This is a genomic window from Pedobacter jeongneungensis (assembly GCF_039538295.1).
GTDB lineage: Bacteria > Bacteroidota > Bacteroidia > Sphingobacteriales > Sphingobacteriaceae > Pedobacter > Pedobacter jeongneungensis.
Genome location: NZ_BAABBY010000002.1, coordinates 461372 through 519042, shown reverse-complemented (window position 1 = coordinate 519042; position 57671 = coordinate 461372). Strand labels below are relative to the sequence as shown.

The following is a 57671-nucleotide window of genomic DNA, read 5'->3' as shown; positions in this document are numbered from 1 at the left end:
GGCAAAAGAAACATCCTGTTTCAAAGTAGCAGAAGCTTTTATCACATTGCTAAATACATCAAAAACCAACTGATTATCCATTGTAGTGCCCGCAGCAAGTGCCACACCTTTCTGGTATTCGTTTTCGGGCGACATAGACGGAGATACGATCAGCCATTTATGTACAGGCTCTTCCTGCAGTACATCTTTGTAAAACATAGCCAGCTCCTTTAACACCGGGTACATTTCCTTCAAAAACTTTTTATCACCGGTGTACAGGTAATGTTGCCAGATATGCTGTGTTAGCCAGGCACCACCCATGGGCCACATGCCGTAATAACCACCATCCGTTGGTCCGGTAATGCGCCATAAATCAGTATTGTGGTGCATATTCCAGCCACGGGCATGGTACATTTTCGATGCACTCTCCTTACCTGTTATGGAAAGATCTTTAAGCATGCTGAACAAAGGTTGGTGCATTTCGGAGAGATTGGTTACCTCAGCCGGCCAGTAATTCATCTCCGTGTTGATGTTTACGGTATATTTGCTGTCCCAGGGCGGAGCGATTTTCGAATTCCACTTGCCCTGTAAGGTTGCAGGCTGATTTCCGGGCTGTGAACTACAAATCAACAGGTAACGGCCAAACTGGAAGTAAAGTGAAACCAGGGCCGGATCATCGCCTGATTTAAACTTTTTGATGCGTTCATCGGTTGGGAGTTTTGCCTCATCAGTAAAACCAAGATCGAGTTTAACGCGGTCGAAATATTTTTTGTAAGCCCGGATGTGATCTGCTTTTAAGGCCTGGTAACTTTTGCCCATCGCCAATGAAAGAAAGTTCGAAGCTTTTTCGTTTTCATTAACATCTAAGGTTTTATAATTCTTAAAGTTGGTCGCGATTGAAACAAAGATGGTTGCGGCATCAGCATTTTTAATCGTCAAACTGTCTTTTTCTGTTTTTAATGTACCGCCTTTGGTTTTGGTTTTAACGAGGGTGGCGTATTTTACCAAACCTTTTTTTCCTTCCAGATCGCCCGTGATCCCGCTTAATTTAAGCGTATTATTTTCGGTAATGACTTTGTAATTTGGCATCGGACTGTTCATGCCCAGGTTAAAACTGATGCTTTTAGGTTTATTAGCGGTGATCCTGATGATGAGCACCTGATCTTTAAGCGAGGTAAATGTTTCGCGCTTATAGCTTACACCGTCTTTGGTATAAGTTACGGTAGCAATGGCATTGCTGATATCGAGATCGCGGTAATATTGACTAACAGGCGCTGTATTTCCGGAATGGATAAAGAGACTTCCGGCAAGCTGGTATTGCATCCCATGGTTGTAACCTTCGCCACTGGCCCTTTTAAAAGTATTATTTGCCAGCTGCTGGGCATCATTGTATTTTTGATCGGCCAGTAATTTACGCATGTCGCTAATATTGTCATATACATCTGGCAACACATTATTGCCGGGTCCGCCAGACCATATCGTTTCTTCGTTCAGCTGGATTTCTTCTTTATCAGGATTACCATAAACCATAGCCGCAAGTCTTCCGTTGCCCAGGGGTAAAGCCTCATTCCAGTTGCTGGCCGGCTTATCGTACCAGAGTTTCATGGTATTGGGTTTTACTCTTTGAGCATTGCCAATCAGAGAGCAAAAGAGCAGTGTGGCGCTAAGGAGGCTGATTTTCTTCAGTAACATGTTATGCTGGTTAGGGAGATTTTTAATTTATTGGTATTGGTGGTAAGATAAGATTTATTGTTTTGTTTTATGTAGGCACGTCATTTCTATTGATTCGTCATCTCGACTGAAGCAAAGCGGAATGGAGAGATCTATCGAGATAGATTTCTCGGCTACGTTGCACTCCGCTCGAAATGACGGAATGTGGGAAGCAATCTTTTTTGCAGGAAAGATTGCTTCGTCGTACCTCCTCGCAATGACGTTTTTTTTTGCTTGCGTCTTTTCACTTTGGTCTTTTAGCTTTAGTCTTTCACCTTAACCAACTCCTCCACCATATTTACAAAAAGCTTTGCGGCAATTGGATCGGTATTTCCTTTAGTAAGCAACATTTCAGAAAGTATTGCGGTTCCTTTATCGGTTACCTTTACAATCGGAAAACCCCTGATGGCATCTAAAGTTTTGGTACGCTGGTCTATATTTCCTTCGAGATAACCATGCACCCTGGTAAATGCGGCGAGGGCTTCTACCCCCGTGCCTCGGTTAATGCGGTAGGCACCCGAACTTACCGTTGGGTTCTGCCTTTCGTTATTGTTGAAATAGCGCAGTTCCATTGGTTCAATTCCTTTAAAAACAATTGATTCAGGAATTTCCATCGAAACAATTTCCCCCTGTTCTTTTACTATACTTCTAATTTGTTCAGGAAATATCACTGAAGCCAGACTTCCACTATTTAACAGCAATAGTTTACCGCCATTTTTTACAAATTTTTGGATAGCAGCAGCTGTTGTAGCTGAGGTATTTACCGAATCCAATCCGCTTAAAATCAGTACATTTGGTTTTTGTTTTATCGCGGCATCAACATCAGCAGCAATAGTCACTTTTAAACCTGAATTTGCAGCGAGCTGAGCAATTTTACCTCCCTGATCAACCAAAACAACCTTAGAATCGCTAACGCCATCTGCTTTAATATAATTTTTATCGGCAATGGTGATTTCGTAATCATTTGCCGAGATTATTTTCCCGTTTTCGATGAGTTTAACCACCAGTTTAGCATCTGTTTTCGCTAAAGAAAGGTTTTCAGGAAGGTTGATTTTTGGTGCAATCCATTTGCGTCCATAATAATCAACAGGAGGCATCGTTTCTTTGCCTTCTTTTAATACTTTTCCATTTTTATCTTCGATTGACCATTGAATAGTGCTTTGCAAAATGGCTTTTCCGTCTTCACTATCATTCACCACATAAAAACGGACAGGCAAGGTTGCCCCTGCGTAAAAATGCCTTCCCCATAACTCTGCAGATACCAAAATGGGTTGCAAAGCCTTTTTCATCTGGTAATAAGTGTGCTCTGGTTTAAGCAGTTTGGCATCTTCAATATTGCTAAACCAGGTGAGGGCTGCAAAATGCAGAATACCCGCAGCTTTATCGTTGGTACGCCTTACTGCCTCAGCCGATTCGCGGGTGATGAATGACTGTGCTTCTAAAAAATATTTCGGATCGGCATATTCGTAAGCATAGTTCCCCACCAATGAGGAAGGATTTTGATGTACATAAGTATAAAAACGCGTCGGGTGCCCGGTTTCGGAAGGATAACCCGTAGAAAACTCCTGACTAATCAACGGTCTGCCCGGGTTTTTGAAACGCTGTTGCCATTCGCCGTTAAATTCGGAAAAGATGGAGCCATGATACCAGTTGAGGTACCAATGCTGATCATCGATATCCCCATCATCGATGGTAGTATAAAAGTCCTTTCCAAATTTTTTCTCCTTGCGGATATAATTGGAATCAAAACTGATGGGTCTGGTGGGGTCGATTTCCCTCATTTTTTTCACTACGTCCGAAATGATCTTCATTTTAAGTTTCGCCCGTTCCATATCAGGATCGTTATCATAAAATTTCATCTCGTTGTTTACCGTCCAGAATAAAAGCGAAGGATGGTTACGGTACTTTTTAATCAGGTCGAAAAATTCATTCTTCCAAAGCTCTATCAGTTTAGTATCTGGCATACTGCTGTTGATCATGAGCCATGGCCAGCCACCTTCGTAACTCACCCCTACACCCTGATGATCGGAAGCATTCATCCAAACTTCGCTATAAGGTGCGGTATGGGTACGGGTAACGGCAATATTGCCATCGTGCATCAATTTAGAAAATGCATTGGCCAATAAAGTATCGTTTGGTGCCAGCGACATTGGCGTATGGTTTCCACCCCGCAGCCAGTAGGGCTTATCGTTCAGGTAAAAATAATCGCCTTTTGCGGTGAACGTCCTGAAGCCCGATTCTACCGTTAAACGATCAGTTTCCTGTTTGCCTTTACTCAAGATAAAGCTAAAATTATAAAGATTGGGTTTGGCCGGCGACCATAATTTAGGTTTTAAACTACTGATGCTATATTTGAAAACCTTTTCTTCACCAGCATTCAAATGTTGATCTTTTAAAGCTTCACCTGTGAATAATGCGCGTAGATCTTGATTATCAACTATTGATGTAGCCAGATTGAATGCACTGCTTTTAGCAGTATTGTTTTTTACAGTAAGCTCGATATCTGCACCTGCTAAATTAGGTTTGATAAATACATCGGTGATCTTTAATGGATCGGAAATCACTAGCGATACGGGTTGCCAGATGCCTGCAGGATCGTCGTTATAAAAACCATGCGCTAAATCTTTAATCATTTTATTGGTAATGGGCACCGTTACGGCCACATCGGTTACTTTATCGGCATCTTTAATGTCCTTTACAAAATCTCTCGAAACTTTAACTACAATCAGATTGCGACCTGGTCTCAACAAGCCTGTTCCATCAACTTTAAAAGCACCGAACATGCCGATGTGTGGCTCGCTGGCTTTTTTGCCGTTTATAAAAACCTCTCCTACCTTTGATACCGCATCGAAATCAAGTTCTAGGGTTTTGCCAGCCACTTCAGCCGGGAGTTCGATCCATTGGCGATAATAACCTACATCTGTTTTTTTATAATCGAAAGTATAGGCTTCGCAGCGTTCAATTTCTTTCTGGTAATGATTATCGGCCACACCTTTGCTTGCAGTATTGTACTTTTCGCCATGCAACCACTCCCGGTTCGGATTCCAAAACTGTGGAACGGTCATTACATGCCAGTTTTCATCACTACTTTCGGGTGAAATGGCCTTTTGGGGATCGCTGATTTCATATCCGGGTGCAAATAACCATTTTCCGGTGAGCGAGAGACTGGTCCTGCCGTTTGACACTGTGCCTACCTTTACCGGTTTGTAAGCAGCGCGCTCCTGTACTCTTTTTTGTGCCTTATTTACCAATGGAGTAGCATATTCCTGCACTTTATCATCTTTAAAAGCATCAGCCGCTAATGGTTTGATCGATAAATCATCAAATTCGTTTGCCAGCCAGCTTCCGCCAAGGATTACTTTTCCTTTCGGCGAAAACTTTGTATATGGATCTTTCACATCAATAAGCGGAAGGGTTTTATCCTCCAGAAAAACCTTGATCCTGTTGCCTACCACCTGGATGCGGAAATTATACCACTTTCCGGGAACAAGCTTAAAATCAAGGTGGCGGAGCGCCAGATGATCGTCGGTTCCCATGTAACCCAATCTGGCCAGGTATAAATCGTTCTGGATACCACCCCTCAAACCAAGGATGTATTTATCGTTTCGTGATGAAGCCCTGAAACCGGCCCATATCTGCACCTGTTTTTCACTTTCTGGCGTTCTGGCTTTAAAACTCACTTCATAATCGCTGGCTGCTGAATCTCCAAAAGCAACATCAATAGCTTTCGTTTTTAAAACACCCTGTTCTATTTTGACTGTTCCACGCCCGGTAGCTTCGAGCTTTTGTACGCTATCAAAGTGTTCGTTTATACTTTTTTGGGCAAATAGCGAAAAGAAGGGAAACAGGCTGAATAATATTGATAAAGAAAGGTTTAGTCGTTTTTTAAGCATTATAATTTGGTCGTTTTAATGGTTCTTCACACAGTAAGCCCCGGCTGTAAGTGTTCTTATTTGGGTAATGGAATATTATTTTGGAATGAAATTTCTTTTTTGAGCATTTTCGATGCAAAACCAGCCAGATAGAGGTAATAATCGTTTGGTATGCCTTCTTCGAATTTCACAAAACTATTCTCTCCAACCGGTGGATTTTTGGAAGCCTTAAAAATGGCCGTTCCTTCATCTACCTCATCAAACATGGCTACATAAATCATTTCTACACCACTATTAATCGCACCTGAAAGCTGTTTCCAGAAAAATTGGCCCCTGTTTCTCGGAATCTGATCAAATGGAGAACTGGGTTTCATGTTATGCCAGCTAAAGCCCGGATAAATTACCGGAACAAAATCCAGCCGATTGGCTTTGCACCAGGCCATATCTGCCTTGATCCGTTCCATCATTACCGGGATGTTTTCCTCTTTAAAACGCCCCACAAACCATGGCTGAATAATGTCTGCTTTTTTGCATACTTCGAGCAGTCCGGGATCAGCAATGGCATCGCCTTTAAGCTCGCGCCACTGTGTAGGTACGCCGAGTAATAAAGAACAACCGCCATAAACGGGATCGTGCTGAAGGAAATCCATAATTTTGGTGATGGTTTTGAGCGTATAACGCCTTTTATCGTTAAAGCCAATTCCCCACAAGGCAACCAGTGGTTTTTGGTTATGGTATAAATAAGTTTGTTTATTGCCACGGGTGGTGAGCCTTAAACTGTCTACCAGGTGTTTAAAATCATTGATCACCAGGTCTTCGTCGCCCTCCTGCATACCTGAAAAATCGTACATCAGCGATATGGCACGTTTATGTTTTCCGGCCGCATCGAGCGCAGAACGAAGTACTTTGTTATTGTGCGCCAAACTCTTTGCATTTTTAAGATTTGAAACAAAACGCTGTACAAATACCCCATCAATACCGTACTGCTCCATCCATTTAAAATGCAGCTGAACGGTCGATTCGTCGTAAGAACTGAAAAGGTAGGCCGGACTTCCGTCTTCATGCTGAAAAGCGGTTTTATAGGTTTTCTTGTATTCGGAAACATCGGGCCATACATCGATTTTAATGCTGCCGGGGGCAAAACCCTTGGCTCCGGCATAATGGTTCCAGCCACGTCCGCCACCATCTCCCAGCGCATTAAACCAGCCCTGGTAACCGGCCATTACCAAACCTTTATAACTTTTAAACGCACTCGTAGTGCTATGTTTAAGCTGTGCATTTGCCGTATAAGCAAAGCATAACATGATTAATAATATCTTATTCCTTTTCATTATTTGCCTGGGCTTATAGTTCCATTTCCCCAATTTTTGTTCGGTTTTGGCCCCATTTCGAGTTCTAAAGTAGCACCGCCAACCAGTTGCTCATGGGTAAACCATGGTGTATTTAATTCTTTTCCGTTCAGTTTGGCACTTTGTATGTATTTGTTCACCACCGAACTGTTACTGGCAATTACACGGAATGTTTTGCCATTGGGTAAGGCTATGCTCACTTTTTCAAAAACAGGACTTCCGATGGTGTAAGTAGGAATACCCGGCGTAAGCGGATAAAAACCCATGGAAGAAAATACGGCAAAAGCCGTCATACCGCCACCATCTTCATCGCCGGGAATACCGAAAACATTGTCTTTAAACCAGGTATTTAATAAAAAGCGTACCCTTCTCTGGGTTTTCCATGGTGAAGCAGTAAAATTATACAAATACGGAATATGGAAGCTTGGTTCGTTACCCATCGAATATTGACCTACGAGACCGGTAGCATCAGGAAATTTAGCATTAAATTCATATTTACTCCTGTCAAGGGGTTCCCTGAAAAGCTGATCGAGATTGTTTTCGAAGTTTTTGCTTCCGCCGAATAAACCAATCAAACCTTTCACATCATGCTGTACCTGCCAAACATAAGTCCAACCGTTGTTTTCGTCGTAATAATCACGGCCGCCCATTCCGCCATCGAATTTAGGGTCGATATTGATCCAGTTGCCTTTATTATCCTTTGGCATAAATAATTGCTTTTTCGGATCCCATAAATTGCGGTAGTTCTGTCCGCGGGCATTGAATTTTTTATAATCGGCTGTTTTGCCTAAATCGTTGGCCAGTTCGCCCAAAGCCCAATCGTCGTAACTATGCCCGAGGGTAATGGCTACAGCCTGGCGTTTTTCAAAATTATGTACTTCTGCAACAGTTTCCTTTTCGCCGGGATGCAAAGCAGGAAAATAACCTTTCTGGTAATATACTTCTTCCAGTTCTGTTTTAGGGCCATTTTTCCAGGGTAACATGGTGGCTTCGGTTGCGTTTTTGTACATGCCTTTATAAGCCTCGGCCATGTCGAAATTTTTCAGTCCTTTACGATGGGCATCCAGAAAACTTACAGTAGAATGAAAACCGTTCATGCAAACGTGATCGCCAAAAAGTACCGGAAATGTTGGCATCCAGCCGCTTTGGCTGTACATATTCACATAAGAATTTAGCATATCTTCTTCCTGTGCGGGGTTTAAGATTACGCGGAGCGGATGATGTGCCAGATAGGTATCCCATGCCCAGTCATCAACAAAAAATGGACGGCTGGTTTGGTGGATTTTGTTATCGTAACCACTAAAATACTGGCCACCTTCAGTAATGTCCACCATGCGCTCGTAGGTACGGTAAAGTGCGGTATAAAACGAACGTTTTTGCGCTTCTGTGCCTCCGGTGGTCTGGATCTGGTTGATTACTTTTGCCCAGGCATTTTCGCCCTGCGTTTTAATGCTTTCGAAACTTTGTCCTGTAAATTCTGCATCATAGTTCTTTTTAGCCTGAGCAGCACTGATGTAAGAAATGGCATATTTGAAACTGATGTTTTTTGCCTTGCTCTGGTCAAAACTGATCCACGCTTTTACACTTTTACCATCAATGGCACGCTCATTTACCACCTGACCGCCTTTAACCACACCAAAACTTGCACCGGCATCAAAAACACCATATAAATATACCTTAACATTGCCATGATAGGTTTCCAGGCCGGTTATTTCGGTATCGGAAATGAATTTATAAGCCGATTCACCGGGGTTGTACGTGCCCAGCAACAGCGATTTCTCTGCATTTGCAGGAAATACAAAATGGTAATAACCGGTCTTTTTTCCGGGTACAAATTCAACATTCACCTCATCATCAAGCAGAAAGGTACTGTAATACCAGGGCCGGGTTACTTCAAGGTCATAATCGTAGGTAAGCTGATTTTTCCAGTTTGCCAGCTCAATCTTTTTTACAGATGGTTTGATGGAAAATACCTCGCCCAAACGGTGGGAAACAATATTTAGGGGGAAGCTTGAAATCTGGTCGTCCATATAATCGCTACGTTGCGGAAACATGCGGATCATCTGGTTGGGCAATTGCACGGTTGGCCGGGTAGGCTGCAAAAGCTGACCCACATTACCAATACGTGGATCAATATATCTGAGGTTTCCGGCACCATCATTATTTTTTTCCTGTGCTTGGGCAACAAGGGAATTAAGAGAGAGCAATACAATATTGGAAAGGGCGATACAGGATATGAATAGGTTCTTCATTTATGGGTTAAAGGTTATCGTAAATTGGTATAGAAGCTTGTTTAAATAGCATGTAAAGATTTTGCTGCCCGTATTTTTCTGGAGCGCATATAAAGCAATAATCCGGTGAAAGCCAGTACCAGTATCAAAGGGATTACCAGTGTGGCCTGCAAAATTTCAGGTCCGGCCATATTTTTGGCCTCGTTCAGATCCTGTGCCAGTAGTGAACCTTCTGATGCTTTTGAATACACTTTAAGATCGGCACCCGCCGGAAGGTGTTTCACAATCAGTTTATCGTAAAAACTGCCCATAAATACGGTATAAATGGATACCGCGAACATGCCTGCCCCACCCATTAAGTTGAGGCCCAATGCGCCTGAACCCGGGATGTTTTCGGCCACAAAACCGATCATGGTAGGCCAGAAATAACATACACCAATCCCAAATACAATGGCGGCAAGGAAAATTGAACTTCCGGTAAGCGTACTCAACATATACAATCCGCTGGCAGCAAATATGGCCGATAACAGTAAAACACCCTGCGGTGCCAGTTTATGTACAACCGGTTCGGCAAACGCACGGCCGATAACCATAATACCCGTGGTAAGGGTAAGCAAAAGCAAAGCATTGTCGGTTACATTTTTCAATAACAGACCAATCCATTGTCCGGTAAAAAGTTCGGTAATGGCTGTGCCGAACATACAGATGAACATAAAAATAAAAAGCGGCGATAATACGGCACGGTACATATCGGAGGTACTGTAACCAGAGGTAACGCGTTCGGTTTTAGGAAAATCGAGTCTGGAAAACAGAAAACCATAAACCAGTGTAGGAAGCAACATGGCTGCTACCTGCCATTGCCAGCTCAAACCAACTTTTACAAAAAGTGTTACTACGAGCGTACCGATTACAATGCCACCGGGGAACCATAAGTGAAAGTGATTTAATTTTGTGGTTTTGTTTTCGGGAAATAAAGTGGCCACCAAAGGGTTACAGGCCGCCTCAACTGTTCCGTTTGCAATGCCGATAAGCAAGGTAGAAAGGAACAGGCTCCAGTAACCCTGTGCAAAAATGGTTAAAGCTATTCCTGCCAGGTGAAATACAAAAGCGGCAACCAGCAGGCGTTTCATACCCACAGCATCTACAATGAAACCACCAATGATAATGGCCAATGGGAAACCCCAGAAAGCCGTAGCAGTAATGGTACCCAGTTGTGTGGCATTAAGCTGAAACTCATTGGCAAGCTGGCCCATCATGCCCGCCCTGATTCCGAAAGAAAGCGAGGTAACAAGCAGGGCCATGCAGCTTGCCCAAAATAATTTGTTGGTTTGAATGTTTGGCATAGTGTTTTTTATAGGTTTTATTTAGATGATTCGAGTTCGGTAATTGTCCACGGTTTGGTGCGTGAGGCATGTAAATCACGCACTTTTTTTACATCAGCGGGTTTGATGGTGCTGGCTTTGTTGCCTAAATCGTTACGGATGTAGCTCAAAACCGAAGCAATATAATCGTTGGTATTAAAACCCAAAGCGGGCATAACATCAGGATAGGTTTTAGCATTGATTGGCCCCGAAAGTCCGTGAAGCAAAATTTTGATCAGCTTCTGAGGATCGCCGGTTACATCTTTTGATGAGGCAAGCGGTGGCGCAGGCATATCTTTGCCACCGATGGAAACACCTTTTCCGTCAGCACCATGGCAGGTGGCACAAAGCTGTTTAAAAATCAGTCCGCCCTCGGTTACCAGTTTACGGTCGGCCTCCGCCATTAATTTGGCATTACGCTCCGAAGCGGCTTTGGCATCAATGGCCGATTGGTATTTCTTCTGCGATTCTACCAGAACCGGAACATTGTTATTTTGTGCCAGCACATCGGCCAATAAGGCTTTCGATTGATCGGCTTTTGCATAACGCAGGCTTAGTGCAAGCTGAAAACGTACATCTTCGCTCGGATCATTTTTAAGTGTGGCAAGCATACTTAATAAACTGGTGTTGCCTTCCCTCAATTTTTCATCGCAGATCCAAACCGCAGTTTTTCTCACCGAAGCATCTTTATCCTTTAAACCCTGGTTTAAGGTTGGCTCATCGAGAGATTTTAAGCCATTAAGCGTCCAAAGTGCATGGATACGGGCAAGCGGATTTGCAGAAGTAGTGGCCAAGGTTTTTAAGGCCGGAACAACCGATTTATCGCCGCGTACCACCAATAATTTCTGTGCATTATCTCTCCACCAGCCATTTGGATGCTCCAGATAAGCCACCAGTTCGCTGCTCGGTTGGTTTAACATCTGCGGACGTTTTTTATCGGGTTTGATCCCATCATAAACCACCCGGTAAATGCGGCCACGGCCAATATTTTTGTCCAATCCACGTGGCACGATTTTGCTTCTTAAAAAACTTCCAGGTTTTGTCCAGTTTCCTTCCTGGATGATTCCGCGGTACATATCTACAATGTAAAGGCTTCCATCGGGGCCGGTTACACTGTTAACCGGACGGAAATTCATATCGGTAGAAGCAATAAATTCTTCTTTGTTATATGCATTGGTCAGGGTAATTTTTCCGGCAGTATTGGTCACTTTTGCCCTGCGGATTAAACGGCCAACCGGCTCACAAATAAACAGATCGCCTCTGGCATCGTTCGGTAAAGCGGTTCCCCTGAAAACAGATTGCCCGGTACAGCCCGTAAAGTGGTTCAGGGTGCTATCCGGACGGAGGCGATTCACTCCGCCCTGTACATCCGGGGTAGAAATAATCGGCCACACTGCCTGGAATTCATCATTATACTGGTCTTTAAAATCAAGTCTGCCATAAGCCGGGTTCTGCTGAAAGTTTAAAGCAGGGGTTTCGGAACCGGCAGCAGAAAAGTACAACCGGCCATAGTCATCGTGGGTAAGCCCCCATTGTCCGCTTGCGCCTTCTGGTAAAAATTCGCGTTTAATTTGTCCGTTTTCATAACTGTAGCGCGCATTTTCTACCGTAACATATATTTTATTATCGATGTTCCAGATTAAACCGCTTTTCTGGTGCTCAAGATTACCTGTATTAATGGCATCGTTATTAAATACCTGTTTTTTCTCATCGGCCACGCCATCCCCATTGGTATCGCGGTAGCTGTAAATGTTGTTAGAATTGGTTTCGTTCACCAGCAAACGATCATCAAGGGTTAAAATCATCCTCGGCAACACCAGATTATCGATAAAAATGACCGATTTATCCATTTTTCCGTCGTCATTCGTATCTTCCAGCCTTTTAACCGAACATACAGCCTTCATCTCCCCTGTACCGTCTACATCCTGCATATAGGTATTCATTTCGGCAACATACATCCTTCCGTTTCCGTCCCAAACAATGGCAACAGGCTCGTGTATCATGGGCTCACTGGCCACGAGTTCTAAATGATATCCTTTTTGCAGGTGAATCGTTTTCATACTTTCCTCCGGAGAAAGATAAGCGGGAGATGGATTGGTGTTAACGATGATTTTTCCATCGGCATCGCGTTTAAGGGCAGTTTGGGTAACTTTACAGGTATAAATGAAACTCGAAAGCGCCAGTATCCCTATTACGATTTTTTTGTTCTTTTTCATTTGTTGTTTGTGTTGTGGTTATTTTTTTCGGCCAAGTGCATATTTAATTCCACCCAGTAAATGCTGAAGAAATAATGGCTCGGTATAAGAAGCTTCGGTATGGCCCAGTTCGGTGTAAAAAGCCTTTCCGCCATCGTAGGTATGGTACCAGGCCATAGGGTGGTTATCGCCCATTTTGGCTTTGCCTGCATCGTAACTTTTCTCGTTAATGGTAATGAGCACTTTCAGATCAGCAGCAACAGATTTAAAGTTGTACCATTCGTCTTTTCTTTTCCATAGAGCCGGAAGCATTTCTGTTGAAAGGTGATTTTTATCAATAACGTTCAGTTCGGCTTCCTGCTGGTTGGGGTGACCGGCAAAATAAGCCCCTACCAATTTGCCATACCAGGGCCACTGGTATTCGCAGTCGGTTGCAGCATGCACGCCCACAAAAGCACCACCATGATGGATATAATCTTCAAAAACTTTTTGCTGTGTATCGTTTAATACATCACCGGTGGTACTCAGGAAAATTACGGCATTATACTTTTCGAGGTTAGAGGGATTAAAGTTGATTGCATTTGTTGTACTATCAACATCGAAATTATTTTCTGTACCTAGTTTTATGATGGCTTTTACGCCATCGGCAATGGCATTATGGTGAAAACCTGCCGTTTTACAAAAAATAAGGACTTTCTGCTTTTTGGCAGATAAACTGTTGCTGAAAAGCAAAATGACGGTTACAATCAGGCAGCTGATGTATTTAATCTTTTTCATAAAATAGGTTTAATCTGGTTAGTTTAACAGAAGGTGAAATTAGGCCGGCGGCTTAAAAAAAAATTAATAAACAATTAATTTAAAAAGCCTTTTTGTAACTATTCGGCGATTAAAAACACAAAAAACCTGATTACCAACTGAAAATCAATCAGTTAAAAACAGAGCGATAAAAACAGTAAAATAATTTAACAGCATTTTTTGTGAGCATAATTTTACCCCCGGTTTAACTGATAGGATTGTTAATCTGCTGTTAATTGAGTAGAAATGGGTAACAAAAATCAAAGATCATCTGCCCGGAAATATTTGCTCTCTGGCGAGCCATATGTATTAATGCCCCGGGGTTGAAACCAGCACTTCTGAAAAGCTTTTCTGAAATTCATCTCCATAAAGGAGTTTATATTCTTTACAGAAGTTTTCGTAAGTATTTTTAGCTATAGAATGTTTCCCCAGGTGAACAAGTGCCTTACATTTAATTACCATTGCTTCTTCATTTACCGAATCAAAATAAAAGATATAACTGGAAAGTTCGATCAATAATTCAGGATCGCTTTCTATTCCAACCGAATGCGAAAAATGCAGGTAAGAATCGATGATTTCGTTCGATATTTCGGCCTTAAAACTGTCCATCCACTCGTAATTTACGGTAGGCAGGAATGGTCCGCGTTTAATAATGGTGGCAAGACGCCTGATTTTTTGATGATCGAGGTGCGATTTATCCTTAATAATATTCACATACTCCTGGTAATCGGTATAGGTAACTGCGGTATCGATATTGATGCGCCAGTAACCGGTTTCTTTCGAAATCTGGCAATTGCTGATCTTATCGAGGATACTTTTTAATTTAGCGATGTTAACCGAGCGGTTATTCCGGGCACTTTCGTTCGATTTATCAAACCACAGCAGTTCCTTAAGTTTATCTGAACTGATGCCGCGCTCCCACCTTATTGTGTACAGCAGAACCACGAGGAAAAGTTCCTTTATAAGTGGCGTAAACTGTTTGGTAATCTGCTGACCATCATCATCAAATACCTGTAAATCGCCAAAAAGAAAAATTGAACTTTTGTTTCCGGTTACTGTTTCTTCAATAAGGGCAGTTTCTTTTACTTCTTCACCCGGATCAGCAAATGATTGAACCTGAGCATGATACACCGGCTTGGTTGCTTTTTTATTTCTGAAGACAAAAAAGATGATTCCCATGGCAACCAGAAACAAACCGGAAAACCAGTACCAGAATGAAGAATGTTCTGCGAAAAGCTTATCAGGAGCATCTAATGGCGGCGAATTGAGCGCATAAATATTGACATGCGTTTTATCGGTACTGTCGCGAAAAGTGGTAACTGCAATAAAGCGCTTTGAAGATCTGCTATAATAAAGGTCTGAATAGGAATTGATATCATGAAACCTGTACGGGATTTTACTGCCACTCAGTTTATATTCCGGTTTATCGAGCGAACCTACAATGAGCTGCAGTTTAGAATCATACCTGTGCCGCGGAAATATCAGGCCGTAAAATGTACGTTCTTTTTCGTTAATGATCAGTGAATTTGCAAAAACAAAATCTTCTCCCCCAACTTTAAGTTCATAGCGCTTTTTGATTGTTTTTTTATCCATATCAAAGTACAGCAAATCGTACAGGTTGCGCGGGTTAAGCATCTGCTTACCTGTTGTACTTCCATAGCCACCGATAATGTAGGCCCCATTTCCCGATTGCCCAAGCGCAGCCAGGTACCTCGGTGTAAAAACATCACCTTTAAACTGCTCCTGTTGCCAGGTACCGGTTGGAAAATGGTATTTATTGACCTGGTTTTTGTATATAAAGTGGCCATAGCCTGCAATCATATACAATGAAGAATCTTTTGGAGAATAAAACTTATTAAAAAGCCAGTTGTCGGTAATAGGGGTTTTGGGATTATAATCTTTAGACCATGTTCTGGATGCGGAATCGAAAACACTAACAGTCTTCTGATCGGCGTAAAAATTGAGCAAACGGTTACTGCTTTCGTCGTACAGCGAATAGTTTCCTCTTAAAAGGGTAAGTTTATTGGCAAAAGGCAACGATTTGAGTTTGGTATCGCTCACCGAGAAAGTTTTGAGCGAGTCTCTTTCCACAATATACACCTCATCTTTTTTGGTATTAAATGCGGTACTTGCAGGTCCTTTTACTACAAAACTCCCAAGCCTTTGCCAGTCGTAATGCATTTTTTTAATCCACAAGGCACGGTTTACACCGGCTTTGTTATCGCCAACGAGTTCTTTGGCCCTGTTGCCGTCATATTCATCAAGCGGCCAGTGGTATTTTAGCTCCCCATCTTCGGTAATCTTTATGTTGCGGATTTTCATCGGGGGATTATCTGAGGTTTTAAACTGCTGATATTCATTGGCCCCGAAAAGGATCTTAAAACAACTCCCTTTTTTCAGATTTACCGTCGCTTTGCCAATATATTGACCACAAAACAGGGTTAATTGCGATTTTTGTGCATCAAACCTCAATTTTATCTGGTTCCAGTGATGATAAAGCGTAGCAGGAGGAATTTCGAAAGCAATTTTCGAAAATTTATTCCCGACAATTACCTTAAAGTGATGCTTTTCTTTAAAATCATTATCATAAAGAAGGTCGATATTTTCAGAATCGTTAACAACCAGGCGTAAAATGTAACCGAAATAATCGTCTTTATTCGGTAGAAAATTTAAATCGAAACTCAGGTCAAAGCCATCCTCAAAACACAGGTTTTTGCCGGGACTTAAATCGAGTCCGGTCCGTTGGTCCTGAACCACTTCATGACTAAAGAAGCCAAGGCCATATGATTGAGAAAAGCTTTTGTTGCAGCAGAGCGAAAGGATGATTACTGCACTCCAGAGATATAATTTGGTCATGATTTATTAACATTACGAATATAGAATATATATCCCAATGTTGCCATAGTTGTATTAGGTTAAACGTATTGGTACATGGTTAATCTGTTAATTTCGTCTCGGCATTTTAATTGTAAGAGGTTTTTCGGCACGTAACATTTTTGCTGCCTCGCCGGTTAGCCATAAATAATGATCGGAAGGCATACCATCCATCCCAATAAATGATGTTTTTGTGCTTACCGGCGGTTTATCGGTGGCTTTAAAAATTGCGGTCGCTTCATTTACCTCATCAAACATGGCCACATACAGCATATCTGCACCACTAAGCAAAGCTGTAGCAATTTGCTGCCAGTAAAAACGCCCGCCTTGTCTGGGTATTGAGCCTACGGGTTTCACATCGTCCGGAAATTCATATTTACTTAAATTATGCCAGCTAAAACCGGGTGTAACGCAGGGCACATAATCAATATGGCGGGCACTGCACCATTTCATATCCTCAATCAGGTCATCCCGAAAGCGGTCCATATCGTTATGGAGCAGTGGCGTATAGCGCTGCACTGACCATGGTAAAACAATATCCGATCTGGCAATCAGCTCATGGAGGTACGGATCGTTGATGCAATCGCCTTTTAGTTCGCGCCAGGCATTGGGCACGCCCAGCATTACCGCACAGCCTCCATAAACCGGATCGTTTTTTAAGAAATCGATTAGGCGCTCTATACCAATATTGCGGATATTATACGGCCGGTCCGGAAAACCGACGCCCCAAATGGCTACAACGGGTTTTCCGTTATGCTGTAAATAGGTATTGAGCCCATCCGGATTGGTCAGTTTTAATTCATCCACCAGGTATTTCCAGTCTTCTATAACAGCTGAGCAATCCTCGTTTTTTGCCGATAGTCCGGATAGATCGTACATTACGGCAATGGCGCGTTTATATTTAGAAGCAGCCAGGGAAGCATTTTTTAAAATCGTTGCGCCATCGCCTTTTCTTTCCTTTTCTCTGGCGTTGTTAAAAAAGCGCTGCATAAAAACACCATCTACGCCATAGTCCTGCATCCATTTAAAATGCAGGTCGATGCTGCTTTTATCATAGGAGCTGAAAAAACGGGCTTTCTCTCCGGTAGCCAGCGTAAAAGGAGTTTGATAGGTTTTGCTGTACTCCGTTACATCAGGCCACATATCTATACCCGATTTATCTTCGTTTCCATAAGCATAATGTTTGGATGAAGAACCATCGCCTTCTGCCCTGAACCAGCCCTGGTAACCCGCCATAATGAGGTGTTTATAATTTGGATATGCTGTTTTTTTCTGATGCTTATATTGTGCCTGACAAAGAAAAGCACAGGAAATTATTAAAATAGCGGTGAAATAATACTTTTTCATGTATATGGTGCTTTAAATTTTTATCCGGCTGCTTAAACGGTCATTTTCTGAGGATGAGCCAATAATAACCTTAAACCAGCCGGGTTCTACAACACGTTTCATGTTGATATCCAAAAGTGAAAGATCACGCGGATTGAGTATAAAACTGATGGTTTTTGATTCACCAATATCCAGGTGCACGCGTTCAAACCCTCTCAGGTTTTTACTGTAAGTGATGATAGAACTCACCTCATCCTGCACATACAGCTGAGGCACTTCATCGCCTGCCCGGCTACCTGTATTTTTGATTTTAAAGCTAATTTTTATCTTTTTTTCAGTTTGGTAGGCATTAACAATTTTAAGGTCGCTATACTGAAAATCGGTGTAACTGAGCCCATAACCAAAAGGATACAGAAAACCGCTCACATTCGCGTCTTCTTTACTATCTGCATCGGCTGAAGGTTTCATCGGAAAAGAAAGCGGAATCTGCCCAACTGATTTTGGGAAAGGTACGCTCAGTTTCCCCCCGGGATTATAATTGCCAAACACCACATCTGCAATTGCTTTTCCGGTATATTCGCCCAGGTACCAGGTTTCGATAATGGCCGGGATAATTTTATGGTCAAACCCAAAAGTAACAGGCCGTCCGCCTACTAAAAGTAATACCATCGGCTTTTTTAACGCTGCAATTCTTTTGAGCAGAAGCTCCTGCCTTCCAGGCAGTTTAAGTGTAAGCCTCGATTTGGTTTCGCCTATTGTATTTTCATTGTCGCCCAGTACAAGAAATATGGTTTCCGATTTTTTAGCCAGGTTTACCGCCTCTTCTATGGCGTCGCTTTCATCTTTGGTGAGATCGAAATCCTGTACATCGCTTTCGGGAAAATTTTTATCGATATGATCACATCCTTTTGCATAATTAATTTTGATACCTGCGGGTAAAGCGGCTTTTAATCCATCAAATACGGTAATTACGCTGGCATGTGTTGGCCCATAGCGCGAAAGAAGGCTGTTGTGCTCTTTGGCATTTGGACCAATTATGGCAACCGTACCTGTTTTTGCAGCATCGAGCGGTAAAATTTTATTCTGATTTTCTAAAAGTACAATCCCCTCTCTTGCAGCTTGCAGCGCAAGTTTTTTAGCTTCATTATGGTGCACGGCACGGTCGGCCGCCTGTGTATCTTCTACATATGGACGGTCAAAAAGACCGATTTCAAATTTCACCCGGAGCACTTCTGCCACCCGCTGGTTTACAACACTCATGGCGATGGATCCATTTTTTATTCCTCTTCTAAGTCCTCTCAGGTAATCGGCCGGGTTTTTAAATTCAGTACGCACATTCAAACCCGCAGCAAGCGCCATACGGGCCGCATCGGCAGTATCTTTAGCGACATGATGTTTGGCAAAAAGATCTTCCAAAGCATGGCTGTCACTCGTTACATAACCTTTAAAACCAAACTGTTTGCGCAAAATATCCGTCAGGAAATAACGACTGGCAATAATTGGCTGTCCATCATAATCGTTGTAAGAGGCCATTACACCTTTTGCATGGGCTTCCTGAAAAGCAACCCTAAAAGGCTCAAGATAAAGGTTCCACATTTCCCTGGGCGCAACATGCGGATCAGTGCGCACACCGCCATCTCTTCCGCCCACCGGAATGCTGTAAACAGCAAAATGTTTTACGGTAGAAATGATTCCGTTTTCCTGTATGCCCAGGATATTCTGTTTACCCAGCTGCGAGACTAAAAAAGGATCGCAGCCATAGGTTTCCTCCATCCGGCCCCACCTGGGATCTGATGATACATCGAGTATGGGCGAATATACATTGGTATAGCCGAGGGCTTTTGCTTCGCGGGCGGTAACCTGCCCGATCTGCCTTACCAGCTGCCTGTTAAAGCTGCTGCCCTGGGCCAGCTGGGCAGGAAAATAAGTTGCTTTCATGTGGTTAAGCCCACGGATCCCCTCAGTGGTAAAATCAACAGGTATTCCCAACCTGGTTTTTTCAATAAACCAACGCTGTATCGTATTGATGGCCGAGGCATGCGATGAATATGGAAATGCAAAAACGGTATCTTTTCTCAGTCCTGTTAATTGTTCGTCTATATTGGCAATGCCATCTTTCCACACGCTATCTTTCCAGGAGGGTGTTGGCTGTCTGTCTTTTAAAAAAGCTCCATAACCATACAAAGTGGTTAACTGGCAGGTTTTTTCCTCTACGGTCATCCTTTTGAGAAGATCGGCAACCCTTTTCTCTATGGGTTGTGTTTTATCTTCATAAACATCCAGTTTTCCATTCTTGTTAAAATCTATCCATTTCCGGTTAGCTGGTTCAGGTTTCCTGCTAAATGCAAAAATGAAAACCGTTAAGAACGGAACGAGAACAATCAGGGCCGTTTTTTTTATCTGCATAAGTGTTGCTGTTATAATTATAGGGTTATTGAAAGCCTTAAACGGGCAATTATTTTTTATAAACAGGAACCCGCCCCGATTAAGGTGGCTTTTTCTCCAAGTGTAGAGCGTTTAATGGGAAAACTATAGCCCATCATCTGTGCAAGGTATTTCCGCGTATCGTCGAGAAAAAAGGCTTCTGCCTGAGCAATATTGCCACCAATTACCGCGGCCAGCGGCATTTTTTTTCTTACGAACTTATAGATAAATTTAGCAAGATTCATACTGAATTCGATAAAAATGGAACGGAAATATGGGGAATCGCGGTGGTTTTCGACCAAATCTTTAACATCTTTGATTTTCACCTCGGCTAACTCCTCGAACCGGGTAACAAACCACCTTGTAGAAATATAATCTTCGGCAATGCCTTTTAAAAACGGCATTTTCCATAAATCTGAATCAAAAGCTTTGCCATCTATCATATGTGCCGTACCCAAACCAGTGCCCAGGGTAAGGCCAATTGCCTTATCCAGTCCTTTTATACTTCCACTGAATATTTCGCCCTGTAAAAAGCATACCGCATCGTTACGGAAGCTTATTTTAGCTGCCGGAAAATTTAGCCTTTGCGCCAGCTTTTCCTTAATATTAACTTTATAAAGCGATTCATATTTATCCTGATCCTTAATCAGGCAGATTCCGTTTTTATAATCCATTGGTCCCGGCATGGCAATCGAGATCCAGGCAGGCATTCCGGCATATCTGCCCATTGCATTTTCGATGGTTAATGCCCATGCCCCGATAATTTCAGCGGCAGAAGCATGTGCATTTAAACGTGCGCGAAACCTGGTTTTTGATATTTCTTTTTTCTTCTCCAGATCGATAAGAGCGGCAGTGATATGGGAGCCACCAATATCGACACCCAAAACAATTTTTTCCATGTTGTTGATTTTAGCGTTACAACATTAACCAGACACAAGTATTAAATCGTTTTACCTCTTTAAATGTAAAGAATTTACGCAACAGGAGCTATTTGGTTAGTGTTTTGGCTCAAACCTATGCCTGAAGGATTAATAAAACTTTAAAAAAAGATTAATTAAGGAAATATTCTGAAAATAATCCTTTACAACCTGTTTTTTCAAACAAATCGCCCGCAATATTAAATATTGTTTTAGAAGCAACTTCTTTTTTTAAAGAAATAAAAATTTGATTTGGCCAGGTACAGTTTGAAAGGGAGATTTTGATCAAAAAAATCACAAATAAAAATACCAATCTGGTTTTTTATTAAATAAGCCTGGAAAATTAATGCTTTATTATTAATTAATTAATTGCCCTGCACGTAATTTATAAAAGATTTAAAGCCGTAACCGGGCCAATTAAACAAAATAACCAAATAACTAACCATCTAAATTACACTGCATGATGAATTAATACTTTCATAACAGGCTGCCTGTTGCTGATTATTCATATGCAGGCAAGTCACTAATACCAAATCGTAACTACAAGTAGCATCACCTGAATTATAATGAACAGGATGATTCTGCATTTAACCAAATAAACAAATTTTATGAGCATTAATCGACTTATTTTAAAGCGGTACGTCCGCTTTATACCTGTTGCTTTTATTTCGGTAACCGATACCGGAACAACCGGTTCCACATCAAAGAGCAGATCTTATTCCAAACCGCCCCTATCAAACAATCTGTACCATAGGGCAACACCGGCAATTAATCACAGCATTATTTAAGTATTAATGAAATGAAGATAGAATTTTACAAATATTGCCTCGCATTATTACTGGTCATTTTTTCTACGCTGGCGCAAGCTCAAAACAAACAACTTAACATTAAAGGTACTGTGCTCGATAATACGAACCAGCCAATTGTAGGGGTTTCTGTAAGTGCTGTGGGCGCAACGAATACAAAGGCCACCCAAACAGATCAGGATGGGAAATTTAAGATCACTGTCCCGGTTAATACAACTTTAAGGTTCAGTTACATGGGTTTTCTGCCCCAGCAGGTTGCGGTGAGGTCAGAAACAGAATTACGCATTGTTTTACTCGACGATACGAAAAGCCTGAGTGAAGTTGTGGTAACGGCAATGGGCATTAAACAAGAAGCCAAATCGCTGGCCTACGCCCGCCAAAGCATAGATGTATCTTCTATGACGGAGGCCCGCGGAAGCAGCTTGCTTGATATGTTATCTGGAAAGGCTGCAGGCATGCAGATTGTTTCGGGAGGCGGCCCCGGGGCTTCAACCCGGGTGGTAATCAGGGGAAATAACTCCCTCACCGGTAACAACCAGCCATTATTTGTGATCGACGGGATTCCTGTGTTGAATAACTCAGGAGAAAACGGCGATCTTGATTTCGGGAGCCCGGTAAACAGCATCAATCCGGATGAAATTGAAAATGTGGAGATTTTGAAAGGCGCAAATGCCGCAGCGCTTTACGGATCGGATGCTGCAAACGGAGTGGTACTGATCACCACTAAAAAAGCCGGCAGAAGGCAGGGACTGGGAATCAGCTATGGTTTTAATACCATGCTGGGGAATCTGTACAATTTCCCTACGCTACAGAACATATATGGCGCCGGACAAACCGGACAGTTTAAAAGAGAGGGGATAAATTATTTCAGCAATTCTGGCAATGGGGTAAGCTTTGATCCGAATTTGCCTTACGGGATATGGAACCCGAATATGGGAAACCAGGATCAGCGATCGTGGGGTATGCCAATGCTGGGATTTAAGGTTGTAGGCAGAAACGGGATTGTAAAAGATTATGTGCCTCAACCACAAACCATCGAAAGCATGTATAAAACCTCTAATGCGATCACCAACAGTTTTTCTATCGACAAGCTAACGGATGCGATGAGTTTCAGGCTTTCGTACACCGGGCAAACCGCTGATGACATTTTGGAGAAATTTAATTTATTCGACAGGCATAACCTTAATGTAAGGAGCACAGCGAAAATTACCGATTATTTAGACCTGGATGCGAACATCAGGTACACTTATGAGAATATGGACAACAGGGGATTCCGCAACAGCTCAAACAGGAACCCGCTCTATGTAATTGCGAATCTCCCGAGAGATGCCTCTTATGCAGAACTTGTACCATGGAAACAAAATGGCGGCACACCGTTCAATTTTAACGGTTTCACCAATCCTTACTGGCTGTTAAATGAAACTTCGAACCAGGACAGTAAAAACTTTTTAAATGCAAGCCTCACGGCTAATATCAGACTTAACCAGCTGTTCAGACTAAGGCTTACCGCGGCAACTGATCTGCAGCAGCAAAAAGGCTGGGATTTTACCAATCTTTATACCCCTTTTGATATTGATGGCGAATACTATAAATGGAACAGGTTATCGACCAATAATAACTATAATGCCCTGCTCTCTTTTAACAAAAAACTGAATAAGGATTTTAACCTGAACTCAAACTTTGGGGCCTCTTTACAAACTGTAAAAGCAGACCGCATGTCATCAAGGGCTTTTATGCTCATTACACCTGATCTGGCCAGTTTATCAAATGCAAAAGGCATTATTGGTGCGGTTGAAGAACCTGAGGCCAAAAATAAACAGGCCATTTTTGGTATGGGTAATTTAGGCTATAAAAACTGGGCATTTTTAGAAGCCACCGCCCGCAACGAATGGTCGAGTACCTTACCATCGGCCAACAACTCTTATTTTTATTATTCGTTGGGTAGTAGTGTGGTGGTTACAGATGCGCTCAAAATAAATAAAAAAGTGCTCTCTTATCTTAAATTCAGGGGCTCTTTTGCGCAGGTTGGTAACGATACAGGTTTCGACAGGCTTTACAGCGGTTACTTCAGGAATGAAAATGGTTCTTTCCTTGGGATTCCATTTTTTACCGGCGAAGAGGTGCTGAAAAACAACAGACTTAAACCCGAGCAAACGCAATCGTGGGAGTTTGGTTCGGAGCTTAAACTCTGGAACGGCAGGGTAAATGCCGATGTAACCTATTACAGTAAAAGCACCAAAAACCAGATTGTAGAAGCAGATGCGATTTCTGCCAGCGGCTACCGCAGGGAAATCCTGAATGCAGGGGAAATCCAGAACTCCGGGGTTGAGGTAAGCCTGAACGTTACGCCTGTTAAAACAAAATTCTTCAGCTGGACCACCACTTTCAACTGGGCACAAAACCGATCAAAGGTAGTATCACTTGTAGAAGGCATTACCCGCTATGAGATGGGCAGTGGCGATAATATCAGGCTTTATGCAGAAGTGGGCAAACCATACGGCGTATTTTACGGAAACGATTATAAACGCAACGCCGATGGTGCAATCTATGTAGGGGTTGACGGGAAACCCAAATTCCTGCCTGATCAGTATTTAGGTTCCATACAACCGGATTGGTTTGGCGGCTGGCAAAACTCTTTCAGGGTTGGACCGGTAGATTTAGGCTTCATGTTTGATTTCCAGTCAGGTGGAAAAGTATGGTCTTACACCGCATTCAGAGGCGGTATTGATGGCAATACCGTACAATCTTTAGAAGGCCGGTATGACGACCTTATTTCGCAGCTGATTTTGGGCGAAAATACGGATGAACGCAGAGGCTTCCTTCAACCGGGAAACACGGTTAAACCCGGTGCCGATTATCTCCAGAATTACGTGCGCTACCCTGATGGCTCCCGTCCGAAAGGCGTTCAGCTTGGCAATACCGTTTATGATCCTTCTGTTGGCGCTTTTTGGGCCGATAAACCTTCAATGGCCTGGGTATCGCCTATGGACCACTGGACGCACAACAGTGCTTCGAGCGCGGCAAGATATATTTATGATGCCTCTTACATCAAATTAAGGGAAGTAACCATGGGTTATACCCTAAAAAGCACCTGGTTTAGAAAAACGCCAGTTAAAAGTGCAAGGGTAGCGCTGGTTGGACGTAACCTGGCCATATTATTCCAGAATACCCCAAAAGGTCTGGATCCACAGGCTACCTCAACAACAGGTAATGCTCAGGGTTTCGAAAGAGGTTTTAGTTTACCAATGTCAACATGGGGATTTGATGTCAAACTTTCATTTTAAAAATACGACGATGAAAAAAATAACCTATATGCTCGCATTCATTTTCCTATGCGCCGCCTTTCAAAGCTGCACCAAGGATTTTGAAGAGATTAACACCAACAAAAACAAAGTGTACAATGTGGATGTCAACGATATTTTCGCCGGCACTGTTTCCCGCACCATGAGACTGATCCAGGATGTAAACTACAACAAACTGATCAATTTTTCAAGGTATGCGGTAGTCGGTTTTGCCACCAATCCCTCACAGGATATTGGCGACAACTATTTTAACCAGTTTTATGTGGGCATTATCCGCGATGTGCTCAAAATGGAAAAAGAATACACCGGAAAACCTGAATTTGCCAATCGCCTTGCAATGGTAAAAACCTGGAAATCATACCTTTTTTACATGATGGCCTCGATGTACGGAAGTGTGCCAATGAGCCAGGCGCTTGCTGATAGCGAGCAAAGTAAAAGGGAATATACCTATGATACTGAACTCGAAATATACACCCAGATCCTGAAAGATTTAAAAGATGCCAGTGCATTGTACAGGGTATCTTCTGCTTATCCAAACGACTTATTAATGCGTGACCCTGTATTTGGCGGAAGTGCCTTTGGTAAATCCGACATTTCGAAATGGCAGAAATTTACCAATACGCTGCGTTTAAATATTGCGCTTCATGCCCAAAACCTCTCAATGGACCTTGCCAGAACCCATGCCAGCGAAGCAATGGCTGATGACTCTAAACTGATTTCTTCACTTGATGATATGGTGAAATTGCAGTGGGGATCGGATGAATCGATGAGCGCTTCTTATTATTACACCAGGTTTATCAAAAACGCGACGAATTTTAGCGAGATGACCTACCCTGCCCTGGGCGAATATTTTGCGATTTACCTTTTTTCTTATAAAGATCCGCGCCTGGGTGCCTATAGTCTTAAAGGAAACCAGCTTTCGCCGATAAAAGTTAAGCCCTTCCTGTACACCGATACACTAACCAGAAAACACCTTAATTTCTGCACCAAAACAGATTGCCCGAATTTTGCACTGCACCAGGCCGATGGAATGAACAATTTAAGAAGCGACTCGGTGTTAGTGGATTATGCTATGCCTTATGTACCACTTCCGGAGCTGAATAGCCTTGCTGCAGGATGGGAATGGGCCTTTATACCAGGTAAAGATTTTCGCTATAATGATCCGCTGGCAAGCAGGAACAGCCCTTACAACCTCTCTTTTGTACAGACTGATTTTGTAAAAGAGAACGCCAGCATGATCTTATTAAACTGGGCCGACAGCTATTTTTTAAAGGCTGAGGCCGAAATGCTTTTCGGTTCGGAAGCTAAGGCCATGCAGAATTACGAATCGGGTGTACGCGCTTCGTTTGCACAATACAACCTGGCCGGTGTTGACGAATACCTTGCCCAGAACGGTGTAAAATGGAATACGGATGGAAAAGGTTATGCCGACAGGAGGTTATTGTACCGCGCCAACATCCGTGGCAGAGGCGGCAAAGACAATCACCTGGAGCAGATTTACAAACAAAGGTACATCGCAGATTACCTGAACTGTTTAGAGGGCTGGAACCTGGAACGCAGAACCAGGACACTGCGCTTCCCTCCTTTTTTCGCCAATGGTGGCGCCAGCGATGTTGAGGGATACAATTCAGCCTACAATTACTGGACAGAGCGTTTTGTTTATCCGATTGTAGAGCAGAGTAAAAACCGGGAAGCCTATTACAAGGGGATTGAAAACTTAAAGGCGGCAAGTCCTTATTACAGGGGCGACCGCTGGGGAGATAACGTTTACACCACTTTGGGTTTTGCAAAGCTGAATCCCGACCTGATTTTCGCCGAGCAGTTATATGGCGGTAACAAAAAAATCAGGCCAAACTGCGAATATTTCAATAAAAAATACGGCAAAACCTACGAGGAAGTTGTTGCAACGGCAAAAAGTATGACAGGAGAATCAAACGATAACCTGGCGCTTACAAAAGCTTTTGATTATTCGTTCAGGCAGCTTTTGGTTACCTATATCCCTAAATAAACAAGCATTAAAGATTATCCATATCAATATAATCATGAAAAAAAGAATTATCAAAATCCCGTTAATGGGAATATTATTAGTGGTCCTGGCTGTTTCCTGTAAAAAAGATACAGGTCCGTCGATTGACGATTATCCACTAAATTATGAGATTGAAAAAGTTCCGGTAACCAGCAATATACCCGTTGGCGCTTATATTTATGAACCTTCCGGCATCCTGATCAGTGATGAGATAAAATGGACCAGGATTACTGAAAAGTATGATGCCGCGGCAGGAAAAATCGGTCCGTACGTGAGGCCGGAGCTGGGCCGTTACGAGTTAAGGCCTACAGAGGCAGGCGCACTGAACATGTCGAAAATCGTTGAATGGGCAAAATCAGCAAAAATCGACTTTTTGATCAGCCCGGCGATGAAAGAAAACCCGGGCGCCATGTTTCCCAATAACCTGAATGGTACTGACTCTTTGACGATAAATATGCTGGCAGAACATAATTTTAATCTGCCATCGGTTAATATGGGCACAATGAAATACGCCATTTCGGTGGATATTAATAATTTCAGCGCGGGATTAAGTAACAACTTATTGCTTGAAACTGCGCCGGCAACGGTTTATAACATTAACGGACAGAATATATCGGTGAGCCGCGAGAACAGGCTGTATAGCTTCTTAAAGCGTATTTCGCTCTATTTTAAAGATGAAACCTATTATCATTTCCAGGGGCGCCCCGTGCTGGTATTTCTTGGTGCAGACAGGCTCTATACTGAAAACAGTAAAAAAGTATATGACAATATCCGCAAGGTAATTAAGGAACAGACCGGAAAAGATGTTTATATCATTGCCCGCCAACCACAATGGACACCATCTGCCCGTTTTGAATACTTTTTTATGCAGGGTAAAGCCGATGCGGTAACCATGGACAACATGTGCAATGTAGGCAGCGGAGTTACGGGTTGGGACAGAACGTATCTGCTAAACCGTTTAATCAATGAAAATTACAAACTGAACAAAGAATATCTCTCTAAAAATTTCAGCATTGATTTTATTCCATCGGTTTCTCCTTCTTTTACCGCAAACATTAACAACGCAACCCCGGATTATAATTACCCTGCGATAAGAAAAAACGAAGCAGATTTTAGGGAGCGGTGCAATGTGGCCAAAATTAACCTCGGGAATAGCCGAATCGTGCTGGTTGAATCATTTAACAACTGGCAATGGGATTCGCAGATAGAGCCTACCGCAACAGATTACGGAGAAGGTTATGGCAGCAAATACCTGGATATTGTGCGCGATGAATTTAAAGTAAAATAAGGATCCCGTCCAAATAAACCGATTCTGTTCAACAATGCAATAATAAGAATTAATGAAAAGAAGATTGATATACGGCCTGGCCATGTTAATAATCGTTTTGACCAATTGTTCAAAAGATAAAAACCAGTCGCCAGATAAGCCTGTGCTCAACATCGAAAGAGATGTTTATGAGTACTTAAACACCAATAAAACAGGAAGTTTTAACGTTTCGATATCTGATAATAGCGAATGGGATATAGAAAGCTTAACCACCCAAACCTGGATCAGCGCTGCAAAAAAAGGCGGCAAGGTAGAGCTTACCATGGAAGAAAACACCAGTTTATATGAAAGGGTAGCTAAAATAAAAGTTTTTAGTGCAGATAAGTTACTGAGCAAAATCATCGTGATTAAGCAACATGGAAATACACCAACAATTATTGTCGACAATCCTGTTTTAAAACTTAAAAACCAGGCAGATAACGGCACTGCAACCATTAACAGTAACATGAACTGGTCGTTAAGTACTGATGCCGACTGGTTAACCTGGGAAATAAAGGGTGGTGAAGTAAAACTGACCGCTACGGCAAATCCCCAGGCCGGAGAACGTACCGCCGTGGTGATTATTAATGCAGAATCTTCGATTTTTAACAAATCAATCACCATTACGCAAAAAGGGACGATTGAATTTGAAATAGACAAGAAAAACCTTCAGTTTAGCAGAGATGGCAGTAGCGAGGTAATTACCATAGAAACCAACCAGCAATGGAATTATGCGGTGAGTTTAAATTCGAGCTGGTTTACAGTACAGAGAGACGGAAACAAGTTAACGGTTACCACAGTTAAAAATAATTTTGTAGACCTAAGTGGAACCATAACCATTACTTATGGCCTGGTAAATGTAGTGATTCAGGTAAAACAAACCGGTATAGCCATCGGAACAGAGTTAGACAGGCAGGTGCTGATTGCAATTTACGAAAGCATGGGTGGCGCCAACTGGTCTGGTACGAAATGGAATATTACCGCACCTTTACAAGAGGCCACTGCCGCCACCAACTGGAATGGAATTACGGTGGCAAAAGTTAATGGTGTAGACCGGGTAACGAGGATTAATCTGGCGGCCAGAAACCTTAAAGGCCCCATCCCTCCTGCTATCGGTTATCTGAGTGAACTGATATTGATCGATATGAATAATAACAACCAACAGTTAACCGGTACCATTCCGCCATCAATGGGCAACTTACGAAAACTGACGAGTTTAACGCTGAGCAGATCAGGTTTAACGGGAACTATCCCTGCTGAATTTGCAAATCTCACGGCGCTAACGCTTCTTCAGATGCATACCTCTAATTTTACAGGACCAATACCAGAAAACGTTTTCAGCAAAATGCCTAATTTAAATTCGCTGGAACTAAAACTCAATAACTTTACGGGGAATTTACCTGCAGATCTGTTAAGTCATCCAAAATTTGGCAGTTGGAATGCAGCAGCCAACATCTGTCCTCAAAATGCAGGATACGGCTTTACAAAATGTCCATAACAAGGCACCATAAAGCGCGAAGATAAAAAAACAAAGTATGGCTTTAAAAAAACAGCCCATGGAGTAATCCGTGGGCTGTTTATTTTTGAGGGCATAACCCGTAAAAGGCATTTATACACAAAGTTTAATGTAATATCCTCAGTGCATCTATCCTGGTGGTTATTGCTCCGCTTTTGGCATGGTATATTCTAAACCAGTTGATGGCGTTCAAATTTGGGGTTCCACCCGTAATGGTTGCAGAAGCAAAGGTTTTGGTAATGTGGTTCCATCCGTTTGTTAAAGGGCCGATATCCCAGCTATATTCATTTACATCTGCTGCGCCACCACTCCCGATCTCAATCTGGTTTGAGACCGTAAATTTAGTCACATCTGATACATAGTACCAAAAATCGACAGATCCGTTAGCCACCGTTACATTCGGGTTAACAGCCGTAAAAGAGCGTTGAAATTCCAACGTGCCGCTACCTGCAGATTGCAATGAAGCACTACCTTCTTTTTTATCGCTGGTATTCAAAGAAAGGGTGTTTCCGGATGCCCAGCCAGCATTGGCATCGGCATTATTCAGCAAAAATGCTGATCCCGATGACAGATAAGGCGCAATATAGGGTTTTAATAAACCCGCAGCCTTAATATGCCCTGCAACACTTGGGTGCACCCCGTCGTTAAAATCAGCAGAAGGGTGAGGCAGCAACCAGCCCGTGGTATTAATATAATGAACGGCATTATCTCCGGCGGCAATGCGCTGGTTTACCGCAGCCTGTACCAATGCTGCCTTTGCCCCACTAAACGGACGGAGCGTAAATATTTCGGCATTGGCAAACTTTGTACGCACATTTAAAAGAAAATTTAAATATCCGTTTTGAAAAGTTGCATCGGGTACGCCTGTACTTTGATCATTCTGACCTAAATTAATAACCACAATTTTAGGGGTGTACCTGGTAAAATCCCAGTTTGGGGACGATGGGTAAGCTAAAGACTGTGATTTAAAATATTGTACATCCATTCCGATTTTGGTTGCATTTAACCCATATCCGTTTACCAGGGTGATACCGGGATAGGCAATCTGTGTATGCTCGGCATTCATTGATTCTGAAACTACCCAGGCATAATCAGATACATTGGCCTGTGCATCGGTATAACCCGCTGTTATAGAATCTCCTATATACTCCACAATATCGGCAGAAACTGCTGGTGACGAGGTAGTTGCTCCATTATCGAGCACCAAACCGCGGAAATTAAATACATAATCGTAATCTTTGCCCTGCGCCACACTCAAACTATGGGTACCTGCCGACAAGGGAGTGGATGTAAGATTAATGGTGCCGCCTGCACCTGTAAAACTCAACCATGGACCGCCATCGATTTTAGCATAAAAATTACTGGTATTGCCAACTTTTATTTTAACGGTGGTACCGGTAAAGTTAACCTTAATATAGGCCCCGCCCCAATAACTTAAATATTGTGTAGGATTACTAAAATCCCAACGGCCAAAATATTTAATATTCGGATCGTTGATTCCAATATCAAGTGCTGCAATAACTGGCCCATTTGTGAGCTGTGCGGAAGCCAAAAGCTTTTCGGGAGTGAAATTTTGCGGAAGCAACTCATTTTTTGAGCAGCCAATGGCAGATAGCCCCAAAAGCGTTAAAAAAATAAATATAGTTTTTCTCATTATTTTAAAAGGGTTAGGATGATTATCAGATTTTGGTCGCCCGGAGTTGAGCAACAGCTATTAACAATTGACTCCACCCTACCAAAATTAAACGGTGCCATATACCGGAACACTATAATAATTATGGGTATTGTGGAGTCAATAACTAACGAATTAACGTTGATTTTTTTTTCAGTCCAAATCAGATTACTATTGATGTGAAGTTGGATGGTTAGCAGTAAGCGGTATCTGGCCTTTTATCATTTTGGCACCATCGCGGGTGAGCCTTAAATAAAAATCAGAAGAACAGGCCACTCCATCTGCATCCAAAGTTAAAAAGTATTGATTGCTTGGCTTCATTGAAGCATTTTCTGCCGCCTTGGCAATGGCCGTGCCCTCATTATATTCATCAAACATGGCAACTTTAACACTTGGAATATTGTTGTTCCTGATGTTATAAAACTGCCTCCAGAGGAAATCTCCATGTAAGCGTGGTATTTCGTTCTGCGCACCAGTATGCCAGTTAGACCATGCAAAACCTGGAAAAGCAACCGGCTGATAATCCTGGTTATGCGAGTTGCAATAGGCAAAATCAGCACTGAGGGTTGAAACATAATTGTTGGCGCCGGCAATGCCGTTCATAGATCCAACTGTCCACGGCTGGATCATATTGGCCTGGTTATAAGCACTCATATTGGTGGCATCATTTCGCCAGTCCCTTTTTACCCCAATAATTACGTAACACCCCTGGGTTTTAAACCAATTAATCACATCTGTCCATACGGCATTATTACCTGGTCTTCCCGAAACCCCTATGCCCCATAAACTTACCACAGGCTTCCCATTCTGTTTCGCATAAGCCGTAGAAGAAGTATGAGTTTGCATGCGGGTGGTCCAGTCGGTTTTAATTTCAGACTGAAAATTTGTCCAGCCGGAAATGTCGTATTCGATAAAGAATTTTCGCCCGTAAGTTTCGGCAGCTGCTTTCACCATAGGTACATTTCCATTACGCCAGTTCAGATCGCGTGGATCAGCTGCCAGGGCACTGCCAAAACGTTGAAGCGCAGCACAATCGATACCGTTTTGCCGCATCCAGAGGAAATGCGTATTTACTACCTGCTGAGAATAAGAAGTAAATAATTTTGCTGGCTGGCCATTGCCCAGATTTGCAAACCCGGTTTGGTAGGTGGTGGTATATTCCCTCACATCAGGCCACATTTCAACATTAATATGCCCCGGAGATGGCGGATTAGGTCCCCAGGTTTTCCACGAATTAAATGGCGATCCATCACCAAGACAGCCAAACCAGGCCTGGTAGCCTACAACAAGCTTACCTACCACATCTCCCGGAGGGGAAGCCAGTGCTACAACCTGCTTTGCCTGCGAAAAGCTGTCGTGCACAACGTCTTCGCTTTCCTGTGTTTTTTTACAACCCACTGCCGTCAGAATTACTGCCGACAGCAGCATTAAACTAATTTTTCTCATTGATCGGATATATTTGGTTAACACACCAACATCGGTGTAAAAACCAAAATAGAACCGACCTATTAATAAATGATAAATAAATAATTAATAAGGCATTTGTAGCTGATTAATAATTATTTTATGCATCCTGATATACTTACATTCCTAAACTCTCAGCAAAGCGAGCAAATGACCGGAAGATAGCGCCTGATTATTTTTCGTCCTATTTATCGCTGATTTTAATTCGGATAGGGCCTTTGATTTTTTTGATGTCCACAGGTTCGCCTTTCTGAGTGATGAGGACCAGTCCCTGCTTTTGTAAGGCGATGGCTTCTTCCCGTACAGCTGACATGTGCGCCCGCCAGTGCCCTGGGAATAACAGCCTGGCAATTTCGGAAGGGCAGGTGCTTTTTTCGTGTCCGCGGAGCATGGCCATTTCGAGTATGGTGGCTTTGATATCTGGCTGTTGATCCATTAGCATACAACAAAACTCGGGCAGGATTGATTTGGCGCGGGAAAAATTATTATATCTCCGCTACAGGCCATCCTGATTTGTTTGAACAGGCACACCTCCGTTAGCAAACCTGAACTAGGTAGCAATGACCTCTGAAATTCAGCTATTTAAGCCCCGGCATCATTTTCGCTGTGAATATAAAAAAATGATTATGAGCTGGACTTGCCCTAAATGTGACCGTGAACTGCCCTGGAAAGACTATCGCCACTATTGCCAGCGCGTAGATCTGGACAGCCTGTTTGTCGGACGCTCCGCCGAGTTGGTGCTGGCTTTCGATAAAATTTTAGCCGAGGTGGCAGACTGGCCGGATGTGCTGATCGGGGTAACTCCAAACTGTATCGTATTCACCAAAAGGGTGGGTTTCCTGATTATCAGGCCGATGAAGAAAGAGCTGGACATCAAATTTTATTCAGCCATAGCACACACCGAAAAACCTGTGGTTAAAAGTATCGCTTCGGGCAAAAAATTTGAGAACCACATCAGGATCTCCTCCGCGGATGAGGTACGGCCGGGATTGTTTGTGTATATCCGGGAGTCTTATGAGCTACAATAAGAAAAATATTTTCCCTAACCATGATTTTGTCCCTATAAAATTAGAGATCAGTTATTTTTTAAATCCTGATTTTCTTGATCAGGTTGATTGCCCTCTCCCATTTTTGGTATATTGCTATAGGTTTAGGATAACCTTTTAACTTAAACTCCCAGGGAATGAGCACTTCCATGTCATTTGCTTTTTTAAGTTCCGGAATCCAGTGCCGGATAAATTCCTGGGCTTTATATTTATTGGATTGGTGCACGGGATTGGTGTACCAGATTTCAAAGGCCTGCATGTGCCAGTTCATCCAGTTAGAACTCACGTCGTAATCGATAAGCCTGGATTCAAAATAGGCTGCTCCCCAGGTCCAGTCGATTTTCAGGTCATGCACAAAATAACTAGCACAGTTTACCCTGCCCCTGTTGCTCATGTAACCGGTCTGGTTTAATTGCCGCATATGCGCATCAATAAAAGGGATTCCCGTTTTGCCTTCACACCATTTTTTGAATTTACCAGGATCGTTTTCCCATTGGTAATTTTTATTCTTGTAGCCTTTGCTTTTAAAGATCGCCTCACCGAAGCGCATGGATTTAAAGGTGAAATAATCACGCCAAACCAGTTCAAAAATCAGCCACCAGGTGCTCTGGTTCTTTTTGATTTCCTTTTCGTAAAGCTGCACTTTTTCATAAATCTCTCTTGCAGAAATGCAGCCCAGGGCGAGGTAAGGAGAAAATTTTGAACTGTAGTCCATCCCGTCTGACTGGTTTCTGCTCCAGCGGTAACGGGTGAGTTCCTCCGATTTAAAAGTATAGTATTCCAGCCGTTCCAGTGCGGCATCTTCGCCTCCCTTAACAAAAGGTCTGGCATTTTTGTATTCCCCCGCGCTAAAACCATAATCTTTGTAAGAAGGGAACCTGCTGACAATGACCTTTTTAACAGGGTTTAGTTTTTTGGGGATGTCGAAGGTTTTTCTGGGCTCCGATTCCTTCCCTGCTGGAATGCGATAAGCTTTGCTTGTCAGGGGGATTTTAGGGATGGAGAAAGGAATGTCGTCTTTGTGGTAAAGTGTTTTTTCCCAGAAAAAATGGAAGCTGGTTTCGGGCAGGGCCTGCTTTAACTTTCTGATGAGTTCAAGCTCATAGCTGGCATATTCTTCTGCTGCGTAGATATCGGTAATCTGGTGTTTTTGAATAAGTTCGGGTATGGTAATCAGTGCGGATTCGGCTCCGATGCTCAGCTGACCGCCTATTAATTTCAGGTTGGCTTTGAGATTGCTGATGGATTGCTCCAGAAACTTAAACCGGTTGATGTCTGCTTTACGAAAACCTAAGCTGTGATTTTCGAAGTTCGATTTTTCAAGGCAAAAGCAGCAGATTACTTCGTTGCATTCTTTCTGTGCAATTACCAGTGCCTCATTATCATGCAACCGCAAATCATTTTTAAACCAGATGAGTCCCCGTTTTTTATTTGGTGTTTTCATTTATTTGCTTTACTGCCGATAATGATATGAAGCATGTGCCGACTAATGACTACTGTTTAGACTAACACTTAAAATAAACAGTAAAATGATGTTAAATGTTCGCACTGAAAAAATTTCATTGCATTAAGTTGAAAACGATGGCTCTTGCCAGTTCAAGCCATTTCTGCAGGGTTTCGATCTGGCCCTGAGCAACGTTGATTTTACGGGCTGTTTTTATTTGAGCCAAAAAAAGCCCCAATTAGGGGCTTAAATAATTATTTTACTTTTTTCTCGATCGCTTTGCGCTGGTTTCCTTCGCTTGATTTGGCATCTTTAATTTTATCAGCTTTTACATCGAGTTTTTTCGCCTCGTATTTAATTTCGTGGTCCTGATTACTTACCGAGTTTCTTTCCACTTTTGTTCCTCTTGCCATCATGTTTATTTTTAGGTGTATAGATATAACATTGGTTTTCAGGAATTAGTTTAGAAATTTATGACTGCTTTTTAATTTATCAAATCCGCCTATTTATCTTATCCGTGCTATCACTAACATTTACCGGTAATTATTCGGTCTCAGCAACCGATATATCATAATTTATATGCGGCGCTTATTATGCTAAAAGCTCCCCCATTCCGAAGGTGGTTAAGCCTTTTCCAAACTGTTCTGCAACAGCCTGGTTGGCAGTATTAATGTATTCGCCTGTGATCGGATCAACAACCGTTCTCAGCGGCCTTTTACCTTTTTCAGTGGCTATTAATTTTACGATCGCATCAGCAACATCCTGTGGATTGGTTTGATGGCTCTGGATCAGTTCACCCAATGCTGCCATCATCTTATTTGGAATCTCTGCGATAGCGCCATAACCTTCAAACACAGACTGATCTGAAGCATAAACTGTTTTTTGTGACATTTCAGTCGGAAATGCACCAGGCTCCAGAATCGCTACGTCTATTCCCAAACGTTTAACTTCGTAATGTAAACCTTCACTGAGCCCTTCCAAACCGAATTTTGATGCGGCATAAACGGTAGCGAAAGGAAATGAGACCCTTCCAAATCCGCTGGTTACATTGATGATCAGTCCCTCCTGCTGTTTACGCATAGCCGGTAAAACCTGCTTAATGAATCTCCAGGGGGCAAAAACGTTAACATCAAACATTGCCTGCACATCTTCAGTTGTAAAGCTTTCGGCCACGCCATGCATGGAAAATCCTGCATTATTAACCAGTACATCAATGGAACCCTCTTTCGAAATAATGGTTTTTACTGCCTGCTCAACGCTTTTTTCATCGGTAAGGGTAACATCGAGAACAGTTACATTCTCAACCGCCGATAGTGCCTGAGCTTTATCCGCATTTTTACCCGCAGTATCTCTCATCGTTGCGTAAACCTTATGACCTGATGCGGCAACACTGTGCGCGGTAAGCCAACCAAAACCACTATTTGTTCCTGTTATTAATACGATTTTTTTACTCATCTTTCTATTGTTTAAATAATTCATGCAAAGGTTGGGCAAGTGAGCCATAAAACATTTACCATTTGGTAAAAAGCATTATCAGCGGATGTTTTTCCTTATTCTGCTGAGTGACTGCTGGGTAATACCGAGGTAAGATGCCACATACGAAAGCGGGACACGGTTAACAAGTCCGGGGAAATGATCGAGAAATGAAAGATAGCGGGTTGTTGCATCTTCAGATACCAGAGGGCTTCTTCTTTCAATCGCTTTCAGGAGACAATTTTTGACAATGAGGTGCTCTATCTCTTTCCAGCCAACAATAGTATTGCCAATTTCATCCCAGCTCTTTTTCGAAAAGACCAGTAAACGGCAATCTGTTATGGCCTGTATATATTCTGAGGCAACCATTTGAATTTCAAACTTCTGCTGGTCGGAAACAAAATTATTTTCCTCAACAAAGGAATGCGTAATCTCTTCACTTTTATTGTTATAATAACAGAATCTGGTTACTCCTTTAAGAAGAAAACCTACATATCGTGGGATTTTACCAGCCTCCGAAAAATATTCCTCTTTGCGCAACTCTACCGTTTCTGCCTTGCTCAGAATAAGTTCAATCTGTTGGGTATTCAAGTTGCCGAATTGCAGTATGTAATTGACAAATTCTTCCATTTTACAAATTTCACCTTTATAAATCGAAACTTTTTTACCATATGGTAAAAAATGTTTTCTTACACACATTATTGTCGTGAACAGCGTATTTTGTCAGATTTTAGCCGGAGTCCCGACATTCAGACCCAATTTTTCGCAAAAAAGCTTACTAAACAGAGAGTTAGGGGTAAAAAAGGACAAAACCATTTGAAAATGTTTTTTCCTCGTTATGGGGTCAATGGCGGTGCATAATTCGAACCATTTTGTAAACGAATTGGTAGAAACAGGCGGTTTTTCGAAAATGTTGAAAGAATAACTTAATATATTTTTGCTCCACTAATTTCACTCGGAGTTGTTCCAAATTCTTTTTTAAACACAAAATAAAAATGCGTAATATCCTCAAAACCTAAATCAAGGTAAATATCGGTCGGTTTTTGTTTTTTTTCTTCGATGAGAAAACGGGCTTCCTGCAAACGTCTTTTTAACAACCAACGATTTGGCGTTTCCTGAAATATGGTTTTAAAATCTCTTTTAAATGCAGATAAACTGCGTCCTGTAAGAAATGCGAACCTTTCAATGCTCACATTGAACTTATAATTTTGTTGCATAAATTTTTCCAAATCCAACCGTCCGGGAATGCCAAAATCAAAAAGAATATCTGACAACTCTGGATGTAATTGCAATAATATGAGCAACAATTCCTCTCGTTTAATATCTGAGAAAGTTTGGCTTATATTTCCCGAATTGTTATAGTACGGTTCTAATGACAATAAAAAACTATTGATTAAATTATCTTTTTTAAACTTTACAAACGCATCCTTTGAAATAAATTTTTTGAATACAATTGAATGTTTTTTTTGAAATGCTTTTAAAAAGGCTTCATCCAAAAAGATAATTACTTTCTCAAACTCATTATTATATCGCACTTTGTTGTATCGTGCCAATCGGTTTTTACGAACCAAACAACTTTCACCGGCCTTCAAAACATAATGTTTGTTTCCATCATAACCATTCATTTTTCCTTTTGCCAGAAACACAAAGAAATGCTCTGCGATGAATTGTTCTGCAGAAAGCACAGGACCAACAGTACAGGATTTTATTTCAGTTATTTTCATTTCGACAATTTAAAAATATCGTCTGCTTCCAAAATTTGGGTTTGATAACCCTTTAACACTGCATTAATCATTGCTTTTCCTACTTCAGAAAGTTTTAATGTTTTTGCAGGAAAAAATGGCGACATCAGTGGCCCCAGAATCTTATAAATCAGCTTTATATTTTTCTGGCCTTTACTTCCTGTCATTATTGCCGGGCGGAAATTGTATTGACCTTTAAAAGGCAATTTCATTAATGCATTTTCGGTGCGTCCTTTTACCCTTGCCCACATTACTTTTCCTTTTTCTGTACTATCGGTGCGGTTGCCCGATACATAAATAAAAGTCATTGCAGAATTAATGTGTGATATTGTTGTAGCAAATGGAACTACAAAATCATAGGTCTTTTTGGTAAAGCTTTCCTCGTTCTCGCCAACAGAACTGGCACCAGCACAAAAGAAACATCCATCGTAAGTTTCCAGTAAATCCGAGTGATTGTTGATTTCTGAAAAATCCTTTATAATCAACTCTTTCAGCTTTGGATGATTTTTATTGTAATGTTTCCTGCCGATAACCAGCACTTCGGTTACTAAAGGATTATCTAAGCACTCAAATAGAACGCCTTCTCCTACCATTCCTGTAGCACCTGTTATGATTACTTTCATACGTTAACAATTTTCAAATCAATTAAACTATTTGCAGTCGCTAATATAGCTTCTTCATTGCCTCTTGGCTGCCAACCCAAAAGATTTTTTGCTTTTTCGTTACTTGCATGTTTTATTGAACCTAAAAGAGGCGTTAACATTTTCAATTTTGGATTGAAAATAGCGAGCAATCTGATAAGCCAATTTGGTATTTCTTTGGTCGGTACTTTAGCCGCTTTTTGGCCTAAATTTCTCCTGAGAATATGTGCTATATCCAAAAAAGAAACTGATTTTCCTGCAACGGCAAGAAAGCGCTGGCCGTTGGCTTGGGGCATTGTCATTGCTTTAAAGTGTAAATCTGCCACGTCCCGCACATCAACATATCCAAAAATCAATTTGGGGCAGGAAAGCATCTCGCCATTCAACATTTGCCTGATGGTCTGAATAGAATGCGAAAAATCGTTGGACAAAACCGGACCCAAAACACCCGTTGGATTGACCACAGATAATTCCATCCCAGCTCCTTCATTTTCAATAAAATCCCAGGCCGCTTTTTCCGAAATGGTTTTGGAACGTTGATAAGGCGCCACGGTATCGTTCAGTTCTGTCCAGTCTTCTTCTGTGTAAGGTGTTTTTTTAACGGTTCCCATACCTACTGCACCAAATGCAGAAGTAAGGACTACACGTTTTACACCTGCATTTTTTGCTGCTTTAAGCACAAACAAAACGCCATTAACTGCGGGTTTTACAAAGTCATCATCTGTTTTTGCATCTGTGTTTGGAGTTGGCGAAGCTGTGTGGATAACATACTGACAACCTTGTGCGGCATTTTCCCAACTTTTTTCATTGCTCAATTCGGCTTCTGCAAAAGATAAATCCTCAAAGTTGGTGATACCCGCTTCTCTCAGCATTTGTTTAACCAGCGCTGTCTTTTTAAGCGAACGAAGGGTGGCTTTAACTTTGTAACCATTTTGAAGCAAAGTTATTATACAATATGAAGCGATAAAGCCTGAGCCGCCAGTGACTAAAACTGTTTCTCTATTTTCCATTTTTGAAGTTTTGATAAAACAAAGTTCAACTATAAAAAAAGCAAAAAGCTTGTTATAAGGTCCAAATTTATTTGTTATAAAGGTCAGAACTTGATACCTCAAAATGTAAAGCTTACATAGTGACCCTAATATTGGAATAATTGTGAAATATAGAATTCCATTTTATATAGCGTCGAAATGGAACCAAAAAAGTAAATTACAATTTATTGATTAATAATGAAATAACCGATTCAAAGTAGTAAAGAATTGTTTTTACACCGTCAGGGTATCCACATGGGACTCGAACCAAAAAATACGTTTTACCTGCCCTATTCAACGATTTCAAAATCCCCTAAAAACAAAAAGGCCCTTTAAGATAATCTTAAAGGGCTCTCGGGGTCGGCGACGGTTCGAATTAGCAACAAATTTATAGCTGATTTGAAGAGAATCGCTGAACTAGACACTAAAATGACAGAGTATGATAAGCTTGGTAGGCTCATGAAATTACGGAAAGAAAGTGAAAAATTGATTCCAAAAGTTGTAGACAAAAAGAAAAAAATTAGAGCAAAACGAAAATCTAGAAAAGTGCTACTCAAGAAATGGATTATTAATATTTCTGATAATTAAATGGATGAACCAATCTAATTTACCCCCTTAATGTGAATCCATGATTGATTGAATGAGAATAATCAACAAAAAATTTATTTTTATTGTTGCGGGGTCAATTCATTCTGGTTTGTTCAATCTCACAGAGTTAAACTTGCTAAGAGAATTTCTGGCGGGTTTTATTAGTAAAAAATACTTCGCTCTAAGTCACTGCAGGAGAAGGTTCCTGGATTAGAAAATTATCCAAAATGGTGCATTGAATGTTTTTTAGATGCCTCAAGAATAATCATTGATTTGCTTTTGGTTGGTACCAAACATGATGCGAATCATTTTTTGTATTTGTATTCTGAGCGTATAGTGGATATTTCAGCAAAAATGGCCAGCCGTTCCGCATTTAAACTGTCACTCCGTTTCGCTTTAAAGTGATCACCTGTTTCGAGGCAAACTGGCCGTTCTGATCTTTTGATCAGCTTTTTTCGCAACTGGCTTTCGGGAATAATTTTTCAATTTCTGCATAAAATAATCGCTCCTGGGAGAATATCTATTATTCGGGATGGACCACGGTCGCTTCGCTGTTATACTCCAAAACGTGGGCCTGATGTTCCGCTCGGCTGTATTTTTAGAGATTGGAGGACAAAAACACTTTTAGTCTGGATTTCCCTGGTTTAGCAGGAATGAATATATTTGGGCCTTTTCTTAGCTTGCCCTTCTCAAGATTGGGTAAATCCCCGGGTGCACAGTTTGGAACGGAATCCGCTGTCTACTATTGCCGAAATCCCCCAGATAAGTTAAGTTTTTAGATTATGAACATTAAAAATTAATGACCAAGATTAAACGTAACTAATCTTTTACTTAATAATTTAAGTTCATGAATTATCCCCTTTAATTACTTGCAATTGCAGTTGTCTGAAAAAATAAGTAGGTATAATAGGTATAATAAGTCAGGTAAATCCTTTTACTTACGGCAAACTTAGTTGATATTTACCCCAGAAATATTAGTTTTGAAATGTGGCTTAAATTTTATCAAGCGTAAAAGGTAAGTTACATGTAGAAAGCTATATCTACTACAACCATCTAACCAATTAAAAACATTATGATAACGCTCTTAAAACCCACATTACTATTAATTGACAAAAATCAGCAACATTTTTTTTGTTCCGCTGATGACAAATAGGCTACTCCTAGTTTTCTTTTTTCTCTTAGAAATTGGAAAAAGTTTTTCCCAACAGGTAACAATTGATACAACTAATGTTACATTGTTGAGAATCGCACCGGAAACTGCAATGGGCGGAAATGCAGCTTTGTTTATCGACAAAGTGAACTACATACCCCTTCAAACGTCTAAAGAATCAGAATTTGGCTCCATTACTCAGCTCGAGGTTACCGATTCCTTTTTTATTATCCTAGATCAGGCAACCAATTCGGTCCTTTTATTCGACAGGATGGGAAATTTTTATCGTAAAATTCAAACCAAAGGATTAGCAGGTCAACTTGGCTATGGTGAGCAGTTCAAGCAGATCTGTGTGGACCAAACAAAAAAACAAATCCTGATACGGACACGCAATCAAAATCATACACTAGTGTATGATTTTGAAGCAAACCTGATACAAACCATTAAAACAGATTTAATCAAGGGAGAATTCGCATTTTTTGACAATGGAAAGGCTATCGTCAACTCTACCGGATATGATTACAATGATGAGCTCAAAAAATATGATCAGTTCTGGCTAAATAAGAATCAAGTATCAGGAAAACTTTCATTATGGAGTCATTTAAAAAAACTCGATTCCCGCGATATTCTTACGCCTGACCAATTTTATTATCAATCAGGCGATCATTTTTTTAGTACCAACACTTACTCCTATAATATATTTAGGATTGGTTCTGATTCAATTTCGCTTGCCTATCAATTTTTATTTCCCCAGGAAAATTCCTTACCCAAGGACTTCCTGATCAACAAGTCACTGGAATACAAACGGATAAATTATCTTCGCGACCACAGTGAGTTGATATATAGCGTCACCAACTTTTTCAAAGTCGGAGACAATCTAATGTTCAAATTGCAGAGCGGGAAAAGCAACGATTTTGACGATCTGGTATTCAATCTTAAATCCCAGCGGCTAATTGCGATGAAAAAAATAACGCCCGATTCAGTAAGTCAATACCTGACAATTGCCCAACCCTCGATACTTGGGACCGAATATTCGAATCACGGAATCCAAAAAGTTTTCGGGAAAAACATATACACATCCTATTCGGCACTTGAACTTTTTACGTCAAAATCAAATTCAGAAGAGACTGTTCGCTATGATGATAAGCTGAAGAAATTTTTTGCCGCAAAAAATGATCATGCCAATCCCGTGATCGTGGAAATCACCCTAAAAAGTGACCTGTGATGAGAGCTTTTCTGTTAACGCTTTATCTCTCGATCAATTTGTTGGCTGGCGCTGTTGCACAGACCAAGCCGGACAGTGTAAAGTTGGGGAGGCTAAACGGGCGCGTTATGGATTCAAAAAGGAATTTTCCTTTAATATCTGCAACAGCTACTATTTATAACCTCAAAACAAACGATATTATTAATTATGGCCTGACGAATCCCTATGGATATTTTTCAATCGGAAGTATACCCGTAACAGATTCCCTTAAGCTCATAATTAGCTACATTGGCTATAAGGATAAAATGGTCCGGTTTAAGATGGGCCAAAGTCCAGTTCTTGATTTAAAAACTGTATTGGTCGATCCCGGTGCAATCGAGCTTAATGAAGTAACTATTTCCAGCGCACCTCCCGTAAAGATCAAAGGTGATACCGTGGAATTCAATGCAGATGCTTTCAAGCTAAAACCCAATGCCGTAGTAGAAGATCTTCTTCGAAATCTGCCTGGCGTCATTATCTGGGGAGATGGCAAGATCACTGTAAATGGAAAAAATGTTAGTAAAATACTGGTGGATGGTAAACCATTCTTTGGCGGCAATTTCAAAATCGCAACACAAAATCTTCCAAATCAAATAATAGATAAGGTACAGGTTACGCCTGACAAACCCACCGATAACAATCCGATCGTATCGACGGTATCGGTCAATCTAACCTTAAAAGAAAAAAACAAGAAAGGCCTCTTTGGGAAAGCAAGTGCGGGGCTGGGCACTGGTCACAAATATGATGGGAATCTAAGTTTGAATTACTTCACGCCAAAAATGGAGCTTACCGCACTCGGCGCCGGTAATAATGTCAACAAGGTGGCTGACAATATCACCACTCTGTTGGAAGACGCTGTTTTTAAGCCCAGCCGATCGACAGAATACTTACCAGACTTCAATGCCCTTGGGCAAAATAAATTTTTATCCGGAGGATTCAATCTATCTCGGAGCTTTTCCAATAAGAGGAAACTGAATATCAATTTCTTCCGCAATAATATCGACAAAATTATAGAGCAGAATTACATTGGTATTTCTTCCTTGGCAAATGAGCGCAGAATCGACAGTTCGATAACAAGAAAGTCAGGAACAGATATAGGATATAGATTCTTGGCCTCTTATGAACAGAATAGGCCCAACAGCAACTTCGGGATATCTGCTAAAATATCAAAAGATATCGGTTCGCTCGAAGAGAGGACGAAAAACATCATCAATGATGGAAGTTCCCAACTTAGCATAGTCAATAATTTCAAGAATAACGGCTTCGATACCGACGAAAACATTGCGCTATCGATCAACTTCGATAAGTCAGCGGATTATTCGAAAAAGCAGATCAAAAATCGCAGTTACCTTTTTAAATACACGCTTTCTTATGACAAGTATCATTCCAGTAACGAAAGGGTAAGCGAATACAGCGGGCAGTTAGGCAATGTTAACAGGGAGTATTTAACAGATCACTCCAAAGTTAACAATGGTTTAGAATACCGTTACAGAAATATTGGTCGATTTATAAAGCTTCAGGGGATACAATTGGATCTGATAAACAGGTTTGATCTCAATAAATTCTCAAGAGATAACAGGGTCAGCGATGTCACAGGTGAAGGCAAGATTTCAAATAGGTTTCTTACCAATAAGGATAATTATTGGATGGTTGATGAAAAGCCTTCCCTTTTGATGAAAAAAAAATTTTCAAAGTTATTTGAAAGTCGTTATTCCAAGGATCTGCTCATTTCCGTTGATCTTCAAGCCCGGTTTGTCAATCAAAAAAACACAGCAATGATCAATACGCTTAATTTCAATAGATCTTTTAGCGCCTTTCTGCCCAATGTTGAAGCAATTTATCAATATAACAATGTCGGACGGTTCAACAGGATGCTCAAAGCAGCCTACGCGCCCCAAATGAAAGTCCCAAGCCTGGAACAACTGGTTGCCTTGCCTGATTCATCGGACCTCTACAATCTGAGAAAAGGAAACATACACCTCAGACCCGAATACCGCCATGAGTTCATTCTTTCGGTTATACAAAGCTCCTACAGTAAAAAGGCAAACTACATTTTCTCACTCGATCTCAAAGCAGGCATTGTTGAAAAAAGCATCATAGATAGTATCGATTACCGAAACACCATTTCGGGGACCACCTATTCGATGGCCAATGCTGGAGCTTCTAATTATGCCTCGATCATGTTAACCCTGGATAAAACATATATGTTCAAAGATAAACAGGTAATGCCCACAATATATATGGGTTTAAACCGGTCAAATCTTCCGCGCTATATTAATGGATCCCTATACCAAACCAATACTTTTTCCACCATACTAAAGGCCGGACTTTCCTATACGTATAAGAACCTGCTCCTGGTTTCGGCCAATCACGCGCTGTCGTTTTTCAGGAATACCCAATTCCAGTCTGAATATTACACCAATATCTCCTTGTCCAATATCACGACCTTAAATTTTACGCTAAATCAATTTAAACATTGCACATTCAACATAAATGTAAAGAACACGGATTCGAAATTAAGCAACGACAGGAAATTAAACTACGTTTTACTCAACAGTAGCATTCTTTATCGGTTTTTAAAAAGTGAACAGCTGGAGATGAAGTTCAGTGCACTCGATATTTTAAAACAGAATCGAAATGTCCTGATCGATCAATTTGAAAACCGCGTGACCCGCAGTGAAATCAATTCGCTTCAAAGGTACTTTATGGTCTCGCTTTCTTACTACCCAAGACTCTTTAATCAACAATTATAATTAATCCATCAAAAAATGAAAAAACAAAAAAACAAACTTATGACCATTATTGCGTTTTTAGTTCTTGGAATTGGGACAGCAATCACACTTTCCTCCTTCGTGGAATCCGGCCATTCTGGATCTAAGGCAATGTATGCCCTTGCTTCAACAGATACGGATACCGACTCAGATACCGACACGGGTACAGAAACCGGCACGGATACAGATACCAATACCGACACGGATACAGATACCGACACGAATACCGACACAAACGGAGATACCGGAACCGGTACGGATACCAATGGAGGAACCGGTACGAACACTAATGGAGGAACCGGCACAAACACTGGCACAAGCCCAGGATCAGGAGGTCCCCTTTTTGAAAAATCTGTAGACCACCCTTATGCATGTCAGGCAACAACAGTAACCTATACCACCTACTATAACGGAAATACTATCCTGTATACCAAATACAGTAATGGTGCTATCAAAGGAAATGCAGAGACCAACCAAACGGTAACCGGTACAGCGACAGGCTCGATGCCGATCAAAGCTTTCAATACTCACTGGATCGAATGTCTTAGCCAGCTTGGCTTGGGCTGTACACCTTGTGTACCTATTCAGGCTTGTACCGTAGGTTGCGTTTAAGATAATCTTTAGGACAGGGATTTGAAGAGTGTCCCTTCCTATTTAATTCAAAGAAACTATGAAAAACATTTTCAGAACAACATCAACCGTTCTGCTCATGATGCTAATAGGTTATTCCTGCAAGCAATCTGGGCGTATTGCGGTAATTACTCCGGTAAAAGCAAAAACCGACACAATAAATATTCCGGCGAGTTTGGAAAACGTTAGCTTCGACTATAATAAAACGCTCACCGATATCCGATTCGTCAAATTGGAAACCACATCGAAAAGTATTTTTGGATATCCTGACCGCATATTCATATCCGATAACAGGATAATCATCTGCGATATCTACATTTCCAAATCGGTATTTTTCTTCGACAGCAGCGGAAAGTTTATTGACAAGGTTGGTGTCGGCAGTGATGATCATTCGGGGCTTAAAAGTATCAGGGATGCAACTTTCGATTATAGGCATAAAGTGCTCTCAATATTTGACGATAAGGACGGGAAGATAGCAACATTTGATACTCAGGGAAAACTGATAAAAAAAATTGCTATAAAGCCCTTTTTCGTGCGTTTTTCTTACCTGAAAGATTCCATTTACGTATTGCAGACACCAATAGAGAACCGTGGTGTAAGTGGAGAACTCAATGATTTCGACCTGGCATTTTCCGATAATGATGGGGCGATCAAATCTGCTTCATGGAGTAACGAAAAAGACAAAAAAATACTGCCGAACTATGATTACAATACAAAAATACCTTCTTCAGGCTCGGGGGAATTTATATACTACAGTCCAAAATTCTCAAGAACAATCTACCAGGTAAAAAATTACCCGCTTTCCATTCATTCCAGGTTTTATTTGAATTTTTTAGGTAAAAACGATACTTCGCCGTCGGAATTCACAACACTCGCGGACTTAAATACCATGAAAGACGAGAAGTTCTATTTCGATGGAAGTATTATTTCCAGCGGAGCATTACACTTCATTGCTCTTATGGAGAAAAACATACCAACCGGCGTATTTTACTCTTCGCGAACAAAAAAAATATATGGCGGACAACCTATTTCCAGACTCGGCATTAATGAAAAGGCCAAAATGGATTATTTCTCTTATCCTATCGCAAGTACTGCCACAGAATTTATCAGCATCCTGAACCCTTCGGAAATTTGCGAGAAGGAAAAAATCTCCAGGCAACAGGAAAAGCAATACGGTATAAAGCCTGTTAGCAGGGACGAAAAATTTGATACCCTGCTAAGAAACCTAAAAAAAGATGACAACCAGGTCCTGGTATTTTATAAACTAAAATTGAGTTAAAACAATGAAACGCATCCTCCTGATATTACTGCTGGCTTTGGTTATAGTGCAGTCATATGCAATTATTTCGCTCTCTAAAAACAGAAAGCAGGAAAGGCTCAAACTAAAAAACAAAATAGAGGTCTTAACCACGACTAAAAAAGTATTGTTCAAAAAAATTATCAATACGGGACTTTCGGTGTCCATTCCATTCGATGTTCAAGGGCAACTTTTGGAATCTTCCAATGGGAGCATGGTTAGGCTTATGGACTTGTCTGGTAGTAGCCCAAAAGTGGTCTTTAGGATCAGCGACCGTCACTGCGGAGAGTGTATCTTGGCGCAGCTTCCCTTCCTCAAGAAGCTGTCCGATTCAATTGGAAAAGAAAACGTAGTTATACTTGGCTCGTACCTTAATTTTAAGAACCTGAAAATTTTCATGACGGTAAACAAGTTGGATTACCCCTATTATAACCTTCCAAGTGAAGCACTTTCTTACCTGGACATCGAGATGCAAAGCTCACCTTACTACTTTGAAATGGAGAAGCAAAAAACCGGCAATATCTTCTTACCCGAAAAGGAACTTCCGGAATTAACCGATATCTACATCAGGGGTATCATCGCCAACCGTAAGATATGATCCATAGCAATAGGTTTTTGATATCAATTATAATAGTTGTAGTTGCCTATATTTACTGCCCTATCTCCGTTTTAAATTTTTCATCTCCCGATGATAACTGGATGTTGTTGTCCAATCGGTTTATCGAGATGGAAAACTTCTTTTCAACGGCCAATATTCTAAAGGTTTTTCAAACCTTCGAGAGCGGACAATATTCTCCGCTGAATACGGTCTATTACCGGTTGATCTACCATATTCAAGGGCTGGATCCTTATTATTTCCACATTTTTTCATGGTTGATACATTTATGCAATATCGCAGCCGTCTTCCAATTATGCAGGAGGATTCTACTGTTTTTCGATTTGGATGAAAAGCAATTGCCGGTGATTGTATCCCTGATTTGGGCCATACATCCATTGAACGTAGAATCCGTAATATGGATATCAGCCTCGAAAATCCCTCTTTTCACGCTGTTCGTACTGATATCGACGATCAATGTTTTCGACGCGTTGCTAAAGCAAAAAGGAAGGTTTCTTTTATATAGTTTTGTTTTCTTCGTGATCGCTTGTTTATGTAAAGAGCAGGCATTTATGAATGTCTTTGTAATCCTTTTCCTGCTCGGCTATCACATCAGAAAATGCGGATATGTTACCGACCGTTGGCCGGTCTATCTATACATCCTTTCGAGCGTTTCGGCAACTTTGATTTTTGCGATCCTTTCCCGAAATGCTAATGCAGCCCATACCAATCAGCTGGTGATACAATCCTACTCGATCCTAGAACGATTGACACTTATTGGCCACTGCTTGTTTTTCTATATCAAAAACACAGTCCTTCCATTTGGTTTGCATTTTCATTATGGCATGCCCTTCCTCAAAGGAGCAGATATCTGGATGGAGTTAATCCTGTACATCATTTTTTTTATCTTCCTATCCATGTTAGGGTTCTATTACCTAAAGCGTAGCAAAATTCCTTCTTTCTATATATTTAATTTCCTTGGATTTTTTGCACACCTGGGATTGGTACTTCAGGTTATACCAATGACCAGGACATCTGCTGTTGCAGACCGGTATATGTATCTACCGATTCTTTACCTGATTATACCCGGTGTTTACTACCTACTACAGTGGCTTAAACACCAGTCTGCCCTGAACATAAAATTTGCGCAATCCGCGTTTGCCCTCTACTCATTGTATTTGATAATTTATGGGCACTTTCTTTCCGAAAAATGGGCGTTACTAAATATATAGATATGAGTGATAAAACAAAAATAAATCTACTACTGACACTTCTTGTGGGTGCTTCAATTTTTTCTGCTTATGCGCTAATGTCAAAAGGCAAGTCAAGTCCTGCCATCGCCATTGTATTTGACCAGAAAAAAAAACCAAAACAGGTAAACTTTGCCGCCTTCGATAAAAATGACTTTTGGGACAATTATCCCTTCCTGGTGCTAACCAATAACAATCGATTAATCGACCCCGCTACTAAATTTTTCGCAAAAGATGGTAATGTAATAAAGCTTGCCACATTAACCACAAATGGACCCAAACTCTTCCTCCGGATCTCGAGGAAAAATTACCAGGAGCAATATGTAAAGGACTTGCTGACTTATCTCAAAATCAGCAATATATCGGTCACATTGATTCTGGATGCTGACGCACCTAAATTCCTGACACTGTTTTTAAAAGATAACCAGATCGATCAGGAGGCCTATATGCTGATAAAAACCCTTGATGATCTTACCATTGAGGGGCTTAAACTACCTTACCTTTTTGTTTTGAGCCCTAAACTGCAGGTTTCTAAATTATATGTCCCAAGAGCAGAAGCCCCGGAAATGACTCAACAATATATTAGCGCAGTGATCGATCGACAAGTTAAACCCTAAAAAGATGAGGACTAAAATCATACTTGCGGGCGTTTATTTATTTATCGCGACCTGTTTCTACTTGTTTTTGCTCCGCTTTTTGCCTGGCGAAAAATTCCCTACGGACAGCAATCTTATCCAATGGGACGCGAAGTGGTACCAGCAAATCAAAGACCAAGGTTACGTATTTGTTCCTTACCGGGTTTGTAACATGGCATTCTTTCCGCTGTTTCCTTTGCTATGGAAAACATTAGCGGTATCCCCGCTGACGATCTCGATCCTGAATTTTATAATATTCATCGCTGCATTTATCACAATGGCAGTCCGTAATAAAATGGGCAATGTGGAGTTTTTGTTTATCCTGACCATTCCAATGTTCGTGTTTTGTGCGTTACCTTATTCGGAATCCACCTTTTTTGTCTTTAGCCTGATTACTTTGATTGGCTTTGATAAAGATAACACAAAACTACAGTTTTTAGGTTTTCTCGGGGCATCGCTAGCAAGATCGGCATCAATTGTTGCCATTCCAGCGCTACTGATCAGTACAATACTTTTGAAAAACAGCAATAAATCCAACCTTCAAAAAGCAAAACAGTTTGTATGGAATTTTGTTGCCATTGCCTTGGGAATACTTTTTTCTGCGATCATGCAGGGAGGTCAAACAGGAAAATGGTTTTATTTCCTGCATATACAGCAATTTTGGAAGCGGCATTGGATAATTCCGCAAGTTCCCTTTACCACATATGCTCCCGATAAAATGCTGGGAATAGATGCGTTAGGACTAATTGTAGGAACGGTTTGTTTCTGTTTTTGCTGCGCTTGGCTCTACCGGTATTTAAAAAAAGAAGGTAATTGCTCTGTTAGTCAATCAGTTTTTTTCTCAAGCTTTTACATAACAGGCCTCGCTCTTCTGGATGTCTTCTTCACTTTTCAAAGAAATGGCGGTACAAGTATTTGGAGTATCGGGCGCCATGTATTATGTTCCCCATTTTTTATTTATTTTTTGCTTTGGTGGATCAGGGATTTAAAGGAAACCAATAAAATAGGCTGGATTCTGATTTTTGCAATAACGTGCGTGTTGCCAATATCCGGGATTTTTCGATATCCACAACATATAATTTTCATTTTATCATCGCTCCTGGGCGTAATTATTCTGAAATATTTTCCAAAATATAACTTAACCCTTATTATCCTATGTTTCATAAACCTTTTTTTTCAGCTCGAGACATTCAACAGATATTTGAATGGCGGCTGGATAGGCTGAAGTTCAATATCTAACCATAATTATAAACACTAAACCTATTGAAAATGGCACTTATCAGTATTATAATACCAGCATACCAGGAGGAGCGCAATATCGCATTGATCGCTAATTCGCTTGTTTCTACTATGGAGCAAACAGAGCATGAATATGAACTTATTTTTATAAATGACGGAAGTATCGACGATAGTGAAAATATTCTTTTTGATATCAGTAAAAGATATCCAAACGTGTTTTTCATCAATCTGTCAAGAAATTTTGGACAACAAAACGCTTTGAAAGCAGGCTATGATTATTCCACCGGCGATGCTGTAATCTGCATGGATGCAGATTTTCAGAACCCCCCCGCCATTATAAAGGAACTCATCGAGCAGTGGCAGAACGGTTTTGAAATAGTTGTGTGTAGGCGCAAAGCAGGAAAACAGTCTGGGAATTTTGTCAAAGAAAACACTTCAAAGCTGTTCTATAAAATTCTCTCCAAACTCTCCGACAATCCTATTGATAGCAACTGCCCTGATTTCAGGCTCCTTGATAAAAAGCTAGTGGATATTATTAGGAGCCTGCCTGAAAGCGATATTTTCTTAAGGGGAATCGTTTCATGGTTAGGATTTAAAAAAACTGTGGTTGAGTACGAGCACGCCGTCAGGATTCATGGTAAAACCCAGTATTCCTTTTCCAAAATGTTAAGACTTGCAGAGTCGGGCCTCACCGGCTTTAGCGTACGGCCTTTGAGATTTGCTATCTATCTTGGTATTTTCTTTTCATCAATATCGCTCTTATTTTTACCCTATATTCTTTCCCAATATCTTCGGGGAGAAACAGTAGCCGGTTGGACATCACTCATTGCAACCGTTATTTTTCTAGGCGGAATTAATTTATTCATTCTTGGCGTCATAGGGATTTATATCGGGAAGTTGTTTACTCAATCTAAGCAAAGACCAAGTTATATTGTGAAAAACACGAATTTGAGATGCGATGAAGTAATAGAAAATGGTTTACAAGCCTATAGACCGCTGACACAGCCGATAGCTACCGGAGCCGCTTAAAGTTAAACTATTAGTTATTCTTTTTTAAAAGATGAAAGGAGATCATACCGTTTTAAAGACTCTTTTGAATGCAGTAATATGACAATATACTTATTATCTTAATGGAGTATATATCTATGATCGTATTTTAAATCTATGTAGACGTATGGATTATTTTAAAGAGTTAAAACTTATTATAAACAAAATTTTCCTTAAAGTTGAACTAACCTTAATTAACTTTTATAGGCTGCTCTAGCATAAATAACCTTAAAATTATAACATAAATGACGGTTTATTTGCAAAAAACTTATGCATTTAAAATTTGACTTCGCATCACTAACTTGCGAATACATATTTTAGTCGTACTTAATTGGTTTGATCGTTTTATAGGTTTAGGTATAATCTAAACTCGTAATTTAAAAATTAATTAGGTTAACTTTCGTTCAAATTGTATCTTTGGATTGTAAGATTCAGTGATTATCTACATCAAAGTAATGGTGAGTAATTCGGTGCGTAGAAAACCGAAAACCAATTAAGAAATTGAATGCCAATAGGTTAAAATAACTAGGTTATTCCCCTACGGGCTACAAAAATCAATGTCAAATGATGTCAAAACCTTCATCGCTTATAAATCCACAGCCAAAGAACGCTCCTATTTAACCCAAGAGGAAGTAGATAAGATTATAGCTAAAGAATTTACTATAGGAAGGCTACAACAAGTTAGGGATATTTTCATTTTTTGTTGCTTTACAGGATTATCCTATGCCGATGTTAAGAAACTAAAACGATCTGAAATCGCTTTAGGCATAGATGGTGAAAAGTGGATATTTACTAAGAGACAAAAAACTAATACTTTTTCCCATATACCAATTTTACCCAATGCCTTTGATATATTACGTCGTTATAAGGACAATCCTGAATGCGAAAATAGGGATTTGGTATTGCCGGTATTAAGCAACCAGAAAATGAATGCTTACCTAAAAGAGATAGCGGATGTTTGTTGCATAAATAAACATTTGACATTCCATATGGCCAGGCATACATTTGCAACAACTGTCACGCTTTCCAATGGGGTCCCAATCGAAACAGTAAGCAAAATACTTGGACATACTGCTTTAAAAACTACCCAGCACTACGCAAAGGTTCTGGATATCAAGATTAGCCACGATATGGGTAAGCTTAAATCCAGTTTAGTAATAACTAAACTCTAATTTTTCACGTTAAATGTCAAAAGAGGCTGTCTTCTAAGTCAAAACCGAAATCCAAAACAGAATTTAATTTTGGCGATTTTTTTAAAATAATGATATACAACAAAAAACGGTAATTATATATAGAGAGAATTACTATTTTTTGTTAAGATATAGGCTGAGATAAAATGCTATTTAGGTACATCAAGGCTGAAATGACTTATCGGACAGCCTCTTTTAACGTATTATAACATCTGGTTGGGAGAATGGACGGGACCCGACCCAATTGCGTATTTAATTGAAACTTTACGGTTCCATTTCGGACCAAACTGTATGCGAATTTGACTGCCGGGCGACTGTCAAAATTGTCACTGTCCCATTGAGCAAAACTAACCCCGACTTCAAATTTTCTTCCCCCTGAAAATGCTTCAATGCATCCAAGCTTAAGATCGATAGCCCTCTCTTTTCAAAAATCAGCAAAGCATGGCCTGTAGGATCAAGCTGAAAATCTTATAATGGGCTGCCCTCGCAAGAGCAATCCATTATCTTAAAACTTCTATTTGTTTAAAAACTTACCTCGGCAATTATTCCAGTGAAAAAGTTTCCCAGCCAGAAATAGTAGTCCTGTTGCATTTCATGGCCGATTGCCCGTTTTCTGAAGAAATGAATTTGCCATTATTTCCTTTAAAGGAAATTTTTCCGTTAGTGTTTACCACCCAGTCAAATTTTTCCCAATCGCTAATGGTTGTGCGGGTGCAGGTGATCCCGGTTGCAGCGCCATTTTCTGAAGATACATATTTGTTCATGCTTTTTAACGCGATTTTTCCGGCACCAGCATCGACAATCATAAAGCTTTCCCAGTCAGAGGCACTCGCACGGTTACATCTCAGGGCGACTTCACCGTTTTCACCGGAAACAAACAGGTTGTTAGAACCTTTTAGTTTAATTGTCTGACCGATTGGTGGTTCGGCCTGTACCTGCAGATTACCCAATTCCAACCAGCCGTTTTTAATAGTTCCGGTTACTGCCAGTGCAATGCCTGGTTTGTTGGCATTTGTTTTATCAATGATGGCCACCCCCCATTTATAATTCCCAGCCGGCAGGTTAATTGCCGTTGTGGTAAAATTGTAACTCATAGGATTATCTTTCAGCCACTTAGAAGGCTCACCACTTTCATCTATAAAAAGTTTTTTAACCACACCAGCGGTATCTAGAATGGCAAAAGCTACTTTATATTTATAATTCCACTGCGGAATGTTATTTGGGCAGTAACCCCAACCCATATTTCTCCAGCGATGGCTTATTGTAGCGGTGGCCCCATTGGCAATTTCACTGGGTAATGATACCTGATCAGGATATAGCCGATAGCCTCCTTCAGCAGTGAAGCGCTGTACCAACGGAAAACTGGTTTGAAACCAGGAAGCCACTTCGCCAACCCTGAAATCCATCATATTTACAGCTGCTTCCGCTGATCTTTCAAATTCTGCTTTTCTTACATCTTCAGGATGCCCTTCGCGATATTGGCCGCTTGAATCAATCCAATAGCGGTGTGTACCCGTTACAATCCATCCCCCTTCCATAATAATCGGTCGTTTATGTTTCCAGGTTGCTGCAAAGTTTTTCTCCCAGCTTTGGTAATAATCGGTCATGGCAAAAGCATCATGCCTCAGGCTATATCCTTGATTTATCGCTTTCACCAGTAACTGGTCGCTGTTAGGGTTTGCTGCACCCCAGCTCGTTGGATGACCTATTAAACGGTGGTAATTGATCACCAGCGGTACTTTGGTGAAGGTCCTATTGTAGAGTGCCATGATCCAGTCCAGTACCTCTTCCTTTACGGTTTCAGTTTGTGCGGCCGTTAATACCCCCGGAGCGGCATACACGGTATTATGGGCTTCACCCCATTTGCCTAAGCCATAGGCATCAATAAACGATGTGCGAACCGGATCGTTAAAGTCTTTGGCAAGCTCTTCAATAAATGTGGTGTAATATTGCCTGAAAATCGGATCCTGTGGAAATGGTGTTTTCTGCGCTGGTACTGCAGGATTTGATAACCAATATTGAGCTCCCGCCGTGAATACAAAAGAAGGTGTATTTTCTCCCTGGTCGCGGCCATCTACCACAATCCGGAAAGCAATAGGCAAGCCCTTGGTTTTAACACCATTAATGAGTTTACCAATCTGCGAGTTGGGATCTCTCCAGGCATAAACACCGGGGCTTGGGTTAAGCGATCGCCAGCTGGTTCGGATGTAACAGGCTGAGGCATAATCTATGGCCTTTACACTGGCACCCAGTTCGGGTACAAAAAACTGTGTGTCCCAGTAGGTTTCGGTAGCATCCCGTTTGCCATACATCACCCATCCGTTTAGCGGGTTCCGTAACACCGCAGTACCATTATATACAGGGTTGATCAGCACATTATTGGCAATAACAGCCAGTTTTTGAGGTCCCTTGTCAAAGGTTTGTGAAAGGTTTTCTTCCACTATTTTGGAACAGGAAAGCGAATGCAGACCTAAAAGCGCAAGCAGCGTTACCTTTCCAGCCCACCCGAAAATGATTTTTTTCATAGTAATAAATATTAAATTTTAGATTAGAGGTTTTGCTATTATTCGGTACCTATTTTGAACCTTAGAATAAATTTTCTTTACACTAAATCTTTCTTTACATATCGCAATTGGAGAAAAATGCCAATCAATAATTTTAATAAGAAGTTAAGCGTAAGTCTTTAAGATTAAAATGGAGACGGGCAAATCGGATAAAATTTGTCCAATCATAAACATTGAGGTCGTGTTTCCCTTCCCTGAAATGGTAACCTATATCCGAATGAATGATGGGCTTGTTCACACCAGGCATATTTGCAGGAAGCCTCACTTTCTTGCCATATAAATCGTAAACAGGTTTGGCCTGTACCAATGATAAAAAAGAACCATAAGGGTCTGCCCAGCGATCTTCAGTAGCATTGGTGGTATAAACCGGCCTTGGCGCAATCAAGCCTATGAGCATATGCTGATCAACAGGCAAGCTATTTACATCATTGCTGTATTTTTTGTAATTATTGTTAAACCAGTAACCAAACTGTTTATTAATCAGGCTTATGGTTTCTCCATATTTACGCCTGGCCAGCGATGCACCCGTACTGCCTGAGCAACTGCTAAACACCATTGCGAAGCGTTGATCCTGGGCTGCCGACCATAGGGCTGTTTTACCACCCCTTGAATGGCCTACCAGCGCAACTTTGTTAAAATCAATATCTTTATCAGTTTTAAAATAATCCATTACCCTGCTTGCCGCCCAGGCCCACACCCCAATGGCTTTCATGCCATTATCTTTTTCCAGCTCGGCAGGAAACAACTGTTTTAATACGCCGTTCTGGTAGCTATCCTTACGATCAGGCGCTACATCCGAATGATGAAAGGCAGCTATGGCATAACCGCTGTCGATGACCATTTCGGCCGGCCAGAAAGTGCTCTTTTCCATTCTGGTCGGATCCGTATTTTTGCTACTTCGGTTGTTGATCAGTAAAAATACCGGAGCGGGTTTTGTTCGCTTGTTGGGAATAAAGAGTACAACAGGAAAGGA

Annotated in this window: 39 protein-coding genes (2 of these 39 running past the window's edge); 16 read left to right on the top strand and 23 right to left on the bottom strand. The window is 41.1% G+C overall.

Annotation, left to right across the window (positions count from 1 at the left end; translation table 11 throughout):
- The 11 genes from ABD769_RS05780 to ABD769_RS05730 all read right to left on the bottom strand — a co-directional run.
- Nucleotides 1-1671, bottom strand: the 5' portion of a protein-coding gene (locus ABD769_RS05780) for a glycoside hydrolase family 95 protein (protein ID WP_344850170.1). Its footprint begins 804 nt before the window's first position; the window shows 1671 of its 2475 coding nt (coding positions 1-1671); its start codon is at nt 1669-1671; the stop codon falls past the left edge of the window.
- 281 nt (nt 1672-1952) lie between these two features.
- Entirely contained in the window at nt 1953-5582 is a 3630-nt protein-coding gene (locus ABD769_RS05775) for a glycoside hydrolase family 2 TIM barrel-domain containing protein (RefSeq protein ID WP_344850169.1), read from the bottom strand.
- Between the two features lie 56 nt (nt 5583-5638).
- Nucleotides 5639-6892 carry a glycoside hydrolase family 99 protein gene (locus tag ABD769_RS05770; RefSeq protein WP_344850167.1) on the bottom strand — a complete coding sequence of 418 codons (1254 nt, stop codon included), beginning with the start codon at nt 6890-6892 and terminating at the stop codon, nt 5639-5641.
- Nucleotides 6892-9162 carry a GH92 family glycosyl hydrolase gene (locus ABD769_RS05765; protein ID WP_344850165.1) on the bottom strand — a complete coding sequence of 757 codons (2271 nt, stop codon included), beginning with the start codon at nt 9160-9162 and terminating at the stop codon, nt 6892-6894. Before ABD769_RS05765 ends, ABD769_RS05770 begins: the two co-directional genes overlap by 1 nt.
- Before the next feature lie 41 nt (nt 9163-9203).
- Nucleotides 9204-10484: an MFS transporter gene (locus ABD769_RS05760; RefSeq protein ID WP_344850163.1), complete on the bottom strand. Its 1281-nt coding sequence runs from the start codon at nt 10482-10484 to the stop codon at nt 9204-9206.
- A gap of 17 nt (nt 10485-10501) precedes the next feature.
- Nucleotides 10502-12718, bottom strand: coding sequence for a DUF7133 domain-containing protein (locus ABD769_RS05755; RefSeq protein WP_344850161.1), 2217 nt, complete (start codon nt 12716-12718; stop codon nt 10502-10504).
- Nucleotides 12719-12736: 18 nt separating this feature from the next.
- On the bottom strand, nt 12737-13474 hold the full coding sequence (locus tag ABD769_RS05750) for a ThuA domain-containing protein (protein ID WP_344850160.1): 738 nt from the start codon (nt 13472-13474) through the stop codon (nt 12737-12739).
- 327 nt (nt 13475-13801) lie between these two features.
- A complete protein-coding gene (locus ABD769_RS05745; protein WP_344850158.1) occupies nt 13802-16348 on the bottom strand; it encodes a Kelch repeat-containing protein in 2547 nt (848 codons plus the stop codon).
- Nucleotides 16349-16435: 87 nt separating this feature from the next.
- Entirely contained in the window at nt 16436-17713 is a 1278-nt protein-coding gene (locus ABD769_RS05740) for a glycoside hydrolase family 99 protein (RefSeq protein WP_344850156.1), read from the bottom strand.
- A gap of 12 nt (nt 17714-17725) precedes the next feature.
- Nucleotides 17726-20098: a glycoside hydrolase family 3 N-terminal domain-containing protein gene (locus ABD769_RS05735; RefSeq protein WP_344850154.1), complete on the bottom strand. Its 2373-nt coding sequence runs from the start codon at nt 20096-20098 to the stop codon at nt 17726-17728.
- A 56-nt stretch (nt 20099-20154) separates the two neighbouring features.
- Nucleotides 20155-21015, bottom strand: a complete 861-nt coding sequence (locus ABD769_RS05730; RefSeq protein WP_344850152.1) for an ROK family protein — start codon at nt 21013-21015, stop codon at nt 20155-20157.
- Nucleotides 21016-21832: 817 nt separating this feature from the next.
- Between ABD769_RS05730 and ABD769_RS05725 the strand changes: the two genes are divergently transcribed.
- The 4 genes from ABD769_RS05725 to ABD769_RS05710 are packed head-to-tail and all read left to right on the top strand — an operon-like array spanning nt 21833 to nt 29971.
- Nucleotides 21833-25123, top strand: a complete 3291-nt coding sequence (locus ABD769_RS05725; protein WP_344850150.1) for a SusC/RagA family TonB-linked outer membrane protein — start codon at nt 21833-21835, stop codon at nt 25121-25123.
- Nucleotides 25124-25133: 10 nt separating this feature from the next.
- The gene (locus tag ABD769_RS05720) at nt 25134-27149 is read left to right on the top strand and encodes a SusD/RagB family nutrient-binding outer membrane lipoprotein (protein ID WP_344850148.1); all 2016 of its coding nucleotides are present in this window, start codon (nt 25134-25136) and stop codon (nt 27147-27149) included.
- Nucleotides 27150-27183: 34 nt separating this feature from the next.
- A complete protein-coding gene (locus ABD769_RS05715; RefSeq protein WP_344850146.1) occupies nt 27184-28455 on the top strand; it encodes a glycoside hydrolase family 99-like domain-containing protein in 1272 nt (423 codons plus the stop codon).
- 52 nt (nt 28456-28507) lie between these two features.
- A complete protein-coding gene (locus ABD769_RS05710) occupies nt 28508-29971 on the top strand; it encodes a BACON domain-containing protein (RefSeq protein ID WP_344850144.1) in 1464 nt (487 codons plus the stop codon).
- A 124-nt stretch (nt 29972-30095) separates the two neighbouring features.
- On the opposite strand, the gene ABD769_RS05705 is transcribed toward ABD769_RS05710, so the two are convergent.
- The 3 genes from ABD769_RS05705 to ABD769_RS05695 all read right to left on the bottom strand — a co-directional run bounded on the left by ABD769_RS05705 (nt 30096) and on the right by ABD769_RS05695 (nt 33561).
- Nucleotides 30096-31643 carry an SGNH/GDSL hydrolase family protein gene (locus ABD769_RS05705; RefSeq protein ID WP_344850142.1) on the bottom strand — a complete coding sequence of 516 codons (1548 nt, stop codon included), beginning with the start codon at nt 31641-31643 and terminating at the stop codon, nt 30096-30098.
- A 189-nt stretch (nt 31644-31832) separates the two neighbouring features.
- Nucleotides 31833-33107 carry a glycoside hydrolase family 99 protein gene (locus ABD769_RS05700; RefSeq protein ID WP_344850140.1) on the bottom strand — a complete coding sequence of 425 codons (1275 nt, stop codon included), beginning with the start codon at nt 33105-33107 and terminating at the stop codon, nt 31833-31835.
- 202 nt (nt 33108-33309) lie between these two features.
- Complete coding sequence (locus tag ABD769_RS05695) at nt 33310-33561, bottom strand: DUF3253 domain-containing protein (RefSeq protein WP_344850138.1); 252 nt, start codon at nt 33559-33561, stop codon at nt 33310-33312.
- 190 nt (nt 33562-33751) lie between these two features.
- Here ABD769_RS05695 and ABD769_RS05690 point away from each other — a divergent pair, with 190 nt between their 5' ends.
- On the top strand, nt 33752-34153 hold the full coding sequence (locus ABD769_RS05690) for a DUF5655 domain-containing protein (RefSeq protein WP_344850136.1): 402 nt from the start codon (nt 33752-33754) through the stop codon (nt 34151-34153).
- 58 nt (nt 34154-34211) lie between these two features.
- Here the strand turns inward: ABD769_RS05690 and ABD769_RS05685 are convergent, their stop codons facing one another.
- The 7 genes from ABD769_RS05685 to ABD769_RS05655 all read right to left on the bottom strand — a co-directional run bounded on the left by ABD769_RS05685 (nt 34212) and on the right by ABD769_RS05655 (nt 40481).
- Nucleotides 34212-35615: a DASH family cryptochrome gene (locus ABD769_RS05685; protein ID WP_344850134.1), complete on the bottom strand. Its 1404-nt coding sequence runs from the start codon at nt 35613-35615 to the stop codon at nt 34212-34214.
- Nucleotides 35616-35869: 254 nt separating this feature from the next.
- The gene (locus ABD769_RS05680; RefSeq protein ID WP_344850132.1) at nt 35870-36031 is read right to left on the bottom strand and encodes a DUF3606 domain-containing protein; all 162 of its coding nucleotides are present in this window, start codon (nt 36029-36031) and stop codon (nt 35870-35872) included.
- Nucleotides 36032-36206: 175 nt separating this feature from the next.
- Complete coding sequence (locus ABD769_RS05675; RefSeq protein ID WP_344850130.1) at nt 36207-37070, bottom strand: SDR family oxidoreductase; 864 nt, start codon at nt 37068-37070, stop codon at nt 36207-36209.
- Between the two features lie 78 nt (nt 37071-37148).
- Entirely contained in the window at nt 37149-37718 is a 570-nt protein-coding gene (locus ABD769_RS05670) for a Crp/Fnr family transcriptional regulator (protein WP_344850128.1), read from the bottom strand.
- Between the two features lie 296 nt (nt 37719-38014).
- The gene (locus ABD769_RS05665) at nt 38015-38812 is read right to left on the bottom strand and encodes a helix-turn-helix domain-containing protein (RefSeq protein WP_344850126.1); all 798 of its coding nucleotides are present in this window, start codon (nt 38810-38812) and stop codon (nt 38015-38017) included.
- Nucleotides 38809-39453, bottom strand: a complete 645-nt coding sequence (locus ABD769_RS05660; RefSeq protein ID WP_344850124.1) for an NAD-dependent epimerase/dehydratase family protein — start codon at nt 39451-39453, stop codon at nt 38809-38811. The genes ABD769_RS05665 and ABD769_RS05660 overlap by 4 nt, the downstream gene beginning before the upstream one ends.
- Nucleotides 39450-40481 carry an SDR family oxidoreductase gene (locus ABD769_RS05655; protein WP_344850122.1) on the bottom strand — a complete coding sequence of 344 codons (1032 nt, stop codon included), beginning with the start codon at nt 40479-40481 and terminating at the stop codon, nt 39450-39452. The genes ABD769_RS05660 and ABD769_RS05655 overlap by 4 nt, the downstream gene beginning before the upstream one ends.
- Before the next feature lie 417 nt (nt 40482-40898).
- On the opposite strand from ABD769_RS05655, the gene ABD769_RS05650 reads away from it, so the two are divergent.
- The 11 genes from ABD769_RS05650 (at nt 40899) to ABD769_RS05600 (ending at nt 54116) form a co-directional block, all read left to right on the top strand.
- Entirely contained in the window at nt 40899-41087 is a 189-nt protein-coding gene (locus ABD769_RS05650; protein WP_344850120.1) for a hypothetical protein, read from the top strand.
- Between the two features lie 1106 nt (nt 41088-42193).
- Complete coding sequence (locus ABD769_RS05645; RefSeq protein ID WP_344850118.1) at nt 42194-43462, top strand: 6-bladed beta-propeller; 1269 nt, start codon at nt 42194-42196, stop codon at nt 43460-43462.
- Nucleotides 43462-46233, top strand: coding sequence for a carboxypeptidase-like regulatory domain-containing protein (locus tag ABD769_RS05640; protein ID WP_344850116.1), 2772 nt, complete (start codon nt 43462-43464; stop codon nt 46231-46233). Before ABD769_RS05645 ends, ABD769_RS05640 begins: the two co-directional genes overlap by 1 nt.
- A 129-nt stretch (nt 46234-46362) precedes the next feature.
- Nucleotides 46363-46863, top strand: a complete 501-nt coding sequence (locus ABD769_RS05635) for a hypothetical protein (RefSeq protein ID WP_344850115.1) — start codon at nt 46363-46365, stop codon at nt 46861-46863.
- A 58-nt stretch (nt 46864-46921) separates the two neighbouring features.
- Complete coding sequence (locus ABD769_RS05630; protein WP_344850113.1) at nt 46922-48160, top strand: 6-bladed beta-propeller; 1239 nt, start codon at nt 46922-46924, stop codon at nt 48158-48160.
- A 4-nt stretch (nt 48161-48164) separates the two neighbouring features.
- Nucleotides 48165-48776: a hypothetical protein gene (locus tag ABD769_RS05625; RefSeq protein ID WP_344850111.1), complete on the top strand. Its 612-nt coding sequence runs from the start codon at nt 48165-48167 to the stop codon at nt 48774-48776.
- Between the two features lie 128 nt (nt 48777-48904).
- Nucleotides 48905-50005 carry a hypothetical protein gene (locus ABD769_RS05620; RefSeq protein WP_344850109.1) on the top strand — a complete coding sequence of 367 codons (1101 nt, stop codon included), beginning with the start codon at nt 48905-48907 and terminating at the stop codon, nt 50003-50005.
- Between the two features lie 2 nt (nt 50006-50007).
- Nucleotides 50008-50640, top strand: coding sequence for a hypothetical protein (locus tag ABD769_RS05615; protein WP_344850108.1), 633 nt, complete (start codon nt 50008-50010; stop codon nt 50638-50640).
- Between the two features lie 4 nt (nt 50641-50644).
- Nucleotides 50645-51883, top strand: coding sequence for a hypothetical protein (locus ABD769_RS05610; RefSeq protein WP_344850106.1), 1239 nt, complete (start codon nt 50645-50647; stop codon nt 51881-51883).
- Nucleotides 51884-51927: 44 nt separating this feature from the next.
- Nucleotides 51928-52926: a glycosyltransferase family 2 protein gene (locus ABD769_RS05605; RefSeq protein ID WP_344850105.1), complete on the top strand. Its 999-nt coding sequence runs from the start codon at nt 51928-51930 to the stop codon at nt 52924-52926.
- A gap of 575 nt (nt 52927-53501) precedes the next feature.
- Nucleotides 53502-54116 carry a site-specific integrase gene (locus tag ABD769_RS05600; protein ID WP_344850103.1) on the top strand — a complete coding sequence of 205 codons (615 nt, stop codon included), beginning with the start codon at nt 53502-53504 and terminating at the stop codon, nt 54114-54116.
- Nucleotides 54117-54676: 560 nt separating this feature from the next.
- Here ABD769_RS05600 and ABD769_RS05595 read toward each other — a convergent pair.
- Nucleotides 54677-56659, bottom strand: coding sequence for a DUF4832 domain-containing protein (locus ABD769_RS05595; protein ID WP_344850101.1), 1983 nt, complete (start codon nt 56657-56659; stop codon nt 54677-54679).
- A 133-nt stretch (nt 56660-56792) separates the two neighbouring features.
- On the bottom strand, nt 56793-57671 hold the 3' portion of the coding sequence (locus tag ABD769_RS05590; protein ID WP_344850100.1) for a glucuronyl esterase domain-containing protein. The gene runs 282 nt beyond the window's last position; 879 of the gene's 1161 nt are visible here — the last part of the coding sequence; the start codon falls outside the window, past its right edge; the stop codon is at nt 56793-56795.

What these genes read in the sequence shown, in the direction of transcription:
- ABD769_RS05735 (WP_344850154.1), bottom strand. Translation starts at nt 20,098, where the DNA reads ATGCAGATAAAAAAAACGGCCCTGATTGTTCTCGTTCCGTTCTTAACG.
- ABD769_RS05635 (WP_344850115.1), top strand. Translation starts at nt 46,363, where the DNA reads ATGTATGCCCTTGCTTCAACAGATACGGATACCGACTCAGATACCGAC.
- ABD769_RS05740 (WP_344850156.1), bottom strand. Translation starts at nt 17,713, where the DNA reads ATGAAAAAGTATTATTTCACCGCTATTTTAATAATTTCCTGTGCTTTT.
- ABD769_RS05725 (WP_344850150.1), top strand. Translation starts at nt 21,833, where the DNA reads ATGAAGATAGAATTTTACAAATATTGCCTCGCATTATTACTGGTCATT.
- ABD769_RS05660 (WP_344850124.1), bottom strand. Translation starts at nt 39,453, where the DNA reads ATGAAAGTAATCATAACAGGTGCTACAGGAATGGTAGGAGAAGGCGTT.
- ABD769_RS05760 (WP_344850163.1), bottom strand. Translation starts at nt 10,484, where the DNA reads ATGCCAAACATTCAAACCAACAAATTATTTTGGGCAAGCTGCATGGCC.
- ABD769_RS05705 (WP_344850142.1), bottom strand. Translation starts at nt 31,643, where the DNA reads ATGAGAAAAACTATATTTATTTTTTTAACGCTTTTGGGGCTATCTGCC.
- ABD769_RS05640 (WP_344850116.1), top strand. Translation starts at nt 43,462, where the DNA reads ATGAGAGCTTTTCTGTTAACGCTTTATCTCTCGATCAATTTGTTGGCT.
- ABD769_RS05770 (WP_344850167.1), bottom strand. Translation starts at nt 6,892, where the DNA reads ATGAAAAGGAATAAGATATTATTAATCATGTTATGCTTTGCTTATACG.
- ABD769_RS05665 (WP_344850126.1), bottom strand. Translation starts at nt 38,812, where the DNA reads ATGAAAATAACTGAAATAAAATCCTGTACTGTTGGTCCTGTGCTTTCT.
- ABD769_RS05610 (WP_344850106.1), top strand. Translation starts at nt 50,645, where the DNA reads ATGAGGACTAAAATCATACTTGCGGGCGTTTATTTATTTATCGCGACC.
- ABD769_RS05715 (WP_344850146.1), top strand. Translation starts at nt 27,184, where the DNA reads ATGAAAAAAAGAATTATCAAAATCCCGTTAATGGGAATATTATTAGTG.
- ABD769_RS05730 (WP_344850152.1), bottom strand. Translation starts at nt 21,015, where the DNA reads ATGGAAAAAATTGTTTTGGGTGTCGATATTGGTGGCTCCCATATCACT.
- ABD769_RS05595 (WP_344850101.1), bottom strand. Translation starts at nt 56,659, where the DNA reads ATGAAAAAAATCATTTTCGGGTGGGCTGGAAAGGTAACGCTGCTTGCG.
- ABD769_RS05680 (WP_344850132.1), bottom strand. Translation starts at nt 36,031, where the DNA reads ATGATGGCAAGAGGAACAAAAGTGGAAAGAAACTCGGTAAGTAATCAG.
- ABD769_RS05600 (WP_344850103.1), top strand. Translation starts at nt 53,502, where the DNA reads ATGTCAAATGATGTCAAAACCTTCATCGCTTATAAATCCACAGCCAAA.
- ABD769_RS05620 (WP_344850109.1), top strand. Translation starts at nt 48,905, where the DNA reads ATGGAAAACTTCTTTTCAACGGCCAATATTCTAAAGGTTTTTCAAACC.
- ABD769_RS05605 (WP_344850105.1), top strand. Translation starts at nt 51,928, where the DNA reads ATGGCACTTATCAGTATTATAATACCAGCATACCAGGAGGAGCGCAAT.
- ABD769_RS05630 (WP_344850113.1), top strand. Translation starts at nt 46,922, where the DNA reads ATGAAAAACATTTTCAGAACAACATCAACCGTTCTGCTCATGATGCTA.
- ABD769_RS05720 (WP_344850148.1), top strand. Translation starts at nt 25,134, where the DNA reads ATGAAAAAAATAACCTATATGCTCGCATTCATTTTCCTATGCGCCGCC.
- ABD769_RS05700 (WP_344850140.1), bottom strand. Translation starts at nt 33,107, where the DNA reads ATGAGAAAAATTAGTTTAATGCTGCTGTCGGCAGTAATTCTGACGGCA.
- ABD769_RS05690 (WP_344850136.1), top strand. Translation starts at nt 33,752, where the DNA reads ATGAGCTGGACTTGCCCTAAATGTGACCGTGAACTGCCCTGGAAAGAC.
- ABD769_RS05710 (WP_344850144.1), top strand. Translation starts at nt 28,508, where the DNA reads ATGAAAAGAAGATTGATATACGGCCTGGCCATGTTAATAATCGTTTTG.
- ABD769_RS05685 (WP_344850134.1), bottom strand. Translation starts at nt 35,615, where the DNA reads ATGAAAACACCAAATAAAAAACGGGGACTCATCTGGTTTAAAAATGAT.
- ABD769_RS05615 (WP_344850108.1), top strand. Translation starts at nt 50,008, where the DNA reads ATGAGTGATAAAACAAAAATAAATCTACTACTGACACTTCTTGTGGGT.
- ABD769_RS05655 (WP_344850122.1), bottom strand. Translation starts at nt 40,481, where the DNA reads ATGGAAAATAGAGAAACAGTTTTAGTCACTGGCGGCTCAGGCTTTATC.
- ABD769_RS05755 (WP_344850161.1), bottom strand. Translation starts at nt 12,718, where the DNA reads ATGAAAAAGAACAAAAAAATCGTAATAGGGATACTGGCGCTTTCGAGT.
- ABD769_RS05625 (WP_344850111.1), top strand. Translation starts at nt 48,165, where the DNA reads ATGAAACGCATCCTCCTGATATTACTGCTGGCTTTGGTTATAGTGCAG.
- ABD769_RS05775 (WP_344850169.1), bottom strand. Translation starts at nt 5,582, where the DNA reads ATGCTTAAAAAACGACTAAACCTTTCTTTATCAATATTATTCAGCCTG.
- ABD769_RS05670 (WP_344850128.1), bottom strand. Translation starts at nt 37,718, where the DNA reads ATGGAAGAATTTGTCAATTACATACTGCAATTCGGCAACTTGAATACC.
- ABD769_RS05675 (WP_344850130.1), bottom strand. Translation starts at nt 37,070, where the DNA reads ATGAGTAAAAAAATCGTATTAATAACAGGAACAAATAGTGGTTTTGGT.
- ABD769_RS05750 (WP_344850160.1), bottom strand. Translation starts at nt 13,474, where the DNA reads ATGAAAAAGATTAAATACATCAGCTGCCTGATTGTAACCGTCATTTTG.
- ABD769_RS05695 (WP_344850138.1), bottom strand. Translation starts at nt 33,561, where the DNA reads ATGGATCAACAGCCAGATATCAAAGCCACCATACTCGAAATGGCCATG.
- ABD769_RS05765 (WP_344850165.1), bottom strand. Translation starts at nt 9,162, where the DNA reads ATGAAGAACCTATTCATATCCTGTATCGCCCTTTCCAATATTGTATTG.
- ABD769_RS05745 (WP_344850158.1), bottom strand. Translation starts at nt 16,348, where the DNA reads ATGACCAAATTATATCTCTGGAGTGCAGTAATCATCCTTTCGCTCTGC.